Source organism: Streptomyces sp. NBC_01296 (assembly GCF_035984415.1).
GTDB lineage: Bacteria > Actinomycetota > Actinomycetes > Streptomycetales > Streptomycetaceae > Streptomyces.
The window spans coordinates 396,732-452,206 of the sequence record NZ_CP130720.1 but is presented as its reverse complement, the minus strand read 5'-3'; the positions used below and the strand labels follow the sequence as shown (position 1 = coordinate 452,206).

Sequence of the window (55,475 nt, the reverse complement as noted above, 5' to 3'; positions counted from 1 at the left end):
AGGTCGCAGCCGGCCAGTTCGCCCACTGCCCTCGGGTCGCGGCCGGAGGAAATCCACACGGTGACCGTGCTGCCGGTCAGCACGTCCTGGGACACCGGGTCCTGCTTGGCGACCTGGCCGGCCGGGATGTGCGGGTCCTGAACGGTGCCGGCCTCGCGCAGCTGGAGATGGGCGATCTCCGCGCAGACGCGCGCGTCGGCAGCGGTCCGCTCCTTCAGCCAGGGGACCGAGATCTTGTCGTGGTGCGCTTCGACCTCGCAGTTCTCCAGGTCGCCCTTGGCGCGCGGGTCGCCGCCGGTCGACACCCAGACCGTGACGGTGCTGCCCCGCTCGATCGACTTCGCGGTCACCGGTTCCTGGCGGGTGACCGTGTCCTTGTCGTACTTCGTCCCCATGGTCGACTTCTGGTCGAGCTTCAGCCCGGCGATCTCGGCGCAGGTCGTGGCCTCGGCCGCCGACATGCCGGTGAACGACGGGGGATTGAAGTCGCCGTTCGAGGATGCGCCCGGGTCGCACGAGACGTACGGGCCGGTGGCGCGCGGATCCGGTGTGTGGCCGCCTCCGAACGAGAACCAGCCGCCGAGCGAGCTCGCCGCGACCACCATCGCCACCGCGGGCAAGGCGCCCAAGGCGAGGATCCGGAGCCTGCGGACGGTCCGGACGTCGTGGGCGCTACGCGGGTGAACGGTCCAGCGGATGGAGTTCGCGGCGCCGTCCGCGCCATCCGCGCCGACCGCACCGTCGTTCGCCGTGACGGTGGGGCCGCCGATACGGTGGGAACCGCCCGGGTCCGCGGTGACGGTGGGTGCGGTGTGCGTGCTGGCCGTGGTGTCGGCGGGCGCGGTCGCATCGACCGTGGTGGCAGTGGCAGTGGCAGTGGCCGGGCTGCTGGGGGCGGCGGCGATCCGGCGGACGTCCTCGGCCATGGCCTCGGCGCCCTCGTACCGGTCGGCGGGGTCCTTGCTCAGCGCGCGGGCGACGACGGTGTCCACGGCAGCGGGCAGAGACGGATTGAACGAGGACGGCGCGGGTGCCGGCTGCTGCACGTGCTGGTAGAGGACGCTCATCGTCGACTCGCCGTCGAACGGCGTACGCCCGGTGACCAGTTCGAACAACATGCAGCCCACTGAGTACAGGTCGGACCGCGCGTCGGCGGGCCGGCCGAGCGCCTGCTCGGGGGAGAGGTACTGCGGTGTACCGAGGACGGTGCCGGTCCGGGTCATGGCGGTGCCGTCCGACTGGAGCGCCCGGGCTATCCCGAAATCCATCACCTTGATCGTGCCGTCGGTGGTGGTCATCACGTTGGCAGGCTTGATGTCGCGGTGGACGAGCCCCTGCCGGTGGCTGCAAGCCAGCGCGTCCAGGACGGCCGCGGTCACCGTCAGGGCCCGGTCCAACGGGATACCACCGGCGGGGGAGTGGGGCGCGTGATCTCGGATCAGCTCGCGTAGCGAGCGGCCCTGGACGTACTCCATCACCATGTACTGAATCGGCCCGTCCGGACCGCTGTCCTCGCCGCTGTCGTGCACGCCGACGATGTTCGGGTGGCTCAGCGCGGCCACCGCGCGGGCCTCGCGGCGGAAGCGCTCACGGAAGGAGGGATCGCGGGCCAGATCGGCGTGCAGTGTCTTGACCGCGACGGTGCGCCCCAGCACCGTGTCGTGCGCACGATGGACGGATGCCATCCCGCCCTCGCCCAAGGGAGCCCGCAGGACGTAACGGCCCTGCCCGACGGAATGGATGGGCCCGGCTTCGTGCACGTTCTCGGTCTCCTCGACGTCTCTCACCCACGCCCCCCGGCGCCGCCCCGTCCGGGCTCACCGCGCGGGCGCGGGCCGTGCCGCCTCGCTGCGGTAATGCTCCTCAGCAGCTGTCACTTCTGCTCAGGGGCTGTACATGACAATACGACCGTACCGGGGGAGCGGGCGCCACGTCGAATGCGTTCCGGGCGAGGTCTGCCCATCGAACGGTGTATCAGGGTGGTTGAAGCTACGGGCGGTCCATGGAGACCTCTCCGGGGGTCCTGCCTCTCGAGCCGCGCTGGTCTTACTGCCCGGATAATGGCCTAGCTCGCGGCCGTGCCGCTGTCTGCGGCCACGCGGAAGCCGATGTTGCCGGTGGAGCTGTCCGGGGTGTTGGAGCTGCGGGCCGCGACGCGGTAGCGGTTGCAGTACGAGTCGTGGCAGAGGTAGGAGCCGCCGCGCATCACGCGGCCGGTTCCGGGGGCGAACCAGTCGGCGCACCATTCCCATACGTTCCCGACGACGTTGTAGAGACCGTAGCCGTTGGGGCGGAAGGACTTCGCCGGCGCCGTGCTCTCGTAGCCGTCCTCCGCGGTGTTGCGGGTGGGGAAATCGCCCCGCCAGATGTTGCACATGTGCCGACCGCCGGGCGTGAGGTCGTCTCCCCACGGGTAGCGCCGCTGCTCCAGCCCGCCGCGGGCCGCGTACTCCCATTCGGCCTCGGTGGGCAGGCGAGTGCCGGACCAGGCGCAGTACGCCTGGGCGTCGTTCCAGGAGACGTGGATGACGGGGTGGTTCTGGCGCGCCGCGAAGGACGAACCGGCGCCCTCGGGGTGCCGCCAGCTGGCGCCGGAGACGGCCCGCCACCAGGGGACGGCCGCCACCGGCGGCGATGCGGCGGCGACGTCCTCGGCCAGGAAGCCGCCGAAGACGAAGGAGAAACCGAAGTGCTCGGCCTCGGTGACGTGGCCGGTGGCTTTGACGAAGGTGGCGAACTGGGCGTTGGTGACCGTCGTGGGCGCGATGCGGAACGGGTCGACGGCCACCTCGCGCACCGGCCCTTCGCCGTCGGCCGGGAAGGAGTCAGGGTCCTCGGTGCCCATGAGGAAGTGACCGCCCGGCAGATCGATCAGCCGGCGGGCGCCACGCGGGGCGGCGGCGACGGGTGGCCGTGGTGCGAGTGAGAGCGCGACGGCGGTGGCGTCACCGTGTCCGGGGGTGCAGCAGGAGAGCATGACGGCTCCGTCGGTGTGCGTTGAGGGAGGGGCGGGTGCCCCGCTGGTGATCCCGCGGGGCACCCGAACGGGTACCGCTAGGCGGTGCGGTCAGTGGCGAGTTGGGCCGCCAGGGCGGGGATGCCCAGGTTCTGCTCGTCCGCCGGGGTGGCCTGGTACAGCTTGTTGGCCAGCTGGTGGGGGTCGCCCGCCAGATCGTAGAACTCGCGGAACTTCACCTGCCCCGTGCCCGACACGGTGCCGTTGCCGTCGGTCGTGAGGTCGTAGTACTCCGTGTACTGCTTGTCCTGGGACACGTACGAGGCCCAGGTGGGCGGGCCGCCCGCGGCCGCGCCCTGCTTCCACCACTCCACGAGCAGGTGGTCGCGGCTGTACGAGGAGAGCAGGGACCGGCCGTCCACCGAGTGGGTGGGCGTGACGCCGGCCGCGTCGAGGACCGTGGGGGCGATGTCGATGTTCGCGGTGATGCGGCTGTCGGTGGTCCCCGCGCCCAGGCCGCCGGCCGGCCAGGAGAGGTAGAACGGCACCTCGTGCGCCGGGCGGTAGGGCACCGACTTCTTGGTCCATCCGTGGTCGGCCCAGGTGAAGCCGTTGTCGGCGATGTAGATGACCAAGGTGTTCTCGAGTTGGCCGAGCGCCTGGAGCTTGTTCTTGAGCGCCTGCACCGTGTCGTCGACGGAGAGCAGGGTGCGCAGCTGTTCCGCACGGATCAGCTTCCCGTCGGCCAGGGTTCCGGTCGCGTTCCGGATGTAGGCCGGTTTGTCGCTGCGGTCGCCCTCCGGGACGGAAGGCCTGCCGCTCCAGTCCGGGACGGCCGCTCCGGCGTACTGCGCCTCGGGCGTGCGCGGGCCGTGGGAGGCGTACGGCGTGACGTACGCGAACCAGGGACGGGTGTCGGCCGCCGCCTTGTCGAGGAAGTTCAACGTGCGGTTCTTGATGATGTTGGTGGTGTAGCCGTCGATCGTCTGGACCGTGCCGTTGACGTTCCACTGCGCGTCGACGTAGCCCGGCTGGAGCAGGGCGAACTCCTCGAAGTGCGGCGGATTGTCGGACAGGGTCCAGGAGTTGAGCCACTTGCCGAACAGGCCGGTGCGATAGCCGGCCTGCTTCAGGTACCGGGGGAGAGTGGTGCTCTGGTCGAGTTGGTACGAGGCGTTGTTGTTGCGGACGCCGTGGTGGTGCGCGTAGCGGCCGGTGAGGACCGACGAACGGGAGGGCGCGCACAGCGGGGTGGTGACGTGCCCGTTGGTGAACTTGACGCCCTGGTCGGCCAGCCAGGCCGTGGTCTTCGGCAGCGCCCATTCGGTGTGCTTGGGCTGGTCGTCCGTGACGATGAGCAGGATGTTGGGACGTGTCGCGGCAGCGGCGGGAGAGGCCGCCGCCACCTGGGCGATCGCCGGAACCGCCGCGGCGGCCGCGGCGGCGGCCGTGCCGGCGAGGAATCCGCGGCGGCTCACCCGCGGTCTGCTGTTGTCGCTCATGGGATGTCTTCTCCTGGTTCCGCAGCTCGTACGGGTACGGCGGGGCAACCGCCGTGAAAGGTGGAAGAGAGACGGGCATCGGGCATCGGGCATCGGCCGGCCGGCCCCGGGAGAGGGGGCGGCCGGTGCGTGACACCGGGTGGGGATCCCGTGCGAAGAGGCGACGCGTGACTACCGTCGCGCCCGGGCGATCGGACACAGAGCGCTCGCCAGCCTGCCCAGATCGAGGTGGCGGCGCACGGTGAGGAGGCTTCCAGCTGCCATGGCGAAGAGACTAGGGGCGGGGGTGGAGGTGGTCCATGTACGGCATGTGAAAAGTGCAACTCCGTTTGAACGGCGTTGTGTTGGCCGGCCGCAGCGGCCGATGAGCTGCTCGCCCGGTCAGCTCTTGACCAGTAGGCCGCGGCTGCGGAGTACCCACCGTTCGACGGGGCTGAAGATCAGCAGGTCGATGGCGATGCCGACGACGAGGATGAGGATGATTGCGAGGAACACGCCGGGGAGGTCGATGTTGTTGCGGCCGTTTTCGAGGAGTTGGCCGAGGCCGAGGCCGAGGTCGGGGGAGCTGGCGATGATCTCGGCGGCCATGAGGGAGCGCCAGGAGAAGGCCCAGCCCTGTTTGAGGCCGGCGAGGTAGCCGGGGAGGGCGGCGGGCATGACGACGTGGCGGGCGCCTTGGAGGCCGGTGGCGCCGAGGGTGCGGCCGGCGCGCAGGTAGAGCGGGGGGATCTGGTCGATGCCGGAGACGAGGCCGTTGGCGATGGAGGGGACGGCTCCGAGGAGGATGACCGTGTACATCATGGCGTCGTTGAGGCCGAACCAGAGGACGGCCGGGGGTACCCAGGCGACGGAGGGCAGGGACTGCAGGCCTTGGAGGATGGGGCCGATCGCGGCGCGGACGAATGTGACGCGGGCGACGATCAGGCCGAGGGGGGTGCCGATGGCCAGGGCGAGGAGGAAGCCGAGCAGGCCGCGGGAGACGCTGGTCCAGATGACCTCGAGCAGGGTGCCCTTGAGCCACATTTGGGACAGGCTGTCCCAGACCGCGGACAGCGCGGGCAGCTTCGTCTCGTCGGTGACCTTCAGGGAGACCAACACCTGCCAGACCAGCAGGACGAGGCCGACGGCCAGGACGGGCGGGAGGATCTTCTTGACGAGGACCTCGCGCGTCGGGGTGCGGTGGGTCTGGACCGCGTCGAGGGCGTCGAGCCCCGCCTCGAGGCCCGCCAGGTCGTCGGTCCTGCCCGTGGCCGCGGTTGTCGGCTTCGTTTCAGTGCTGGCCATGGCGGCGGATCTCCCCACGCAGGTGTTCAGTGATTTCGACGGACAGTTCCGCGACGTCCGCGTCCTCGATGCGGCGCGGCTGCGGGATGTCCACGGTCCATTCCTTGGCGATGCGGCCGGGCCGTGAGGAGAGCAGGACCACGCGCTGGGCGAGGCGGACGGCCTCGCGCACGTTGTGGGTGACGAAGAGGACGGAGACGTCGGTCTCGGCCCAGATGCGGGTGAGCTCGCCGTGCAGGACGTCGCGGGTGATGGCGTCCAGGGCCGCGAAGGGCTCGTCCATCAGCAGGAGCCGGCTGTCCTGGGCGAGGGCGCGGGCCAGGGCGACGCGCTGGCGCATGCCGCCGGACAGTTCGTGGACGCGCTTGCCGTAGGCGCCGCCGAGGCGGACCAGTTCCAGCAGCCGTTCGGCCTCGGGCTTGCGGTCGGTCTTGGCCACCCCGCGCAGGCGCAGGGCGAGTTCGATGTTCTTGCCCGCGGTGAGCCAGGGGAAGAGGGCGTGCTCCTGGAACATCAGGGCGGGCCGGCCGGCGGTCTCGATGGTGCCCGCGCTGGGCTTGTCGAGTCCGGCGGCCAGGTTGAGCAGGGTGGACTTCCCGCAGCCGGAGGCTCCCAGGATGGTGACGAACTCGCCGGGCGCGACATCGAGGCTGATGTCGTCCAGGACGAGCTGCGATCCGGCCGGACCGGGGAAGGACTTCGAGACGTGCTCGATCCGGGCGGCTTGAGACACCGCGGTGGTGTCTTCAGCAGCCTTGGCAAGTGTGGTGGCCATGGTCGTCACCTCCTGGGGTGTGCTGGATTGAGGGCTGGCTTCTGTGCTGCTCGGAACTACTTGGCGCCGAGACCGCCGTCGGAGACCTCGGGCTTGCCGGCGGCCTTGAGGACCTTGTTCAGGAGCGTCAGGTCGTAGATGCCGGCGAGGTCGGGCTGCTCGATGAGCTTGGCCTTGACCGCCCACTCGGACTCGGTCTTCAGCGTGGATGCCAGCGGGTCGTCGGTGACGAGGATGCTCTTCCACGCCGGGTCGATCACCTTCGCGTCGAGCGGCTTTCCACCCTCGGCTTCCAGCTTCGCGTTGGCGGAGGCCTTCGCCTTGTCGGGGTTGGCGTTGATCCAGTCGTTGGTCTTCACCGTGCCGCGCAGTACGGCCTCGACGACGTCCGGGTGCTCCTTGAGGAACTTCTGCGACACGATGACGTTCGTGATCACGAACTTCTTGTCGGGCCACAGGTCGGTCTCGTCGAGGAGGACGGAGCCGCCGTCGGCGACCAGCTTGGAGGCGGTCGGCTCCGGCACCCAGGCGCCGTCGATCGAACCCTGTTTGAAGGCGTCCGGGGTCACCTTGTTGTCCGTACGGACGACGGAGACGTCACCCTTGCCGGACTCCGGGTCGACCTTCCAGCCCTTCTCGCCGATCCAGTTGAGGAACGCGACGTCCTGCGTGTTCCCCTTCTGCGGGGTGGCGATCTTCTTGCCCTTGATGTCGTCCAGGGTCTTGATCTTGTCCGGGTTCACGACGAGCTTCACGCCGCCGGACGCGGAACCGGAGACGATCCGCAGGTTGGTGCTCTTGGACTTCACGTAGCCGTTGATCGCCGGCGAGGGGCCGATGAAGCCGATGTCGAGAGAGCCCCCGTTGAGGGCCTCGATCTCGGACGGGCCGGCGTTGAACGTCTGCGGCTTGATCGCGGTGGAGCCGAGCTCCTTGGCGATCAGGCCTTCCTGGATGCCGACCAGCGCGGTCGCGTGCGTCAGGTTCGGGAAGTACCCGATACGGACCTCGGTCGCGGAGAGCTTCTTCTCACCGGTGGCCGCGGCGTTCGCCTTGTTGTCGTCCTTCTTCGCCTCGGAACCGTAGCCGCAGGCGGTGAGGAGCACGGGGAGCGTCGCTGTGACGGCGATGGCGCGCAGGATGGTGAGCGGTCTTGCGGCAGACACGGAGGTGTCCTTTCACGGGAAGGTGTTCACGAAAGTCAGGAAGTACAGAAGTGCGGAAGTGCGTCGAGGTGCGAGCCGAAACCATCGGCGCACAGGGCACCCGCTTCCGGCCGTTGCCGGCGGGAACTCGGTCGCGGGCTGCGGAGTGGGCGGGGTCGGACGCCCCGGGGACGGGCGTCGAGGTCGTACGTCGAACGCCCGCGCTCGAAAGCACGAGGTCGGTGAGGCCGGCCGAGAGGCCTGCCCGGTCGACGGAGGTACGCGCGGAGTCCGCCCGGCGAAGGGTGTCAGCAGGGCTGACAGATGGCGCTGGACGTACGTACGAGGTCGATGTGCCGGCGGGAGGTCAGAGGCAGCATCCGGCCTGCGTGGTGCAGTTCTCGCACGGCCACCTCACTTGATTCCTAGTTTTCCCACCTGGTTGGTAGGCATATTGGCAGAGCCGGACAACGGCCCCAAGAGGCTGACCGCATCGTGGACGCCCCTATCTCGCAATGCGAGAAAGGCCAGGTGGGGCAGGGGTCAGGGATTGGTCCAGGCTCCGGGGGAGTCGGCCAGTGCCGATACGCCGGAGGGCAGATCGGAGGACGCGACGTCGGCGAGCGTCACGCCGTCGAGGATCTCGCGCACATTGGCCCGCAGCGCGATCCACAGGGGAAGCAGCGACTGGGCGGGGCCGGTGTAGGACAGGTCCGGTGGGCGGACCCCGCGCACCGAGACGAGCGGTCCGTCCACGACGCGGATGACGTCCGCGATGGTGATGGACTCGGCGGGCTTGGCCAGCCGGTAGCCGCCGTTGCCGCCACGCTGGCTGAGCACGAGACCGCCTCGGCGCATGTCGTTCAGGATGCCCTCGAGGAACTTGTGCGGGATGTCCTGGGCGTCGGCGATGGCTTCGGCCTTCACCGGCCCGTCGTCCTGCGACGCGGCAAGCTGCAGTGCGGCACGTACCGCGTAGTCCGCCCTGGCTGAGATCCGCATGGGGCCATTATCCGGCATGGATCCGGCCGGTGTCGGTCACGGGTGGCCGCAGGCTGCCGGGCGGGTGCGCATGCCCGGCAGCCTGCGGGCTCGGCTCGTGGATCCGCGCCCCGAACAGGAGCCCCGCGTCAGTGGAAGGCCGCCGTCGCCGCGCGGTGGGAGCCGTTGAGGTAGTGCTCGCCGATGGAGCGCAGGCGGTGCGCGACCGGGCGGTGGGCCGTCAGGACTCGGGCGTTGCGCCAGAACCGGTCCAGGCCGGGAGCGTCGGCGAGTTCCAGTACCCGGGCGGTGATGTGCAGGGCGGCCTTCGACATCACGGCCTCGGCCGTGGCGACCAGGGCGGCGACGCCCGCCGGTACCTCGGCGTCGAGGTGCGCACCCCTGGCGAGGGCCTGCGCCATGACCTCCGTCGCCCGGTCGACCACGGCGGTGGCCGTCTGGGCGGCGGAGGCGAGTTCCCCGTACGTCAGGAAGAGGTCCGGGTCCTCGCCGGGCCGTCGGTGTGCGCGGCCGCCCCTGCTGAGGTCGCGTGCTTCGGTGAGGGCGCCCTCGGCGATGCCGAGGCCGACGTGGCACAGGGCGAGCCGCAGCGCCGGTTCCGCGAGCGCGGTGACGGGTGGGGTCGACTCCTCGTCGTGCGGTCGGCGGCCCAGCACCTGCTCCGGCGTGATGGCAACCCGGTCCAGGACGACGCGACCCGCGCCGGCGACGCGCTGCCCGAGGCGATCGTGGGAGGGTTCGACGCTCACGCCCCGCGCGCCGGCCGGGATCCGTACGACCAGGACGTCGCCGGTCGCGGCGCAGACGGCGTCCACCACGATTTGGTCGGCCGCGGCCACCGCCGTGTCCACGGAGCGGCGTCCGTTCAGCACGTGGCCGGTGGGGCGGGGCCTCAGGGTGAGGTCCGGTCCCTCGGTGTCGTCGTCGGGCGCGAGGGTGCGGACCGCCCCGGTCCACAGCCAGCGCTCGCGCACCGACTGCTCCTCGAGGGCGGTGGCGAGTTCGTGGTCCGCGTAGAAGCGCCCGCTCCAGGCGTGTACGTAGTGACGGGCGAGCAGGTCGCCGACGGAGCTGTCCGCTGCGGCGATCTCCCGTATGACGGCGCAACCGGTACGCCAGTCCGCCCCCCGGTCGGGTCCGGGCGGGGTGAGGGCCGCCGGCAGGCCGGCCTCGCGCAGCCGGGCCGTCTCGTCGGTCGGCGGCTTGCCGGCCTGGTCCCGGGCGATGGCGTCCGCGGCGAGGTCGTCCGCCACGTCGCGGGCGGTGCGCAGGAGCGCCTGGTGTCGCTCGTCGGTGGATTGGGGGCCGGCGGGGCTGGGTGTCGTGCGCATGAGTGTCACCGGCAGGCCCCGGTGCCGCCGTGTGGCGCGGGGGCTGGGCGGACAGCGGTGCCATGGGGGCTGGCGGTGGTCATGTCGGCTACTCCGGAACGTTGTTGGGTGGCGACCGGGCAGGGCGGCGAATCCCCACCTTTCCCATCGGATTGATAGGGATACTCGCCCGAAGCGACCTTCCCGGCAAGGGTGTGACCGGATGATGGACAGTTCGATCTCGGGATGAAAGACGCCGCAGGTCAGTGTCCGGTGGGTGGGGCCGAGGCCGGATTCACTGTCAAGGAGTGCGTGGAGCAGGGGAGTTGCGCCCCTATGCCCTCCTGGCGGCGGAAAACCTTCATGTGATTCGTCCGGCCATTTCCTATGGGAACAGTAGGGAAGTATTGACGAGCGTCCGCCGCGCGCCCCAGGATGTGCCCATGTCCCCGTCGCAGCCGTTGCTCGTACGCCGCAGGCACGTTGACCTCCGTCGCGTCGCCAGCGCCGTCTGCCGCCCCGTCTAGGGCTTTTCGGCAGGGCATTTCCCCGATGCGCGCCGTTGTTCCGGTGCCGCTTCCTCTGTGCGTCGCGCCTTTTTCGTGACCCCGGCCGCCCTCTGGGCCGTGCGGGTCGGTCCGGCATGCACCATGCCGACCCTCCCGGTCGATTCCGTCACGGAGACGCCGCCCTGCCCTGTCGTGCCCGAACACCCGGCATCCGTACCTCACTCCGCGCAGCCGAAGGGGCTCAACATGACCACCGCAATTCCCGCACCCGCCGTTCGCCGTTCCCCGGCCCCCCGTCTCCAGCTGGTCGGCGACCGCCCGCTCGCCGTCCCCGCCGGCGGGACCGAGGGCGGCCGCGTCGGGTACCTCGTCTTCCTGCCGGCGAATGTCGACCCGGTCGCGCTGATGCAGGCGCACGGCATCCGCCCGGAAATCCATCCCCTCGGGCTCGGACTGCCCCAGGCTCCCGGGTCGGAGCCGACCCCGCAGCCCGACCCCGGCCGGCTCGATGACGCGATCCGGGTCGACCGGGCGCGTCGGCTGGTCGAGGTCGACGGGCACGAACTGGACCTCACCTACCTGGAGTTCGACCTCCTGGCCCATCTCGTGGCCCACCCGTACACGGTTCACACGCGTGATGCCCTCATCTCGGGCATCTGGGGCTACGGGCACATCGGCGACGGCCGTACGGTCGATGTCCACGTGGCCCGGCTGCGCCGCAAGCTCGGACCCGCCCACCGGGACTGCATCTCCACCGTGCGCCGCGTCGGCTACAAGTACGTTCCCGACCACCGGTAGCCCCGGGGCGGGCCATCGATTCCTCGAGGTCGTTCGGCAGCTCACCCGTCGCCCGCCCGGCCCGACGCTCGCTGCCCCGTCCGTTCTCACCGGCGGCCGGCGGCACGGTCGTGGGCCGGGTCCACGCAGCTCGCACCCCCGGCAGCCGCCCCGAAGGGCACCGTATGCCTGGGCTACGGGCTGGCCGACTGCACACCCGGCGACCGGGGACATGAGCGCACCCGATCGCGGCGTCGGAAACGGCGTCTGAGCGGTTCAGAGTTTGTCGGCCGCCCGGACCCGGTGCAGGTGTACAAGGGCGTCGTAGGCGCGGCCGAGGGCGAGGTGGAAGTCCTGGTACCCGACATGATCCAGGGGCCCCGCGTCTTCGACTGGGCCAGAGTGGAGGTCCGACCCTGGCACCGAGACGACCGTCGGCACTGGGCGATCGCCCGCCGCAGCGTCAGCCGGCCCCAGGAAATCTCCTACTACATCGCCTACTGCCCCGCGGACACCACCCTTGACCAGGTGATCCACGTCGCCGGTGCCCGCTGGGCCGTCGAAGAATGCTTCCAGACCGCGAAGCAGGAGTGCGGCCTGGACGACTACCAGGTCCGCCGCTACCCCGGCTGGCACCGACACCTAAACCCTGGCCATGGCCGCCCAGGCCTGCCTCACCATCCTGCGGGCCCGCGAACTGGACGCCGACAAAGCAGAAACGGATCCTCCGGCCTCGTTCTCCTCAGCCTTCCCGAGCTCAGACGCCTGATCGCCCGACTCGCACACCGCCAGACCACCCCCGTTGACCAGGTCCTGCACTGGTCCCACTGGCGACGCCGCCGACAGTTCCAGGCCCGACTCAGCCACTACAAACGACGCGGGCACACTCCACCCGAAACTGCCCAACCGTCAGGGCAAAGACCGTTGCACTACTAGGGTCCGTCTTGGGCCTGTGTGATGTCGTGATCAGTCGATGGGTTTTGCTCCCTTCGGGGGGCGAAATCCGGTACGACATTGACCGTGACTCGCAGGCAACTTACCGATGCCCAGTGGAAGTTCATCGAGCCCTACCTGCCGATCGGCAGGTTCGGCCCGTACCCCGAGCGGCTGCGGGAGCAGTTCGAAGGGGTGATCTGGAGGTTCCGTTCCAGTGCCCAGTGGCGGGAGATGCCCTCCGAGTTCGGTCCCTGGGCCACCGTCTACGGGCGCTTCCGGGTCTGGCGGGACGCCGGTGTCTTCGCCGCTCTGCTGGAGGGCCTGATCGCTGAGGCGGCCCGCGCGGGGAGAACGGACTTGTCGCTGGTCAGCGTGGACTCCACCACTGCCCGCGCCCACCACGACTCCGCCGGGATGCGCGTCGGCGAGGACCTCATGGAGGCCCTGGAAGGGGCTGCGCGCGAGCAGGAGGAGGCCCGGCAAAAGGGGGTGGACCGGAGGAACAGAACGGACAGGCCGAGCGCCGACGCGTCCGACGCAGACGCAAGCTCCGCCTGAAGGAAGCACTGCTCGGCAGGTCCCGTGGCGGACTGACCAGCAAGGTCCATCTCGCCGCGGATCGCAAATGCCGCCCGCTCGCATTCGTCCTGACCGCAGGGCAGGCCGCGGACAGTCCGCAATTCATCCCCGTGCTGGGGAAGGTGAGGGTCCGTCTGCCCGTCGGCCGTCCTCGCACCAGGCCCGGCGCGGTCGCCGCGGACAAAGCCTACTCGTCCCGCGGCAACCGCGCCTACCTGCGCAAACGCAACATCAAAGCGGTGATCCCGGAGAAGAAGGACCAGGCCGCCAGCCGGAAGAGGAAGGGCGCGAGAGGCGGCCGGCCCGTCAGCCACGACGCCGAGCTCTACAAGGAACGGAACACCGTCGAGCGCCTGATCAATAAGCTGAAGGCCTGGCGAGGGATCGCCACCCGCTACGACAAGACGCCCGGGAGCTACCTCGCCGGCCTCCGCCTCCGCGCCGCAATGATCTGGATCGACGACCTCCTGAAGATCACCGACTGATCACAACATCACACACGCCCTAGGCCCGTGGGGATGGGCGCCGCGCAAGAGGCGAGTGATCGTCACGGCGGGGGTTGAAAACACCCCGGCAGGCGTCGGGCGGAGACGGCGCGGCATGGTCTCACCAGGGAATCGGCCCGTCCTCGGCCAAAAAGGCGCCCGTCGGGCCGTCCTCGCCCGCCGTCGCCAGGTCAACCGCCACGGCCGCGCCCTCCTCCGCCGTGCGCATCCCGGTGTGGCGGTTGAGGTCGGTCGCGCAGTAGCCGGGACTCACCGCGTTGACCAGGATCCCTTCGGCGCGCAGTTCATTGGCGTAGAGCACGGTGATCGCGTTCAGCGCGCTCTTCGAGGTGCAGTAAGGGAGGAGGATCGAGTAGTAGGCGGACCACGGGCTGCCCGGGTCGGCCAGGTGGGTGAGTGAGCCGAGTTCGCTGGACATGTTGACGATGCGTGCGGCGGCGGAGCGGCGGAGCAGGGGGAGCATGGCGTGGGTCACCGCGATGACGCCGAACACGTTGGTCTCGTAGACCTGCCGGACGGTGGCGGCCGGGGCTTCACTCGGCTTTTGCGGTCCGGCGGCGATCGCGGCGTTGTTGACGAGGATGTCGAGGCGGCCGAACGTGGCGTCGATGTGCTGGGCGGCGGCCTGGACCGAGGTCTCGTCGGTGACGTCCAGCGGAACGAACCGTACGTCGGCGCCGCCCGCGCGAAGCTCCTCGGCCGCCGCCTCGCCACGCTCGGCGTTGCGGGCGCCGATCAGCACCGTGATGCCGAGGGCTGCGAGCCTGCGGGCCGTTTCCTTGCCGATGCCCTTGTTCGCACCGGTGATCAGAGCAGTCTTCTGTGAAGTCGTCATGGCACCCAGCTTCCCCTCACCCACGGGCGGCAGGGAAAGACCAGAAGACTCTGGATCTATAGTCCACAGATATGAGTGAGCTAGAGGTGCGGGAGCTGAGGTACTTCATCGCGGTCGCCGAGGAACTGAACTTCAGCCGGGCCGCGCAACGCCTGGGGATGGCGCAGCCCCCGCTGTCGAAGACGATCGCTCAGATGGAATCCCGGCTCGGGGTATGCCTGCTGGAGCGCACCACCCGGCAGGTGAGGCTGACCAACGCCGGTCAGGTGCTGCTCGACCAGGCCCGGATCGCGGTCGACGCGGTGCACGCGGCGGCCCGGCGAGCACGCCGGGCCGGTCAGCCGACACCCCAGCTCGTCGTGGCGGTCAAACCGGGAGGCGATGCCGGGCTGCTGCGGGAGATCCTCGCCGCCTACCGGGAAACGGGTTCGCATCTGCCGCCGCCTGAAGTTGTCGTCGGCGGCAGCGGAGAGCCGATCGCCATGCTGCGGGACGGCCGTGCCGACGTAGCACTGCTGCGCAGCCCGTTCGACGGTCAAGGGCTCGATTCCCAGACACTCGTGGTCGAGCCGCGACTGGCCGTCCTCCCCGCCGCGCACCGCCTGGCCGGACGCCGGCGACTGCGGCTGACCGACCTCCAGGGCGAACCGATCCCGCGCTGGAAGGGGGCCGCCCCCTCCACCACCGCCTACTACACCGGATACGACGGCGCAGAAGCAGGCGATGGCCACACATGCTTGGCGCCGGCCGACACTCCTGAGGGGCCGCTCGTTTCCAGCGTCGAACAACTCCTGGAGGTGGTCGCGCTGGGCCAGGCGGTGGCGTTCCTGTCACTCTCCACCACCGAGCGGCACCAGCGCCCGGACATCGCATACCGGCCGGTCACCGACCTCAGCCCCAGCGCGGTCATGGTCGCCTGGCCGGAGACCTCGCGATCCGCAGCCGTCGCCGCCTTCGTCCAAGCCGCCCACGACGTCGCCCACCCACCACCCTGACCACTGACCGACATCGGCAGCCCCCACTGGTTCAGCCACAGCATCGCCGGCTCCCACCCGTCCGGCCCCGCCACCAGAAGCCGCCGCCGCTCCGCCGCTCCGAGCCGGGCCACCGCCACCCACCGCCCGCCGACCCGGACGACCGGCCGCGCCGGATCCTCGACGAGCAGCGAGCGCGGACCCGGGACGTAGAAGCCGCGGGCCCGCCCGTAGTCGAGCGTCTCCCGCCGGTCCCACTCCATGTACCCCCACACGTCTCGCAGCACCGGCACCGGCACCAGCATGTACACCGCGCGCCCCGAGCAGCCCTTGAAGATCTCGTCAGGCAGCATCATGCGGGCATTCACGATCCCGGAGCCCGGCGGCGGGACTCCCGGAAGCTCGAACACCGTCAGGGCGGACTGCTCCGACAGCCGCAGCCCCGTACGGACCATGGCGTCGGCGAACGCCGCGTTCCGCGCCGCCCACCGCCCGCGAACCGCCCCCGTGGCATCCCGTCGGCGTCGAACCCGCACAGGCCCACGTTCTGCCACAGCCGGTAGGAGGCGGGCGGCAGCCACTTCATCTCCCGCCTCGGCCCGACCCTGGACGCCTCCGTCGGCACCAAGCGCGCCACCCCGCCACCCGCACCCGCCCCGTGCGGACCACAGGAAAATGAAGAAGGTACGCAGGTCGCGGGCGTGCGCGGCCTGCGTGTTCCATGGCGAATGCGCCATCCACACGGAGAAGTACCGGTTCAACGCGACAACGAACCGGCCCTCGGGATCGATCAGGAACGGCTGTCCCTCGGGCACCCCTTGCTCGTCGAGCCGCTCGTCCAGGCGGGCGAACAGCTCGGCGAACTCCTGCATCAGCGCCGTGGCCGTCCGAGGCCACGGCGCTTCACGATGGGTGAAGTGGACCCGCCAGCCCGTGATCGACCCAGTGTCGGCGACCGACGATCGCGAGACAGCCCCGGTCTGGTACGAGGTACTCCAGGACCAGGGTGTCGAGGGCATCTTGTGGACAGGGTTCGCGGCTGACCGCTTGACCGGGTTCAGCCGATTGCAGCAGGGGCCGGGCGGCCGGGCCCTGTCGTCAGCGGGCTGCGGCACCCTCCGGATCCGGGGTGGGCGGCGGGTTGTGGCAGGTCACGTCCTTCGCGGGCAGCCGTCCCGTCGACAGGTATGCGTTGACGGGTATGTTGGCGCAGGCCGTGGGGTTGGAGAGATACACACCATGCCCCTCACCCCCCAGCGCCAGCACCATCCGCGACCCCTTGAGCGCCTGGTGCAGCCCCTGGCCGGTGCCGAGCGGGGTCATCGGATCCCACTCGTTCTGCACGGTCAGGACATCGGCCCGGGTCTTCATGGGCGTGGCGGGCTCCAGCGGCCGCTGCCAGAAGGCGCACGGTTTGATGTTCGACGCGAAGTCCCCGTACAGCGGGTGCTTCACCTTGTCCCGCGCCGCGTCCCGCGCGTACTGCTCCGGATCGCGGGGCCAGTTGTCCGTGTCCCCGCACACCACGGCCCAGTACACGGCGGTGGCGTTGCTGGCGGGGACGGCGTCCGGACCTTCCGACGCCCCTCCCGCGTCGACGCCCGGGCCGGCGGCCCGGACGCCGCCGAGCGGTGACTGCGCGCCGGGCCCCTTCCTGTCGACGCCCTTCCCGCTCGCGCCCGGATCGGTGCCACCCGGAGCCATGCCACCCGGAGCGGTGCCACCCGGCGGCTGGGGCGCCTTGTCGGCCGATGCCTTGATGGACTTGACGACGGCCGAGGCACCGTGGGGATCGAAGAAGAGCGACGGGTCGGCCCTGATGTCGTCACCCGTCATCTTCTCCCCGTAGTGGATGATCGGGTCCCGGTCGGCCCGCGCCACCAGCGCCCAGAAGGTGGCCGAGACCGCCTCGGGCGTGGCGCCGAGCCCATAAGTGTCCGAGCGCTCCGCCGCCCACCGCGTCCACCGCTCGAAGGCGGGCTCGGCTTCGGTCCCCCACGCCTGGATCATGCCGCGCCAGACGCGCCCCGGGTCCACGCCGCTGTCCAGGACGAACCGGTCGGTGCGCTCCGGGAACATCTGGGAGTACACCGCGCCGAGGTACGTTCCGTACGAGTAGCCCAGGTACGAGACCGTCCGCTCCCCGAGTGCGGCGCGGATGACATCCATGTCGCGCGCCGTGTTGCGGGTGGTGATGTACGGAATCACATCGCCCGACTTCTCACGGCACTTGTCGGCGATTCCGCGCGCCCAGGACACGTCCGAGGCGAAGGTCTCGGGCCGGTACGCCCCGCCGACGCCCACCTCCGCTTCGCTCAGATCACCACACTCGATCGGGCTGCTCTCGCCGACGCCGCGCGGGTCGAAGCCGACGAGGTCGTAGCGGTCGCGGACGTCCTTGGGCATCTCGGCATTCGTCCGTATCGGCCGGTAGAGACCCGAGGTCCCGGGGCCGCCGGGGTTGAGGAGGAGGACGCCACGACGCTTGGCGGGGTTCTCGCTCTTCATCCGGGATATGGCGAGGTTCAGGGTGCGCCCTTCGGGACGCTGGTAGTCGAGCGGCACCTTGAGGGTGGCGCACTCGTACGCCGCCGGCCGATCGGGGCTGCAGCGGTGCCAGGCCGGCGTCTGTCGCAGGTACGCCGGGGCCGGGGCGGCGGAGGCCGATGGCGCCGCCAGCCCGGGAAGGGCGGCGGCGAGGAGCCCGGAGGTGGCGAGCAGCCGTGCGAGATGTTTCATGCGCGTGGTCCCGTTCGTCGGGTGAAATCGCTTGTGCATCGACTGTGTTGGACGAGCGGGTCAGACCGGGACCCTCCCAAGAACGATCTTCCGTCCCCCGCACGTACCACCTGAAATCCGGACGCGTGGCCGAGATTCATCCCCAAGATCCGCGTATCCGCCGGGGCTTCCGGGACGGAAGCGCCCGTCCACGCGTAGTCCCCTCCCCCTTAGGGAGGACAACCGACGACAACTAGTGCTCTGACCGGGTTGGTTCGCCGGGCTTGTGGTCGGTGCGGTTGGATGTGCGGTGACGTCCGATCCGACCGTCGGAGGCGCGGTGGCCGAGCCTGTCCGTGTGCGCAGACTGACCGGCCAGGAAGGCCAGCGGCTGCAGCAGATCGTGCGCCGGGGCAGCACCAGTTCGGGTCCAGGCCGACGAGGACATCGTCCGCGACGTGATCCACTGGTTCAACGAGATCGGCTTGGCCTGCTTGGACCCTCGGTGGGCGGGAGGCCGTCCCGCTTGCTCAGTCCTGACGACGAGGACTTCCGGCGCCCCACGACGTACCAGAGCCAGGTCGAGGAGATCGCTGAATCTCTGCAGCGCCCGGGAGCGTCAGCTGTCTGACCTGCGCTGCTTGTTGCTGTGGTCGGGTTGCTCTGAGTAGGGCGGCGTGGTGTTCGTGAGGCTTGAGTCTCCGGTAAGGGGAGATGTGAGGGTGGGGGCATGAACGGCGAGACGCTCTATTCGATCGGTGACCTGGCTCGACGGACGGGTCTGACGGTGAAGGCCATCCGGTTCTACGCGGACACCGGGATCGTGCCACCGACCGACCGCACCCCTGCCGGATACCGCCGGTATGGTGCCGATGCCATCGCGCGCATCGAACTCGTACGCACGCTGCGCGAGTTGGGAATCGACCTGGCCACGATCCGCAAGGTCATGGACCGGGAGGTCTCGCTGACGGACGTCGCGGCCACGCATGCCGAAGCACTGGAGGTGCAGATCCGGGTCCTGCGGCAGCGCCGCGCTGTGCTGACGGCGGTGGCCCGGCGCGGCTCGACTTCCCAGGAGATGGAGCTCATGCACAAGCTGGCATGTCTGTCGGAAGCCGAGCGGCAGTGTCTGATCGACGACTTCCTCGGTGCAGTGTTCGACGGCCTGCATGATCATCCCGCGTTCGCGGCGGTCACTCGCTCGTTGACACCCGAGCTGCCCGAGGACCCCGAACCCGAGCAGATCGAGGCATGGGTGGAGCTGGCCGAGCTGTTCCAAGACCACGATTTCCGCGCCACGTTGCACGGCATGGCCCAAGACCTGGCGGCCGACCGGGCCCCGGACGACGCCACGGGTCTGCCCCCCATCCTCGCCGAAGCCGTCCGGGCCCAGGTGACACAGGCTCTCGAGGCCGGTGTCGAGCCGGACTCGGCCGAAGCGGAGCCGATCGTGACCGCACTCGCGGCCCACTATGCACGTATCCTCGGCTGCCCGGCCTCACACGATCCCCTTGCTGTCTACCGGCGCCTTGCCGACCGGCTGGAGCAGATGAACGACCCGCGCCGGGACCGGTACCTGTCGTTGCTGGCCACTGTCAACGGCTGGCCGGCACCCGGGAGTCTGGCGCCCGCGCTCACCTGGTCCACCGCGGCACTCCGTACCCGGATACCGCAGCGGTGAGCCGAGCACGCACCACGCCCGCCGTCACAAGACCAGGCCACCCGGCCCCGTATCGGTTCTTTGCCAACTACCGGACATTGATGCAGGTGCCCGGCTTCTGGCGGATGGCCGTCATCGGCATGGCGTCGAAGCTGGCCGCGAGTATGACCAGCCTGAGCATGCTGCTCCTGGTCAGCAGCGCCTATTCGTATGGGACCGCGGGACTGGCGGTGAGCTGCTCCGCTCTCGGCCAGGGGTTGACCGCGCCGTTGCGCGGACGGCTCATCGACCGCCATCCGGTCCGCCCGGTCCTGCTCTGCTGCCTTGCTGCTCATCTGTCCGCCACCATCGCCGTGATCGCGACGGTGCGGAGCGGCGGCAGCGCCACAGCGGTCTGCTCACTGGCCGCAGCCGTCGGCGCGAGTGCTCCACCCGTCGCGGTCATGATGCGTTCTGTCTGGCACAGCGTCACCACCAGCACCACGCTGGACACGGCCATGGCGCTCGACGCTTCCATGATGGGTGCCGCGCTGATCGTCGGTCCGGTGCTCGCCGGCTGGCTCAGCCTGTCGTTCTCGCCTCTCCTGCCGTATGCGGCCATCACGGCGATGACGGTCATCACCGTCGCACTGGTGGTGGTCAACGCTTCTGTTGTCCTCGTGCCTTCGGCTGCGGCTGGGCACTGGCTGGGGCCATTGATGTCGTCGCCATTGCGTCGCCTGCTGGCCGCCGATGCGCTCTTCGTCATGGCGGTGACGGCCATGGACGTGGTGCTGCCGGTCTACGCGCGGCAGGTGCACGCGGCCGAACTGACCGGCTTGTATCTGGGCAGCCTTGCGGTTGGCAGCGTTGTGGGAAGTCTTATTCTGGGTATGGCCACGAAGCGGCTGCCGCGTGGGCTCGCGCTTCCGGTCCTGCTCGGCCTGTTCGCCCTCGGATGTGCTGCCCTGGCTGTGGCCGCCCGGCTTTCCCCGATGGCGGTCCTCATGGTGTGCCCGGTCGCCGGCCTTGTCATCGGGTCGCTCTTTGCCGTCGTGCGCACCTCGGGAGGCGATCTGGCCCCAGCTGGGCAGGTCACCGAAACCATGTCCTGGCTCAGTACCCTCGACATGGCCGGCGGTGCGGCAGGGGCAGCCGTGTTCGCTCATCTCGCCGATGCGAAAGGAAGCCCGACGGCGCTCATGCTCGTCCCTGTGCTGATCATGACGGCTGCTGTGGTCAGCTGGCGGGTTCAGACCCGGCAACAACGTTGATATCGCTGCAGCCGTCGACAGCGTGGCCGCAGCCCGGCACCCCCGCCGCATCCGATGAGCACCGCGGCAGGGAATGTCTTGACGTACGCGGGCGAGACGGGAAGCCGGACTGTCGGCAGTCTGGTGCGGTGCAAGTGGTGTCACCGGGGTGAGTTGAGCTGGACAGCGGGACATGGTGCCGCAGGTCAACGGCTGCAGACGCGGGTGTGAGCCGTTGGCCTTCCGGTTGGCCCGTTGCAACGTAGGTTGACCGATTTCATCGAAGTTTGACGGGCACCGCAGCTGCAGCTCTGCGGCTGGTTCAGTCGGTGGAGCTCTCGCTCTCCGGTGGGGGCCACGGCCCCTCGAAGGCCGGCCCGCAGTCTTGGGGCAGGTGGGCCACTACCAACGCGGCCGCCTCCCGCGGTGTCAGCACCTCGCCCAAGACGCCCGAGTACCGCGGCGCGTACACCGTGTACGACTGCGTGCCGCTCGCGATGAACGGCAGGTCGTTGCTCCACGGGAACTGGGTGTTCCTGTGGAAGGTGAGGGTCCCGTGGCTCGGAAACGGGAACAGGGCCCGCAACCGAGGTTCGGCGTAGGCGGCCTCTATGACCGCGGGCTCCCCCCGTCGCGCCGTGGGATGCCCCTCCACCATCTGCCGCCAGGTCTTCTCGACAAACGTCTCCTCCGCCATCCCGCGATCATGACGCCCGTACTCGGCCAGGACAACCCGCTCCACCCCGATGGTCAGATTTGGATGAACCAGACCCACGCCAGCTGTGGCTGCCCCGGTTGAGTCTCCTGTAGGGGGAGACGGGAGGCTGGGGGCATGGACAGCGACACGCTCTATTCCATCGGGGAGCTATCCCGTCGGACCGGACTGACGGTGAAGACGATCCGGTTCTACTCCGACCGGGGCATCGTTCCGCCGACCGACCGGAGCCCGGCGGGCTACCGGCTCTACGGTCCCGACGCGCTCGCCCGCCTCGACCTCGCCCGTACGCTGCGTGAACTGGGCCTCGACCTGGCCAGGGTGCGCAGGGTGTTGGACCGGGAGGCGTCTTTGCCAGAGGTCGCACAAGCGCACGCAGACGCGTCGGACGTGCAGATCCGCAGCCTGCGCCTGCGCCTGCGCCTGCGCCTGCGCCTGCGCCGCGCCCTCCTTCGGGTGGTCGCCGGACGCGGCCGCCCCACCCCTTTGGAGATGGACCTGATGCACCGACTTGCCACGCTTTCCCGGACCGAACGCCACCGACTCTTGGCCGACTTCATCGAGGATGCTTTCGCGGGCCTCCACACCAACCCTGAGTTCGTGAGCCTGATGCGCTCCGCACTGCCCGAACTACCTGAAGACCCCACGCCTGAGCAGGTCGACGCCTGGGTGGAGCTCGCCGGACTCTGCCAGAGCGCAGACTTCCGTGCCGCGATCCGGCGGACGGCCAGGGAGCAGGTAGAAGAACTCTCCGGGAAGGATGCCATCGCGCTGCAAGGGGCCCTCGACCAGGCGATACGCGAGCGGATCGACGAGGCCGTGTCGGCCGGTCTGCTTTCGGCCTCCGTCGCGGACGCGTCCCCGGCCAGTTTGTCGGCCGGCCTCTACGGCCACGCATTTGAGAGTGCCGGGGAGAGCGATTTGCGCCGCTGGCTCCTGGCACGCTTGCGAACGGGTGCGGATCCGCTCGTGGAGCGCTACTGGCGGCTTCTGGCGACCGTCAACGGATGGCCTCCGTCATCCACGCTCGCGCCCGTTCACTCCTGGTTCGTGGGGGCGGCGGCATGAGGACGCGCGCCCTGGCGTTCGGCCTGTACGCGGACGAGGAGGGGCTGGCCTGGGTCAGAGCCCTCGTCGAGGACGTCGTGGGCTCCCACAGCGCCCGGATCATCGACATGACCACGTCACCGGTCGCCGGCACGGACGACTTCCTGGCACGGCAGTGGGCCGCGGAGCATCCCGGCCGCGCCAGCGGTGCCCGGCAACCGGTCACGCTGCGGCTGCACGTGATGTGCTCCCTGCGGACGCGGAGGGCCCTGCGCAAGGCGGTCATCGCCGCCCTGTGCCCGGAGGGAGAAGCCCTCCACACCTGCCGGGTCCCGTGGTCGGCCTACTGAGGGGCTCCCGCCGCCGCCCAGAGCCGCTGCCCGACGGCTTGGTTCAGCACGCAGGCCTGCCATGAGGCGGCCAGGGCCACAGGGAAGTCCGCGACGTCGGCACGGTTGCTTCTCCCGCCGACGCGTCCTCGGGTTCCGTCTTGGTTTCGTGTCAGTGAGGCCTGCGTCAGTGGCCGGTTCGGCCTGGTCGGCGCGCTGTGCTGGTCCGACGTGGTGTGCTGCGCATCGTGCCACTGTCAGGGGACGTGAGAGATCAGTGCCGGTCTACGCGGCTGCCTGAGGCCTCTCCAGGAGTGACAGCCGTCCATCAGGGGCCAACCTGGCTGCCCCTCCGGGAGTGATCCCTGCCGGCTGCGCATGTTGCTGCGCCACACCCTCAGCCGTACTTCGACGTCCTTCCCGTCGTAGCGCACGACTTCAACATGCGAGCGCCGAGCCGGGGATACGACTACTTCTGGGATGAAATCAATGACGGGTAAGGCAGTCACGGAATCAGAGAACTACTGGGGTCGCCTGTCCAGGGAGACCCATGAGGAGGTTTCGCGGTTTGATCAAGCTCAGCTCGAAACCGAGAGGCTGGGCCTGGGGGAAGAAATCCGAAGCCGCATCGTCACCCCGACGCACTCGCTGAAGAATCGATTCCAAGCCTGGGAACGTCTCATCGGATTCCTGGAGGGCATGCGGCCTCCGGGCGACCAGTACTTCTTCAGCGACTATAAGAACGATCTTGACATCCGGGATGGCCTGCAGCGCGCGCTCGCCGGCATGCCCGAGGGGCCGCGGCGGGAACTGTCGTCCCTGCTGGATTCGTTGGACGCTCGTTTCGAGGCGTGCACGATCCAGGACGTCACCGGGGCACTGGACCCCTGGCTGCGGCGCAGGCGCAGGGATGCCGATTCCGCGCAGTGGTGGTGGCACCGCGAGCCGAAGACCGCTCCGTGGTGACGGGCAACGTTACCGTGGTGGTCGAGTTCTCGGTATAGGTCGGCGATGACCGGAGCTGGTTCATCCGGGGCCCTTGGTGTGGGCCGGGGAGCTGGGAGCGGTGACCGCGGCCAGCATCTGCCCCATCGCAACCGCAAGGTTCGCCCCACCGGCCAGGGTGTTCCGCAACGGCAGTTGTCGATCATTTGTCGGGCCAGATGAGGGTGCTGGCGAGGGTGATCGCTGCTTGGTAGCGGGCGGGGTGTTTGTCGTAGCGGGTGGCGACGCCTCGCCATTGCTTGAGACGGTGGAAGCATCGTTCGACGACGTTGCGGCGCCGGTAGGCGGCCTTGTCGAATACACAGGGCCGTTCCCGGCGCCTGGCCAGGCCTGCGAGTTGGTCGACACGTTCCGGGATGGTGGCGTTGATGCCGCTCCTGTGGAGGTAGGCGCGGAAGGTCCGGGAGGAGTAGCCCTTGTCCGCGATGACCCGCTCGGGCCGCAGGCGGGGTCGCCCGGGCCGTCGCACGCGACGCGGATGAGGCCGAATCCCCCTACCCGACTCCCGCTACAACCGCCCCGACGACACCGTGGGCGCCACAGACACCGACCCGCTGCACGCCGTCCCCCTCTACGGCCACTTCGCACAAGAGTCGGTGGCCCCGTAACCGCCGCGCGCCACCCCGGGAAAGGTACTTGCCTCGGGGTGGCGGCGTGGCCGGTCAGTGCTCGGCGCGCAGGACCCCGAGCAGTCCGTTCTCCTCATCGTTGATTCCCGCGGCGAACCAGACGGATTCCCGGCCGCCGGACTTGTCAGTGCCGCGCTGCAGCCCCCACAGGCCGGGGATCTCGATCGGGTTACCCTCGCGATCTTCCAGGTGCCCCTTGAGTTTGCCGGTGTGACGGTCGAAGACGTTGATGCGGCCGTCTCCGAAGTTGCCGACGAGCAGGTCACCGGCGAACTTCCCGAATCCCTTGGGAGCTACTTCAAGACCCCAAGGTGCGTTGAGCACGCCCTGGCTCGCGAAGCGCTTCAGCAGCTTGCCCTCCCTGCTGAACACGTCGATGAAGCCGTTGCCCGGGCCGGCGACGTCGTCCTCCTTGTCGGCGTCCTGCAGGGCGTAGGTGACGAACACCTTGGAGTCGATTTCCTTGATGTTGAACGGCGCGTAGCCGGCGGGAAGCCCGGAGTCCCGGAATGCTCCGTTGGGCGGCACGAGGTTGAAGTCCTCGTCGAAGACGTCGACGCGCGCGTCACGGAAGTTCGCGACGAGCACACTCGGCTCGCCACGTTCGTGACGCCGATCCTCGTGCTTCGCGTCCTTCCCGTCGCGGTCGTCGTCTTTGATCAGCTCCAGCCCCTTGAAGATGGCGGTCTCGCTGCCGCTGTCCTCGTGGGCGACCGGGATCGCGTCCGTCCCGGACACGTCCGGGTTGTACGCGAACAGGTCGCCGTGCTCCCCCGCGAACAGGAAGCGGGCGGGGCCGGTCCTCCCGAAGGCGCTGAACTCGAAGTCGTCGCCGTCGTTGCGCACGACGCCGGTCGGAGCTCCGTCCGTCGGGAACGACACGACCCGGTCGAGAATCCTGACCGGCTTCCCCTTCTGGCCACCCGAGTACGTCGTGGCCTTGTCGGTGTGGTTGTCCGCGACCAACAGCTCACCGGCGCGGTCGGTCACCAGGCCCCAAGGGTTGCCCAGGTTCGGATCGGTCGCCTCGGCCCTGCCCGGGATGTCGGATACCAAGTCGATCTCGCGGAAGCCGTGATGTTCCCGAGTCTGTTGCTCCCCTGGCTGAGGCGGCGCCGCGGCCGCGAGGGCACCGACGGCGCCCAGGGTCAACGCGGCTGCCATCAGCCGCTGCACGCGAGGGCGGGGTCGGCGGGCCGCTGCCTGCTCTGTCATGGAGATACTCCCTGTTCCAGTAGGGGTGAACTGGTCGAAGCCATGACATTGGAGTGCACAGGCGCACGCCACTCGACACGCGTCACCTGCCCCACCGCAAAGCCGAACGGGCGGCGCCCAACCGGCCGCCGATACCGTCGGCGCCGCGCTCGGCCGGCGACTCGGCGCGCTGCGCGACGCCCGCCACGCCAGCCGGCTCGTGCTCTGCGACCCGGCCGAGGCCTTGGGGTTCGCGCGGCGGCTTGTGCCGGAGCTCCAGGCGGCGGCGCCGGCGGCGACCGGCACAGCGCGCGGGTCCGGGGTCAGCTTCGAGGAACGCCCGGCAGTAGGCCCTACTTCGGTGCCCGGAAGCCGCCGATCTTCTGCTCGAGCAGTTCCGCCAGCCGCAGCGGGGTGCGGTCCTCGAACATCGGGCCGATGAGCTGTGCTCCCACCGGCAGGCCATCGGAGGCCCGGCCCGCCGGTATGGCGGTGGCGGGCAGGCCGGGCATGGTGGCCAGGCCGGCCCAGACGAGCTGGTCGAGGTACGGGTACTCGACGCCGTCGATGCCGATCCGGCGTTCCAGCGGATTGGGGCTGTGGTCGTGCAGGAACGCGGGAGTGGGCGTAATCGGGCACACCACGACATCGAACTCGGCGAACAGTTGCCGCCAGCCGTGGCGGTGCAGTTCGCGGCGATGGTTCGCCTCGAGCCAGTCGCGGTGGCTGAACACCATGGCGCGCAGCCGCGCCGCGTCGAGACTCCGGTCGTCCGCGCTCAGTCCGGCAGCGCGGGTCCGCAGCTGATCGTACGCATCGACGGGAAAACGTGCGACGGAGCCCGAAAACAGCAACTGGTTGTAGAGCGTCGCGGCCTCAGCCAGATCGGGTAGCAGCGGACTGTGCCGTTCGACGTGGGCGCCGCCGTCGACAAGCGCGTCGGCGACTCGGTTCACGCCCGCCCGCACCGCCGACCCGGTCGGAATGAGCGGATGCTCGTCGAGGATCAGGACCCGGTAGTCGCGGAGCCGTTCGTGGCGCGCGGGCGGCAACCTCAAGTGGTGCGCCACGCCGAGCGTCAACGGATCCGGTCCGGCCATGACGTCGAGCAGGAGCGTGAGGTCGCGGGCGGTACGCGCCATCGGACCGACGACGGCGAGGTCGAGGTCGACCGGCAAGGCCGGTGCGGACGGCAGGTCCATACCGCGGTTGGCCGCCAACCCGAGTGTCGGCTTGTGCGCGTAGACACCGCAGAAATGCGCGGGGGTGCGCAACGAACCGCCGATGTCGGAGCCGATGGACAGCGCGCCGAATCCGCACGCCAGGGCCGCCGCCGATCCGCCGGAGGATCCGCCCGACGTGCGGCCGTGGTCCCACGGGTTGTTGGTCGTGCCGTAGATCTCGTTGAAACTCTGGATGTCTTGCAGCCCCAAGGGCACATTGGTCTTGCCGAGCACCACCGCGCCGGCGGCCTTGATCCGCGACACCTGCACCGCGTCCTCGGCCGGCACGAAGTCCCGGTGTTGGGGCATGCCCCAGGTCGTGGGCAGCCCGGCGACGTTGTAGGACTCCTTGACCGTCACCGGAATGCCGAGCAGCGGTCGGTCCTCGCCGCGGGCACGCGCCTGGTCGGCGCCGCGCGCGGCGGCCCGCGCGCGGTCGAAGTCCGGCACACAGATCGCGTTGATCACCTTGTCGTCCCGCTCGATACGGGCGATCGCCTCGTCGGTCAGTTCCACCGAGGTCACTTCACCGGCACGCAACGCGGCCGCCAACTCTTCAGCCGTCTGAAAACTCCACTCCATGAATCCGACCCTAATGGCCTCTGGAACAAGTCATGAAATGCCGCTTCGGCGCAACGGGATCGATGTCTCAACTCAGCATGTTGCTCTCCGGCCACAGAAGACTCGCCCGACCGCTGGCCATGGCGACGAGCGGCGGCCTGCACACCTACGGCCTCGTCAGTTCGTGTTGCGGCGGTTCGGTCCCGCGCGAGGGCCGAGGGGCAGTGACAGGAGGCTCGTCGTAGATGGTCCGGTCGTCCATGTTCGCCGCGTTCAACCAGGAGCCGGCGATGGTCTCGACCGGCACGGCGATGCCGAGGTGCCGGTTCGCCGCTTCCTTCACCGCGGGCACCGAGATCTGCTGGTCCGCCCGGCCCACCAGGACGACGACGGACCCCTTCGGGGCCGGGGTCTGCCGGACGAACAGGCCCTGGTTAGGCGTGTCCCAGCGGTACAGCTCCTTGACGCGGACATCCGCCCTGCGCAGCTCAACGGCTGTCGCCTCCCGCGCGCAGGGGAGAGCGAGCCGTTCAGCGCCTCGCACGGACCGTTGAGCTCGGCGGTCGCCTTGACCTGGTCGACGTTCAAGCGCAAGGCCTCCACACCCGAAGGCAGGGCCTCGAGGAACGCACGCGGGACCGGCTTGTCGTCCCGTACCTCCACCAGAACGGCGCTCGTCCCGACACGCTGTTGCGGGTGGTCGACCCGTTGGACGACACCTACCGCCGGCAGATGGACCGGCAGCTCACCATGCAGGAGTCCCGCCACAAGCCGGCCCGGGATGTGTGCCACGGCAAGCGCGGCACCATCCACCAGGCGTACCGGGACAGCATGGAGGACCAGCTCGGCTCGGTCGGCTTGGTCCTCAACGCCATCGTGCTCTGGACGACCCGTTACATCGACGCCGCCGTCGCCCAGCTCCAGGCCGAGGGCCACGAGATCCGCGAGGAGGACATCATCCGGCTCGTGATGTCAGGCTGCCTGGTATGTCTAACTAAGCCTTGATTGGTGCGGTCGACCTGGCGGCCTGCTCGATCTTCGCGCAGTAGGCTGCACGGGCCTCATCGTCGATCTGCTGCTCGTGTTCGGCGCGCAACCCGGTCCGGCCGTCGAGGCCCTCGCGCAGGATATCGGCGTGCCCGGCATGCCGGATGGACTCGCCGAGGACATGGACCATGATGGCGAACAGGTTCGTGTCGGCATAAGGCTCCGGCCACCACGGCACGTGGCCGGGGGCGTCGAGGGGAAGCTCGTTGATCGTCGCGTCCGAGTGTTCCCACGTGCGCCGGTAGAACCCGATGATCTGATCGCGGGTCTCCTCCTCGGTCGCCCACAGATCGCTGCCGTTGGAGTCCTGCCACCGGGGCAGCGGTTCCGGGGAAGGGCGGTCGAAGACCTCGCCGAAGTACCTGGCCTCGACGCTGGCCACGTGTTTGACCAGGCCGAGGAGGTTGGTCCCGGTCGCTGTCAAAGGTCGTCGGGCGTCGTATTCGGACAAGCCGTCGAGTTTCCAGAGCAGCGCCTTGCGGTCCCGCCGCAGTCTCCCGTGCAGGTTGTCTTTCGCGAATTCATCGATCATGCGGCACGAGCCTGCCATGGGCTGCCCGTGGCCTCAAGATCCCGTACATGGGCCGCAAGGACTGGCACGGCCGAGGCCTGGCCATGGCCGCCGTTGTTCACGCTCACGGACAGCACTGCCTCGGGGCGAAGAGCGGTCCGCAGCGGGATGATGTCCGGACTGCGGACCGGTGCGCGCCCCTCTTGGGCGGCCCGGGGGTGGAACGCCGACCGGCTGCAGTCGCCCAGCCGCTGAAATAGTAGCCATGGATATAATATCCATGTACTCTATTTGATATGAGCAAGGTGTCACCGGGCCCCACGCCCGGCTTCCTGGTATGGCGGCTCGCCAACAAGTGGCGCGTCGCGGTCGATCGCGCGATGGCCCCGCTGGGTCTCACTCACGCGCAGTACTCAGTGGTCGCGTCGCTGTACGGCATGCAGAGCGCCGGTGAGCGGCCCAATCAGCGCCAACTCGCCGACCACACCGGTCTGGAGGCGCTGTACATCTCGAAGCTGGCGCGCGCTCTGGAGTCGGCCGGTCTGGTCGAGCGCACCCGCGATCTCCGCGATCCGCGCGCCATACGGCTCGCCCTCACCGACCAGGGCCAGGCCGTCACGCGGCAGGCCATCGCGGTGGTCCAGGAACTGCTTGAGCAGTTGCTGGAGCCGCTCGGCGGCCTGGACGCCCCGCGGACGCACGCGTTCACCGACGAGCTGACGACCCTGCTCGACGCACCTCTCCATCCATCCGTGCCGAACGACGAGAGCACTCAGGGGACAACACCATGACCACCACTGCATCCACCACCGAACCCGTCGCCGACCCCCGCGCCCTCGCCCTGGCCCACTACGCGGCCCGCGGCGTCCTGGAGCACGTCCTGGCCCGGCACGGCATCTCGTTCCAGCAGCAGGTCGCCCTGCGCGCCGCCCTCATCGCCGACGCCCCGCAGACGCCGGACGATCTGGTCACCCAGGTCCAGGGCTCCCTCAAGGCCGATCCGGCCGACATCCGCGCCACTCTCGACGAGCTGCTGGCCAAGCAGCTGCTCGTAGCGGACGGCGCGCACCTTCGCCCCACGGACGGGGGGCGCGAGCTGATCGCCGCCATCGGCGCGGAGACCGCCCCCGTCAGCGCCCGCGTCTGGGGCGGGATACCCGCCGCGGACCTGGCCGCCGCCGGCCGAGTCCTGGCCCTGGTCACCGAGCGCGCCAACGCGGAGCTTGCGGCGCTGACCACCTGACCGCCCGACCGAGCCGATTGGCGAAACGTTCAACCGTCAGTCCCCGAACGCAAAACCCGGATGCTCGCCGCTCGAGCGCTGGGGCCGCGGCGGCTGGCTCCCCGGCCAACACGAAACCTTGGTTTTTTGCAGATCCGCTGGGGTCTAACCTCCTGAACATGGCTCAACCCACTCGACCCCTCCAGGTCATCACGCGGCTCGTCGACGGAAGCATCTGCGCCTATGACCTGGCTGCCGACGTCCGGGGTGTGCTGTCGCCCGCAATGGTGTGCCGGCCGTCCGCCGAGGACGTCGTCGTCGACCACGCCGTTCGAGCTGATCTTCAACGCGTCTACTACACGACCCTGAACGCGGCCGTGTGCGTGACAGCGGACGGGGCCGAGGTCTGGCGGTCGGAGTTCAAGCCGCAGTCAGACCAGCAGTTCGGACACCGGCCCTGCTGCGTGCTGTCGCTGGACGGACTCGTGGTCTGGGTCTACCGGCCCGATGCCATGGCCGGCCGCGACCGCTCCGACCAGTGGGTCGTCCTGGACGCCGGCACCGGAGCGGACGTCGCGCGGGCGGATCTGGAAACCGTCGGGCACGGCGGCCAGCACCTCTTGCACCAGGCGAGCGACCAGGTCCTCCTCGACGTGGGCGAGGGACAGGACGGCTCGGTCATCTACCGCGCGTCGCTGGCCGATGGCCGGATGGATCTCTACTGCTATCCCTGGAGCGACAGGTGCCTCATCGACATGTCGCCCGATGGACGTCACTTCATGACTGTCGATCACGACCAAGCGGACATGGCCATCCACTCCTACCCGGACGGCGAGGTGGCGTTGACCCTCTCCGTCGACACCTTCGGGCATGACCCGGACCAGATCTACGTGGAATGGAGCGGCGGCTACCTGACCCCGGACATCGCCATCGTCACCCTCACCGGCGAAACCGAGGACGAGCAGGAGTGGTTCCGCCACTACCGTGTCGACGTGCGCTCCGGCCAGGTCCAGGCTGCGTTCGACGCGCACGGGGAGAATCCCTACGACATCGGGCCCCTTGGAGACGGTTCCTGGCTCACCACGGATCCATCCGGTCACCCGATCCGGTGGAGCGACTCGTAGAGAAGCCTCAGGGCGGACCTCGCTGAACCGTGATGCGGGTGCCTCATCGCACCTTTCCACCTGAGCGCAGGATCCGCGGGCCATGGGTCGAGTGCCGGATGCGGCGAAGGTGCTCGAAAGCACTGCGCCTGTCGGCGAAGGCGGCCGGTACGAGGTCGAACCGGCCGCGGCCGACAATCCGACCCGCGCGCTGCCCCGCGCCTGGTGCGCTGGCTGTGGGGGCCGAGTGCATGTACCCCTTCCGGTGCGTGACGATGCGTCACGGTGCAGAACCGTGCTGTAGGACGTGCGGGGTTCGCCGACTGTGTGAGATGTCTCTCTCCCGTCGTCGTGGCGCTGGTCGCCTGGGGAGGTGGACCCTGTAGTGGTGACCTCCTCGCCCCGCCCGCCGCACGTCCGTGGCCGACCGGATCCGAAAGACGGGACCACCGCGCTCGGCGGAGAGTCCGCTCCCGCCCGCGGGTACCTGCTGGACAACGCGCGCGCCGAGGCGGGCGAGCGATTCGTGTGGCTGGCCGAGCTGTTCGACGGTGTGACGCGCGGGCACTTCGATCGACTGGGGGTCAGGGCCGGCTCGCGCTGCTGGGCAGTGGGGGCCGGTGGCCCCAGTATCCCGGAGGCGCTCGCGGCGGCCGTCGGTCCGACCGGGCACGTGCTGGCCACGGACATCGACCCGTCGTGGCTGAAGACAGACGACGGGTACGAGGTGCGCCGGCACGACGTCGCCGCTGATCCGCCCCCGGAGCCGGGGACGTTCGATCTGGTGCACGCCCGGCTCGTGCTGGTCCATGTACCCGACCGGGCTCGGGCGTTGGCCACGATGGCGGCAGCGCTACGGCCCGGCGGCTGGCTGCTGGTCGAGGACGCCGATACCGCTCTGCAGCCGCTCGCATGCCTGGACGACAGCGGCCCTGCGCAGCGGCGGGCCAACCGGCTGCGCGATGCGGTCCGGGAGCTGCTGACGCGCCGCGGCGCGGACCTGCGCTACGGCCGGACACTGCCGCGGGCCTTGCGTGAGGCCGGCTTGGTGGATGTCGCCGCGGGGGGAGCTTTTCCATTCGGCGGGCTGGCCTGCGACCGGCTGGAGGCGGCGACCATCCGGCATGTGCGCGGCGAACTGCTCGCGGCCGGCCTGGCCGACGACGCCGAGATCGACGCGCACCTGGACGCCATCCACGCCGGCAAACTCGACCTGACACTCGCGCCGCTGATCTCGGCCTGGGGCCGCCGTCCAGCCGAGCACCCGCCGGCACTCGGTTAGGCCCTGTCCGGCGGATCTTTACCGGGTGTGAGTAGATGAGGTCGAGCACCAAGCCGTCCATGTCAGTCCAGGCCTGGTCCCAGATGGCTGTTGCCTGATCGGCGTGCACGCTGGCGGGGCAGCTGACCTCTCCTGTTCCGGGGTCCCACCGAATGCCGTGAGCCCGGGCCCTGCGCGTGCTTGATGGCTTCGCTCGGCCTCGATCAGGGGCCAGTCAAACGTCTCGTGCGGGCTGAGGGCGCCGGGGTCGCCGTCGCTGCTCTGGTTGAAGACCAAGTCGGTGACGGTGTCGTGGTCCGTCCTGGGGTCCAGGTCGGTGCCCTTATGGAGAAGGACGCTCCATGTTCGGCTCTCGTCGCGGGGAAGGGGGTAGACGTCGAGGGTCACGTACGGGTCGTCCACCCCTCCGCGCTTGTGGTACTTCGCCTTGCCGACCCCAGCCGAGGTGTACGAGTGTCGCGTGCCGGGGCGGATGGATGCGGTCGGGTTCCCGGTTCAGCACGCCGAGCGGCCAGTGGTCCGGCTCGCCGACCGTCCACCAACCGACGGTGTCGACGCTCCATCGTCACGGCGAACGGCAGGAAGCCACCAGGCTCGGGCCAGAGCGCGGGCAGCGTCGTGTGGGGAGCGTCCTGGCGCAGAATCCCGCAGAGTTCGGTCAGCCTGTCGATTTCCCAGAACAAGCCGCCGGCGCCGGTGCGGAACGGGTCGACGAAGTCGAGCGTGTCGCGCCAGATGCCGCGTCCGGAGGTCTTCCCCAGGGTCACGCACTCGGCAGGCAGGCGTGTGACTTTCAGCGGTAGATGGCGTGGTTACTCAGCAGTGTTTGGCGTGATGGTCGGGCCTTCCATCGCGGTGGCCGACGTGCTCGCCGAGGATGGCGAGCACGTCGGCCACCGGGCGACTGCACTGCAGCCGCACCGACTGTCGTGAGGCTGCTGCTCAGGCCTGTTGAGGGGTCAGCCTCCGACGTGGATGCCGGGGCGGCGGGCCGGGTCGGGTTCGTTCTTGCGGATGATCTCGCGGGTCACGGGAGCGGTGTCGCCCCGGCCGAGGAGGAAGTAGCGGAACATGTGGGTCAAGGGGCTGCCTTCGGCCCAGGCGAAGTAGCAGTGCGGCTGCACGCCCGTCGTGTCGCGCAGGGCGAGGAGGATCGCGGCGATGGCGTTCGGCGCTGCCGGGGCTTCGGCGCGCAGGATCCGGTACCCGTCGACCTCGACTCCGTGGACCCTGAGGGTTTCGCTGAAGTCCGAGGGGTCGACGACGTCGATCTCCACGAACATCACATCGGCCGGACCGGGTACCGGGTTGTTGCCGCGCTGTTCGCGTTCCTTGTCGGCGTACTCGCTGCCGTCGCCCGTCTGCCGACGGTTGGCGATGATGTTGATCGCGTTGTCGTGGGCGAGGGTGTCGGTGATGAACTGCCTGGCGGCCGGATCGAAGACGATGCGGTCGGCGCGCAGTTCGGTGGTGCGTGAAACCCTGGAGATCAGCGAGACGGCGATGATTCCGGCGATGAAGAGACCGGAGATGGTGATGCCGTCGGGCTTGTCGATGATGTTGGCCACCAGCGCGTAGAGCAGCACCGCGGTGAGCACGGCGAAGCCCGCGGTGGTCGCGCGTTGGCGGCGCCGCAGGGCCGAGACCGTGACGGCGAACGAGCCGGAGACCATCATGGCCAGGATGCCGGTCGCGTACGCGCCGGCCTGGGCGTTCACATCGGCGTCGAAGGCGAAGGTGATGCCGACGCAGAGGGCCGTGTAGACCAGCACGACAGGACGTACGGCACGGCCCCACTCCGGGGCCATGCCGTAGTCCGGCAGGTAGCGCGGAACGATGTTGACCAGTCCCGCCATCGCGGAGGCACCAGCGAACCACAGGATCAGGATGGTGCTGATGTCGTAGACGGTGCCGAAGGCCTCTCCCACGTGTTCGTGGGCCAGATAGGCCAGGGCGCGGCCGTTGGCCGCGCCGCCCGGCTCGAACGCCTCGTGCGGAATGAGGAGCGTGGTGACGAAACTCGCTGCGAGCAGATAGACGCTCATGACGGCGGCCGCGGTGGTCAAGAGCTTGCGGGAGTTGCGGATCCGGGACTGCAGCCGCTGCTCGGGGTCCTCGCCGTCGGCGGCGATGAGCGGCATCATGCTCACTCCGGTCTCGAAGCCTGACAGACCCAGGACCAGCAGCGGGAACGCCAGAAGTGCCGGTCCGGCCAGGTCGCCGAGCCCGCCTCCCCCGTCCATGAGGGCGTCGGTCCATGAAGACCAGGCGCCGGGTGTGGTGAAGACGTCGACGGCGCCGACGGCGATGGTCACCGCGTTGAGCAGCAGGAAAACGGCGACCAGGGGGATCGCGACGCTGACCGCCTCGCTGAACCCGAGCAGGAACACTCCGCCGAGCAGCAGCAGGAGACCCACCGTGATGGCGACCTCATGGCCGTGCAGGGCCTGCGGGAAGAACGGGTTCTCCACCACGTGGACGGAAGCGTCCGCCGCGGACAGGGTGATCGTGATGATCCACGAGGTGGCCACGAAGCCGAGCAGCACCAGGACGAACAGCTTGCCCCGCCAGAACGGCAGGAGATCCTCGAGCATCGCGACCGACCCGGCCCCGTGCGGGCTTTCGCGGGCGACCCTGCGGTACATCGGCAGCATGCCCAGCAGGGTCAGAGCCACGATCAGCAGTGTGGCCAGCGGCGAGACCGCTCCCGCCGCGAGCGCGGCGATCGCCGGGACGTAAGCGAGGCTGGAGAAGTAGTCCACCCCGGTCAGGCACATCACCTTCCACCAGGCATGGGGCTCGCCGTGCCCCGCGCCCGCGGCAGGACCGACCGGCTGTACGCGGTGGCGCAGCAGCCATTGCGCCAGACTGCCGGTGGGCGGCGCCGGCAGGGCGGGACTCTCCACCATCTCCGGCACGGCCAGATCGTTCACGTCTGTCATATCCCCCGGCAACCTTTCGAACACGCCCGGCCCATCCGCTCGATGGCCCGGTACCGATCACCGAGTATGGGGTCTCCCGGTGCGGCCGTCCCCCTTGGGGTGCTGAGGGCTCTGCGTACCCCCCTGACCAGGTGTTGTCACACGCGGGCCCGCTTCCTGCTTTATCTGCCGGACGCGGGCACTTCAGCACCGCCATCGTGGAGGAGTACAGCAGATGGATCCTGCCCTGATCGTGTCGGCAGTGACCCTGGTGCTCGGGTACTCGGTGAGACTGCTCTACCCCTGGATCAAGGCACGGTCGGACATCCGGAAGGCCGAGCTGGCCCAGAACGGGCTCTCGGAGCGGGTGCGTTCGCTGCCGCCGGGGAGCCGCCTGGTGGAAAAGGACGGCGACCGGGAGGTCGAGATCGTGGTGGGCGGACAAGGTCGGCCGGAGCGGAGCGAACTGACGTGACCGAGCTGCCGGTGACCGCCACGACGGCCGGACGCCAGAAGGGCAAGGGCCTCGATGCGATACCACGGGACGACTTCGATGCCCTGTACGTCGAGGAGATGCGTGCCGTGACCGTTCACTTGATCTATCGGGGGGCCACGCCCTACGAGGCCGCCGATGCGGCGCACGAGGCGTTCATTGCGCTTCTTCCGGACCGATGGCGGACGATCGAGTATCCGGCGGCCTACCTCAGGAAGGTGGCATGGACGAACTACCTCCGCCAGGCCCATCACCGGGAGTCGCCCACGGATCCGCTGCCCGACCGGCCCGGGGGAACGTGCCCCATCGGCGAGGTGATGCTGACCGAGGCCCAGCGTCGCATCGTGCGCGCCGTCCAGCTGCTCTCGCCGGCGCAGCGGGAGGTCCTGGCATGGCTGCTGGACGAGTTCGAGTACTCGGAGATCGCCGAGTTCACGGGGAAGACCGAAGAGGCCCTGCGCACGAATGTCAAACGCGGAAGGGCGAGGCTGAAGGCCCTGCTGTTCGCCGCGGAAGCGGGCCGTAACGAGGGAGGTGCCTCGGATGAGTGATCAGTGGGATGACCACGATGCGGCGGACGACCTCCTCGATGCGCTTCTCTTCGCGCACGCGGGCACGTTGCGCAACGTGATCGGCGACGCCCTCGACGTCGACGCCGGACTGACGAACCTCCGGTCGCTGAGGGGGCCCGTCCGGCAGACGGAGGCGACCCCGGTTGGCGGCGAGCCCGTGGAAGTCCGGGCGGAACCCGCGAGCCGTTCGGACACAGCCGGTGGAGGCAACGCGGTGGAGCGGCTGGTCGCGACCCTGCGTTACGAGAAGAGTCAGGTCATCATGGTGCGAGAGAGGTTTCACGCCGTCGGACCGGCCGAGTTCGGCGCCGTCCGCAGCCGGCGCGTCGCCAACAGCCTGCACTACTACAGCTCCTATCTCGGAGGCCTGGCAGGGGATTTCGCGAGCCAGACCGCGATGCACCGGGATACCGTCCTGCAGAGCCTCAGTACGCACCAGGAGCGCCTCAAGGGCATCCGGCTCCAGTGCGAAGGCGCAGCCGCCGGCACGGATCGGCGGACGCAGCGGGAGTGGAGGATCTTGGCGCTCCTCGTGGAGGAGCGTGCGGACGTCCTGCTGGATCTGTACGGAACCATCGAATGGCTCTTCGAGAACTCCGACGACCGGCAGGAGGTGAACACCTGAGCACGAGCCGCTGAGGGAAGCGGCACCCGGAACCGGCCGGCGGTGGCAGCGGGGAAGTGCCGGAGAACCCGGCGGCTTGAGCAGCGGGCCGGCCGACGTCGTGAACCCGGCTGCCGTCGAGGCGATGGCCGGGTTCGGGCGCCGGGCGCCGGGCGTCTGCGCTCGGTCACGAGGTGACCGGATCGCGGTGAGTGCGTCCGAGTGCACCTCGTTGCGGCGCGTGCACCGTGAGGGTCCCCTTCGGGCCGAGGGCGATGCAAGTGCCGAAGGTGCGGCTGGTGCGGGCGAGAACCTCGTGGAGCCACTCGGCGTCCTTGGCCGAGGCGTGCCGCAGGCGCATCCGGTGGATCTGCAGGGGGACGAGGCGGGCGTGGTCGAGCCGGCCGGTGTCCGGCTCCAGCGAGACGAAGTACAGCAGTCGCAGGTCGTCCCTGCATGGCTCGTGACCGCCGATGCCGTGGTCGTCGATCAGGTCGCCGCAGCCGGACAGGACCGGATGCCCCGGTACACCTCGATCGGGCGCGGATGGTGCGAGGAGTGCCGGTGGACGGCGTCCGCCCCGCCGTCGACGAGTGCGTGTGCGAAACGGGGCGGAGGATGGCCACGGCCGCCACGGCCGCCACGGCCGACGCGATCGCAGCAAAGCCGGCACTCTTATGATCTTCTTAGGAGCGCTCCCTATCGTCGCCGCTCATGACGACCTCACGACTGTCCGCCGCGCTCGGCGTTCTTCTTGCCTCGGCACTCGTACACACCGGCCTCGCGCCGGCGGCCGCGGCGGCTCCCACCGGCTCCGGGCATGCGTACCGGCCCGCAGCCGCACCGGCCCAGTACCTCTACTCCTCGATCGGGGACTTCGACACGGAGGTCAAGCCCTTGATCGACCGGCCCGACATCGCGGGTGTGCAGGTGGTCGTTCCCTGGAGGGCCCTGGAACCGCGGAAGGACCAGTACGACTTCTCCGAGATCGAGGAGGCTCTCGCCTACCTCCAGGCACGCCACAAGAAGCTGTTCGTCCAGGTGCAGGACCGCTTCTTCAGCGCTCCCACACGTCTCCCGAGCTACCTCCTCACGGATCCGGCGTACGCCGGCGGCGCCGCGCCCACCACGAACGAGAACGGGCTGGGGCCCGGCGAACCCGGAGCCGTCGCAGCCCAGTGGAACCCGGAGGTGCGCCACCGCTTCCAGAGCCTGCTCGAAGCGCTCGCCGACCGCTTCGACGGGCGTCTGGCAGGGGTGAACCTCCCTGAGACCGCCACCGAGGTGGATGTGGCCAAGGACCGCAGCGGCTACACCGACGAGTCGTACTTCCGGGCCGAACTCGACAACATGGCCTTCGGCGCCAAGGTGTTCAAGCGGACGAAATTCATCCAGTACGTGAACTTCTGGCCCGGCGAATGGAACAACGACCACGGCCGCATGGCGAAGACCTTCGAGTTCGCCAAGGCCCACGGCGTGGGTCTGGGCGGACCGGACGTCCTGCCGAACCGCCAGGCGCAGATGGAGAACTCCTACCCCTTCTTCGAACGGAACCGCGGGTCGCTCCCGTTGGTGGCGATGGCAGTGCAGGAACCGGACTTCGAGTACACCAACCCCACCACCGGCAAGCCGTACACCAAGCAGGAGTTCGTCGACTTCGGCGGCCGGCATCTGGGCGCGGACGTGATGTTCTGGGCAACCAGCGCACCTTGGCTCCACCAGCCCGCCTCCTGAGTCCTGGCGGCTCCCGTCCGCGGCGGGAGCCGCCGAGCCGGCCTGCCGCCCCGGGAGCCGACCGGCTGAGGCGAGGAAGCGCAGGCGTAGGGATGGGTCGGACCTCCTCGGGTCAGAAGCCGTTCGCGGAAGAGGCCTTCGAACCCGGCCGGACCGATGATCTCGATCATTCGCGCCGAAACGGGGCCCGCGTTCCACATCGTGTGGAGCTCCCCGCGCCTGCACCGTCCTGGTGGACGGCCGGCGCGCCAACAGCTGCCTGCTCCTCGCCGTGACCCTCGAGGGCCGAGCGATCACCACCGTCGAGGGCTTCGCCGGGCCCGAAGGCACCCTCCACCCGCTTCAGCGCGCCTTCATGGAGCACGACGCCGACCAGTGCGGCGACTGCACCCCCGGCCGGCTCTGCTCCGCACTCGGGTGCCCCGGTCCGGAGTCCGTTGCGCGGGCCGCCTCGATGGGCGGGCCGCGCTTTGGGACGTCTGTTATTCCTGGGGGGCGTCGAAGCGGACGGAGCGGACCTCGAGGGTGTCCTTGGCCTGGTTGCCGTGGGCCTTGAGCCGCCACTCGGGGCCCTGGCAGTTCGCGCCGAGGTAGACGGTCACGGCGGTGTCGGTGTCGTTGTGGGGGCCGTAGCCCGGCTGCTCGTCGTCGTGGCCGACGGGGTAGAGGTTGATGCACTTGCCGCTGTGCGGGTCGTGCAGGGTTGCGAACTGCTCCTGCCCGTGGTCGTCCACGTACTTGTAGTGGAAGTTGCCCTGGGCGGCCTGTGCCGGGCCGGCGATCGACAGGACCAGGGTGAGGGCGCCGAGGCAGGCGCCGACGGTGGAGCGGAGCTTCATGAGGGGAAGGGTCCCTTCTGCAGGTGATCGAGGGTGATCTCGGGGTGGTGCGTGCCTGACTGACCCTAGGAGGGGTGTCCGGCGGCGAATCGATCCGCCTGATCATCCGCTCTGGTGCGTCACCCCGGCGCCACCTGATCGGACCAGAGCGCCTGACGTACTTCCATGGCAGCCGGGCGATCGGCCCCTGCCAGTGAGCCCACCGCCCTCCCCGCTCCGGTGAGCCTGCTGCCGTACGCGGTCCGGATCTCGACACCAGCCGCGAGGGTCCTCGCCGAACTCCCGGAGCACGCCGAAGAGACGTTGTGCGACCTGCTCGACGCCGCCGCGGCCGACCCTTGGGGATTTGGCCAGTGGGACCCCGAAGGCGAAGACGTCTGCATCGCGTCCGCCGGCCGGCTGTCCGTCATCTACTTCGCGAGACAGATGAACGCGGGCCGTGCTGTCCACGCCCGCTGATAGGCCGGAGAGGCCCGGGGGATCGTCCAGTCCGTCGAGAAGGTGACCTTGCTGCACGGCGGCGTCGCGTACGCCAGTGGCTGCATGGTCAAGAACATCGCGTTCGGTCAGCGCCCTGGCCGACTTCGCCAGGCCCGAGCTGCTGCCATGCGGCGGGCGGTCGCTCGGATGTTCTTCAGCGGCTGTTGCACGGGTCGTTGTCCGAGGACACCGGCTTGGTGTCTGCTGCCAGGCAGGAGGAGTACACCCGCGGCGGTGTGGGCCGCGGCTTCGGTTCCGACGTGGCGCCCATGGCAATGACTGCTCCGGCACAGGCACAGACGAAGGCTAGCCCTGCCATCGCGGCGAGCCAGGTAGCGCGGCTCACTGATCGCCCCGGACGTGGATATGGAGATCGTCACGGCAGCCGTCCTCGGTACCGACCCGGACTCGCGAGAAGACCAGCGTTCCGTCTGTCTTGCCTTCCTGCTTGGCCTTGGCCAGCTGCGTCTCGATGTCCGCGATGCGCTCGGCGCACTCGGCACTGACGGACTTCTCAGACTGCGGGGCCGGTGCCGGGGAGGCGTTCAGTTTGGCAGTGGCGGCGAGGCCGGCCGCGCATGGCACCGCCCACGCGGCAACCCACGAGCGGCGGTTCATCCGTATCGGCTTAGGCATCCAGGCATCCTACGAGCGCCGCGGCGTGCTGTCGCCGAATCGGGACTTCCTCGTCCACGAGACCAACAGCGGAGCCGGCTGGTGTCGCCGACGAGGGCGGCGTGTCTGACCGATCGCGAGTCAACCTTGACCGGCTGTTGTTCAGCCTCGACTGCTCGCCGAAGTCGGCGCGGGCAGCCGCCCTTGCCCCTCTCGTCCTGGGCCAGGACCGGGTGTTGCTGGCCGAGGTGGGGCGGATCGCCCCAGTGTCTCCGTGACCGCGGCCTGCTCCACCACCACCCCTATCGGTGCCGCGCCCGGCCGGGCCGCGTCCGCGGAGCGGACTGTGTCCGCGCGCCGACTGGTCGTGCAGGCTCAAGAGGTACCCGCGAGTAGGTTCCCAACAAGGGCTGGTTACAGTGTTCTTGACAGGCTGCCAGCACGTTTGCAGCCGGTGGGAGAACGTCCGTGCGGCGCTCTGCCGTCGCGCGCAGGAACGAAGGAAATCATGGGTTCGATACACAAGCGCATCGGCGCGGTCCTCGGCTCGGCCACGCTGCTCGTCGGCGTGGCGCTCACGGCCGGGGCCGGAACCGCGAGCGCCGCCGACGAAACGGGCGACCTCACGCCCGACGCCGACGTCGCCGTTCTCACGTCCGGGATCTCGGGGCTTGCCGCGATGTCGGCGGACGGGTCGTACACGATCAACATCATGAGCCCCACGGACGGCCACAACATGGGCTTCGCCCGCTGGAACGCCGACCCGCAGCCCGCGCCCGACATCCCGGGCGACTCCCTCATCGCCAAGGACATCAGCCCCGATGGCTGGGCGGTCGAGGCCGAGCTGAGCACCGGCCGCATCGCCTCCACGCGCGGTCACAAGGCGATCTACATGACGGTCGCTTCCGGCAACCTGCCGGAGGGTCACCCGTACAAGCTGCGAGGGTGCGTCGTGAAGGGCAGCGAGCGCAAGTGCACCCCCTGGCACGCGGTCCACGCCTGATCCGCTAACGGGCCGGGCCGCTCAGCGGCCCGGCCGACGCCAGGGCCTCGGGCACGGTGCCGGCTCCGTCGGCCGGACCACCCACGCTAGCCCGATCCGGCTGGGCGGGGCGGCGTTCGGGCTGGTCGAGGACCCGGTTGACATCCACGGCGACCCGCACCGCCGGGCACTGCTCGTTGAGCAGCCCACCGTCGCGACACCGTCACCGGCCCGCAACACGGCACCGTCGTCACAGACACGCACTTGCTGATGAAATGCTGCGCGCGAGCCGGCCACCGGTGACGGGCCGCCGCTACGCCGTCGGGCAGGCGGTGTGCGACCGCGACCGCCAGGCGCACGGCCACGTCGTGGGCCTCTACCCCTCCCCGCTCGTGACGCGCCTGGCGGATTCGGCCGGTTTCCAGTGGGTCGCCCGCACCGTCCCCTGCGAGCCGGCCGGACCGCAGCCGGCCGCCGGCGACGCGGACCGGGTGGCTTTGCTGACGAGTTGCGGCTCTGGTCCACTTTCTGTGGAGGCTCACGGAACGTGATGTCAGTGGGCTGTGGTGGTATGGCCGGACTCTGCTGTTGACCTGCTGGGAGGCCACTGTGATGCCCGTATATCCGTCTCTGACCCATGCCCTGGCCGAGGCCTTGGTCGGCACCCTGTGGTTCGTCGAGGGCAGCGAAGACGAGCAGATGGATTCGGACGATGCAGTGAAGGTGCTGGAGGGCGTCGCCCGTTTGTTCAGCCAGCTGTCGGGTGATCAGCGGCAGGAGCTGATGGATTTGCTCAGCGAGATGGCTGAAGCGGAGTCTGACCCGGCCCGACGGGAGTTCCTGGCAGGGTTCCCGGAAGGATTCAGTCTCGTCGAGGACGCGTCCTGAGTGAGCCTTCAGAAGTAGAGCAGGACGCGCGGCTGCTGGGCATCGCGGCCGGCTGCGGTGGCACGGAGGTGGAGTTCACCCCGCTCCGCGGGTGTGTATCGGAGGGCTCGGTCAAGGGCCGCCGCCAGCCCTTTCGGGGTGGCGGCCTCTTTTGCGTGTGCTCGGCGACTTCCAGCGTGTTGTGAGCACTTCCGGGAGGGGTCGCCGCCCCCCGCAGGGGTGAATTCCGCCTCGCGTACGTGTGCGTGGCTTGTGCGGTGTCGGCGCTGACACGCCACCCGGCAGCAGCTCTCGTGAGGCGTCGACGCGCGGCGCTGCGTGGCCCCCCCACAGCGCAGTCGCCCGGTCGGGGCCGCAGCCGGTGCCGTGCCGGACACTTTGCACCGATACTTGGGAAATACCGAGCATAACGCCTCAAGCGCCTTATTCTGCTTTCTCTTTGTCCGTTGCCCGGGGGCTGGCCTTGTCGCACTCTGCCATGGGAGATGTTTTGTACCAGACCGGTCCTGTCATCGAGGAGTTGGTGGCCTCCGCGCGCAGTGCGCCCGAGGGACTGGTCACCCGGCTCGTGTGCAGCAGTGATGCCGATGCCGCCCGACTCGGCCGGGCGATCAGACACCTGCGGGACATGCCGTCCGAGCCGGGGACGAGGGCCTGTGACGGGAGTTGCGTGATCGACCCGGTGACTCACGATCCCGCATGGTGAGTGGCGACGAGGGAACCGCGGGTGCGGCCAGGGTGCTGGTCGCGGATCTGGACGGCACCCTGCTGGGCGGGAGCCCGTACGAGCGGCGCAAGCTCTTCGATGCCCTGCACCAACATCCGGACATCACTGTCGTCTTCGCGACCGGCCGTAGCCTGCCCTCCGTAGAGGCCCTTCTACGTGAGGACCCCCTCGTGCCGCGGCCGCACTGGATCATCGGCGACGTCGGGTCCACCGTCGTCGACGCTGCCCGTATGGCGCACGCCAGAGGGCTGGAGGCACGGCTGAGGTCCGGGTGGCCGGGAGCCGAACGGGTCCGCGCGGCGCTGGAGGCGTTCCCGCAGCTCGTGTACCAGGAGCGGGTACCCCAGGAAGGCCGCTGCTCCTTCTACCTGGACCGCGAGGACCTGTGCGACGAGGTGACCGTGGCGGTCCGCGCGCTGGGATGCTCCTGGTCGTATGCCTCGGGCCGCTACTTCGACGTTCTGCCGCCCAACGGGGGCAAAGGGCGTGCGGTGCAGCTCCTCGCCCGGCACCTGCGGTGGTCTCGCCAGAAGATGCTCGTGGCCGGGGACTCCCTCAACGACCTGTCACTGTTCCGGCTGGGCACGCACGCCGTCGTGGTCGCCAACGCGGAACCCGCCCTGACCGCGCAGGTCCCCTCGAGCACCCGCGTCCACCACTCGAACCTGGAAGGCGCGGCCGCGGTGCTCGAGGCGGTGGAACGCCTCGGCTGGCCGGTCAGGCACCCGGTGGTGATCGGCTACCACCGCCCGCCCGTGCGCTGGCTCGACGGCACCTGGCAGCCTCCCTCCAGCCCCAACGGCGTCCTGCCGACCCTGCAGTCCGCGCTGGGAGACAAGCGCCTGGACGCCGTGTGGGCAGCCGCCCACATCGGCGCGGAACCTCCCGGGCCGCCGACGCCGCCCCCGCCGACAGCCGGCGGACCGAAGCTGTCCCTCCTGACGCTTGCCCCCGACCGTTGGGCCGGCTACTTCCACCACACCTGCAAAGAGACCCTGTGGCCGGCCCTGATGTCCCGGCCCGACCTCATCCGGGACCAGCCTGCCCACTGGCCCGACTACGAAGCCGTCAACGCCACCTTCGCACGGCACATCGCCTCCCTCGCCGAACGGGGCGCGACCGTCTGGCTCCACGACTACAACCTCTGGCTCGTGCCCGGCATTCTCAAGACGCACCGCCCTGACCTGAACATCGGGCTGTTCCACCACACGCCGTTTCCCCACCCCGACGTCTTTTGCCGCATCCCGGCAGCCGACCAGCTCTGTGACTCACTCGCCCGCCTGGACTGGGCCGGCTTCCACACCGCGGATTGCGCCGACAACTTCCGCCGTCTCCTCGCCGGCACGCAGGCGCCCGCACCGTGCATCGGCGTGCACCCCCTCGGCATCGACCGCCGCGCCGTCAGCGACCTCGCCCGCCTCCGGGCCGCAACTCTGCCGCGCCCTGCGAATGACGGCGTCCAGCTCGTCCTTTCCGTGGAGCGACTCGACTACGCCAAAGCCCCGGTCCACAAGATCCGCGCGCTGGACACCCTCCTCACCGAGGAGCCCGCACTGCGCCGGAAGGTCCGCTACCGCCTGATCTGCCCACCTCCCGAGGCGGGCATCCACGCATACGACTCGACCCTCGCCGCGCTCGAGGAGGCCATCACCCAGATCAACCACCGATGGCGCACGCCCGGATGGGAACCCGTCGAGTACATCCCCCACAACCTCGACTTCACCGAGATCATCGACCACTACCTGGCAGCCGACGTGTTCTGGGTTGCCTCGCTCGCCGACGGCATGAACCTCACCGCCCAGGAATACGTCACCGCCCACCACGCCACACGCCGTCCTGGCGTCCTGGTCCTCTCTCGCCACACGGGAGTGGCCCAGCACCTGGGCAGCGCAGCCGTACTCACCGACCCGCTACTGCCGCACGACCTGGTGGCCACCCTCCGCTCCGCGCTCGCCATGACGACGGCCGAACGCGCCGCGCACATGACCCGCCTGGCAGACCTGCTCCACACCCCGGACCCCACCGAATGGGCACACACGATCATCACCGCCATCCGCGCCAGCGCCACCCCCCGTTCAATGACGCGCTGAACGGCACGTTAAGGCGCAAGCCGCGCTGCAGGTGCGAGGTGCGGTCTCGACCGGAGGCAGACGGGCACATGTGCCGTCAATTCCAGGACCTTCAGCGTCCGGGGAGTTCGCCCTGGGCGACTTCGATGCCGTCGTGGAGGTCGTCGGCTGCCTGGAGGGATGCGCCGGCGGAGAGTGCCAGGCAGGCCACCAGTGCCAAGACTGCGGCGCGCTGGGCGAGGGGCCGGGTCGTCCTGGACTCTGTGGCGTGGCCGAGGAGGGCGGCGACGCGGCGGGGAACGGGGCCGGTGGTCGCCGAGAGGGCCACGCCGGGACGCGTACGGCCGGCCGCAGAGGAGGCGCGGGTCGCGAGAGCGGCCCGGCCGATGGCCCGGGCGGTCAGAGGCCGGCTGCCCACGGCGCGGGCGGCGGCTTCGTCGGCACTGCGTTCCAGCGCGTAGGCGAGCGGCTCACGCAGGGTCCGCAGTGCGGGGTGGCACAGGCCGGCCAGGTCGACCACGGCGGTGAAGAGGTGGTGGCGCTCCCGGAGGTGGGCACGTTCGTGGGCGATCAGGACCTCGCGCTCGGGCGCCGGGAGCGCGCGGAGCATGCCGGTCGTGACGACGATGCGGCCCGGGCTTCCGGGGAGGGCATAGGCGTCGGGGTGCTCGTCCGGCAGGACGACGAGTTCGCCGTCCGCCTGGGCGGCGAGCTTCCCGGCGTGGCGGAGCTGGGTCCAGCGCCCGCGTACACCGCGTACCAGCCGGGCGGTGCACCACGCGAGCAGGGCCCCTGCGGTGACGGCGATCGCGATGACGGCGTCGGGTGATCCGCTGTTCAGCGGGGTGAGCAGGTGGCCCAGCGCGGCGACGACGTGCAGGTGGGTGGCACCGGGGACGATCAGCAGGGCCAGGGCGCAGGTGCTCGCGGCGGCGAGACCGGCTGCGGATGCCGTCAGCAGCCACATGGCCTGCCGGGGCGGCAGGTTCGAGGCCAAGCGCCTGCCCGCCGGCGCGACCAGGAACGGCACGACGAGGGGGAGCCAGGCGATGTGGATCACGTCGTGTCTCCTTCCCCGTCGAGCAGGGCGCGAAGCAGGCGCTCGTCTTCGCTGCTCAGCTGGGAGACGAAGCGGCTCAGCACGGCCTCGCGGTCCTCGTCCTTCGCGAGTTCGGCGTGCATGCGCCGGGCGGTGAGGCCGGAGGCGTTCTCGGTGGGGACGTAGGCGAACCCGCGGCCGGACCGCTTCCGGGTCACGGTGCCCTTCTCGTACAGGCGGGACAGGATCGTCGTCACGGTCGTGCGGGCGAGCGACCCGCCCATTATCTCCTGGACCTGGCCCGGGGACAGCGGGCCGTCGGCGGCCCAGAGCGCCGCCAGCACGCTGGCCTCGAGCTCGCCGGCAGGGCGTCGCTCCGGGTTCCTGTCGCCCATGGGTGCATTCCTCCACGCATCGATCGTCTACAGTGCTGTAGACCGTCTACGGAACTGTAGTCGTCAGTCGGCAGGGCGTCCCCTCGGACCCTGCACCTCTCACCCTATGGGAGCTGTTCGACATGGCCTTGCCCGATCTCGCCGCGGCGTCGCAGGCGCTCAGCCTGCAGGCCGTCAACCTGCTGGACGCCGGTTCCCTCCTGTCGGCGTTCGGCGCCCTCGGTATCGCGGTCGTCCTCTTCGCCGAGACCGGCCTCCTCGTCGGATTCTTCCTCCCCGGCGACTCCCTCCTCTTCACCGCCGGTCTGCTCTGCGTGCCGGGCAACCACGGACCGGTCCACCTCTCGCTCCCGCAGGTGCTGTGCGCGGCCGTGGCCGGAGCCCTGCTCGGGGCCCAGGTCGGCTACCTCCTCGGGCGGCGCGGCGGACGCGCCGTGCTGGCCCGCAGCCACAGCCGCAAACTCCACGAGGGCGCCGCGAAGGCCGAGGAACTCCTTGACCGGTACGGACAAGCCAAGGCGATCGTCCTGGCCCGCTTCGTGCCGATCGTGCGCACCGTCTTGAACCCGATGGCCGGGGCCCTGAACGTCCCGGCCCGCGTCTTCACGCTCTGGCAGGTGATCGGCGGGCTCGTGTGGACGGTGGGCCTGGTGCTGGCCGGGTACGCGCTCGGCTCCTCCGTTCCCAATGTCGATCGCTACCTCCTGCCGATCGTCGCCCTCGTCGTACTCGTCTCCCTCGCCCCGCTCGCCGTGGAAGTGATCCGCCGGCGGGGCAGCCGCACTTCGAACGGAAGCTCGCTTTGAGCCTGCTCGCCCTGGACGGCCCCGCCGTCGACGGAAATCTGTACACCCGGCTCACCGGTCTCGCCGAGCGAGCGCCCGCGTGGCTCGACGGCCTGGTCACCGTCTGGTCGACGTATGGCCTCGCCCTCTTCGCCGTGCTGATGGTGGCAGCCTGGTGGCGCGCCAGGGCTGCCGCCGACGCAGCGAGGACCGCTACGGCGCTGGCAGCGCCCCTCGTCGTGGTCTTCGCCTTCCTCGCCGACACTGGCATCAAATCGGTCTTCCGGGAGCAGAGGCCCTGCCAGACCCTGCACACGGTCACACTGGAGGCCTGCCCGCCGCTGGGCGACTGGTCGTTCCCCAGCAATCACGCCGCCATCGCCGCCGCGGCGGCCGCGGCCCTCTGGGTCACCGACCGTCGGCTCGCGGCGATCGCCGTGCCGGCCGCACTGCTGATGGCCTTCTCCCGGGTCTGGGTCGGTGCCCACTACCCGCATGACGTCGTACTCGGCCTGGTCGTCGGGGCAGTCATCGCCTGGTTGCTGACGCGTGCGGCCCGCCGCGCGACCCCCCTCGTACTGCGGCTGGGCAGTACGCCGCTGCGACCCTTGGTCGCCCCCCGGTGAGGGCGCCCGCCGCACCGCGAGTCACCCGCTGGGCCCTGGCTGCAGCGCTGTGTGCAGTCCTGTTCGCCGTACTGACTGCGCTCGTCGCAGCCCGCCACGGCAGCCCGTACCCACTCGACGAGAGTTTGCACCGCTGGTCGGTACAGCACCGCCCCGCCGTCGCGGTGGCCTTCGCGCGGGCCGTCACCGCGACCGGGACCGGCCCCGTCCCGTACCTGTGTGCCGTGGCCGCCGGGCTCATTGTCGGATGGGGCCGGGGCAGCCGCGGCCGGCTGCTGACGGCTGCGGGGGCGCTCGGATTCCTGCTGCTGGCCCAGGGCATGCGCTACGCAGTCCTGTACGGCGTGGCCCGGCCGCGTCCGCCCGTGGCCGACCGGGTGACGCACGCGTCCGGGTTCTCCTTCCCCTCGGGCCATACCGCCACCTCGGCGCTCGTGGCCGGGTTGCTGGCCTGGGCGGTGTGGCGCGCGGCTTCGCCCGCCACCGCCCGGCTCGGTTGGGTCCTGTTCGCCTGCTGGGCCGTCACGGTCGGCCTGACCCGCGTCTACCTCGGCGTGCACTGGCCCACCGACGTCCTCGGCGGCTGGCTCTACGCCCTCACCTGGCTCACTGCCGCCATGGCTGTGGACGCCTGGGTCGGACCGGCTCGGGCGCTCCGAGAGGTCGTCGGTTGAGGGGCGGTCCGTGGCGATGTGAGGCAGAGGTCGCGCCTGCGCCCCGGTGGAAGACGTATCGCCTCGCATCGTCTACAGCACTGTAGACGAAAGGGCGGCCTTACCTAACCCGAGGACGACCGGATCGTCGCCGAGCGGGAGAACATCGGCCCGGGCACCAAGGCGACCATCACCGCCGAGATCAAGGCGGGCGACTACGAGTTCGCATGCAAGCCCGGTATGAAGGGCGACGGCATCCGCGCCAAGGTCAAGGCGACCGGCAGCGGCGGCGGGAAGCGCAGCCCCGAGCTGGACGCCGCCGTCGCCGCGTACCGCAGCTACGTGCTCGCGCAGGCGGAGGAGTCCCTGCCCGCGGTCAAGACGTTCACCGATGCCGTCCGCGCCGGTGACGTGGAAGCCGCGAAGCAGGCCTTCGCCTCTTCGAGGCGTGGCTGGGAGCGGACCGAGCCGGTCGCGGAGTCCTTCGGAGACATCGACCCGAAGACCGACGTCCGCGAGGACGGCTTGGAGCCCGGTCAGAACTGGACCGGCTGGCACCGGCTCGAGAAGTCCCTGTGGGCCGACAACAAGATCGGCGACGAGGAGAAGGCCCTCGCCTCGCAGCTGGACACCGACATCGCGGAGTGGCACAAGCGCGTCGGCACGGCGGAGATCACCCCCACTTCCATGGCGAACGGTGCCAAGGAGCTGCTGGACGAGGTCTCCCGCAACAAGGTGACGGGTGAAGAAGACCGCTACAGCCGCACCGACCTGGCCGACTTCAAGGCCAACGTCGAGGGTGCTGAGAAGGTGTACGAGCTCCTGAAGCCGGTCACCGCGAAAAACGACCCGGAGCTGGCCAAGAATCTGGACGCCCAGTTCGCCGCGATCAACACGCTGCTGGACAAGTACCGGGCGGACAAGAGCGGCTACGACTTCACCGCGTACGACAAGGTCACCGAGGAGCAGCGCAAGGAGCTCTCGGACGGCGTCAACGCGCTCGCCGAACCGCTCTCCAAGCTCGCGGCGGCAGTCGCCAAGTAGCCCGGGACAGCAAGCAGACCGGAAGCAGGCAGGGGAGCAGTGATGTCCGAAGCGGACCCGGAGTCCAGTCAGAGCGGCAGCGGCGCGACCGCGGACGCGTCCGCAGCGGCACCTCGAGGCGGGCGCTGCTCGCCTGGGGCGGGGCCGGGCTTGCAGTCGGCGCCGCCGCAGTGGGCGGCACCGTGGCGGCGCTGCGCCAGAACCCCGCGCCGGCAGCCCCCGGCACCCCTGGGGGTGGCGGTGCCGTTCCACGGCCGTCGATGCTCACGCCTACGTGAACGTCGTGCTCCAGCAGGAAATCACACCACGCGTCGTCCAGAAGTGCGGCGTTCGTCTGCACGCTGTGCTTGACGCCCTTGAAGGGGGTCATGAGGGCCGCCAGGTGTTCGCGACCGGTGGCCAGCGGCTCCCCGCCGTGCCACACGGCCTCGAACGCAGGATCGTCGGCCGCCCACCCACGGGTTGACGGCCGCGGCTACGGCCTCGGCGATGGTCGCCGGCATCCGGATCCGGTCCCGCGGGTGGGTCGGCCTCTGTCTCGGCACCCCGCCGGGTGCGAGAACGCCCCCATCCTGGGCAGGGGGCGCGTGGTCAGCGTCATACGCCGCTGAACCGGGCCGCCCGCCTCGGAGGGGGTTGCTCGTAGGGACAGCACCGCGGCCGCATTCCGGCTACCCGGGGTCGAGTTCATGCGGGTCGCCGGGGTCTAGGACGGGGCCGGGGATTTCGCTGTCCCAGCGAACGCGGCGCCGGTCTATTGCGCGATTACATGACAAGTAATCAGTAGGGGTTGAATAGGTCTGATCCCCCTATTACTTAGGCATGCCGCGCTGTCATATTCGTGCCGGGTTGCCTCGCTCATCTCGTTGCACCCATTCAGAGGGGAAGGCAGGAATATGGGCAAATTCAGGTACGGAACCGCGGCGTCGGCGGTCGTGCTGGCGGCTTTGGGGTCGCTCGCGGCCGCGGGAGGCACGGCTCACGCGGAAGCGGGTCAGGACAGCATCGCCATGCTGAAGCAGGAGAAGACCCAGTGGTGCTGGGTCGCATCCGGGCTGACCATCGCCAAGTTCCAGGGCTTAGGCTCCACGCAGGCGGACTTCTGCAACCGGGCACAGCCCTACTACGGCTGCAACAACCAGCCCGCCACGCTCGACGACATGGCCAGGGGCTGGAGCAGCCTCGGCTTGACCCACACCGGCTCGGGCCTGAACAGCGCGGCCACGTTCAGCCAGGTGTACACCGACGTCAAGGCGGCCCGGCCGATCGGTGCCCGCATCGGGTGGGCGTCCGGTGGCGGCCACATGAACGTGGTCTACGGCTTCGACACGTCGAACAACACGATCGCCGTGGCCGACCCGTGGCCGGACACCACCACGTATACGTGGTGGAACTACAACGACTATGTGAGTAACAGCTCATCGAAGTGGACCCATTCCCGCATCGGTATCTCCCGCTAAGGCAGGCGACATGCGCCACACCGAAATGTTCGGCAAGCGGGCGGGCTCTCGCTTCTCCCGCCTGTCCATCGTCATCGCATTGAGTGCATCCGCACTGCTGTCCGTCGTCGGTCCGGCTCATGCCGTCCCGGCCAAGGACCCTCTCCCGGCCGACATCCCCGACTACCAGGCCGCCCTCAACGCGGTGAAGTCCACCGACGTCAAAAACGCCGTCTGCCGCTTCCTGCGCACTCCGGTGCCCACCGGCGGCGGAGGCGGGCCGGTGCAGGCGATCCCCGAGACGGCCGAGCCGTGCCAGGGCCTGCCCCTCTTCACGATCAAGGATCCGCTGGCACGGAACGAGATCACCCCCGGGTTCGTCGCGGGCACCGCCAAGCCGCTGCCCACCGAGGCGATCGAGCTGACGCAGCTGGTCTCCTCGCTGAGCACCACCGTCAACGGCCGCACCGCAACCGTCATGCTCGCCCCCACCCAGGGCGGCGGCTGGCACCTGGCGGCCATCCGCGACGGCGACAGCGACGCCACCTACGCCGGCAAGGCCACCCTGGGCACGCTGGTCTTCACCGAACCGCAGATCCGCGGCTGGTACCAGCTCAAGCTCACCACCGTGGAGCCACTCAACGACGAGGCCCGCCAAGGCCTGGGCGGCCAGGCATCGGTGTCGCTCAGCGACTACCAGAAACTGGTCAAGGCCCGCTACGCCGACAAGCTGCCCGGCTCGCAGTACGACACCAACGGCTACTCCAGCGGCTACAGCTCCCCGCCCAAGACGGACAGCACCTCCTCCTCTCTGCTCCTTGCCGGTGGTTCCAGCGCGGCACTCGCCCTCGCGGGCGGCGCCGCCATCCTCCGCCGACGCCGGCGCGCAAGCACCGGCTGAGGACGACCGCGTACGCCGCTCCTCCGTCCCGGCCTGGGCAGCCGGCCGGGACGGAGCTGCGACCGCAAGGAGTAGGGCCACAACCTGTCTGATGACGCGGCATGCAGCTGGATGGCATTTATCTGCCCTTGGGCCCAGCGTTCATCCAGGTGGGGCTTGTAGGGGTCGAGCTGGCTGGGCCGGGGCTGACGCCTCCCGGTCAGCAGCTGTTCGGGGACTGCTGCGCGCTCGTTGTCCAGGGCCCGAACTGCGGCGATGGGCGTGGAGGGACTGGCGGCGGTCAGGAAGTGCCTCGGCGCCGCCGGACGTATGCGACCGTGACGACAGTGAGCAGCGGCCCCCACAATAGGAGCGGCAGGTAGCAGGCGTTCATGATCCACGCAGCCGCGCCCTGGGGGGCCTCGGACCCGCCTCCGGAGGCGGGCAGGGCATCCCAGAACATCAGCAGCATCACCGCCGTCACCGCGAGCGCCCCCAACGCTGCCGGGCCGGCCGCCGCCCACACCGGGATGCGCCTGTCGCCCAGCCCCGGGATCCAGCGCGGTGTCCGCTCGCCCCACGGTCTGACCAGGCCGATCGTCAAGAAGGCGAGCGCCTCGGTGATGAGGGTCAGCAGCGTGATGTAGGAGGAGGTTTCGAGGCCGGGCCGCCAGTCCTGCGCCAGCTGTCCGCTGAAGCCGACTGGTATCCCCACGGCCATGGCCATTCGCCACAGTCCCGACGGGAGGACGGCCAGCGGCACGGCATGCGCCGCCCGGTTCACCCAGCGTGGCACGGAAGGGGAAACGGCATCAGCACGGGTGCTCGGATGGCTGTCGTTGCCGGCGTTCGTGTTTGCGTCGGCGGTCGGCGTTTTCGCAGGGGGCATGGTCATCTCCGGGGACGGCGGGTGTCAACGCAAGGCTTGCAGGGTGCCCCTGTGGCCCACATCGCCTCGCAGAACCATCGCGATCACCTGTCCGGATGAGCTGCCGTCCCCCTCGGGGCGCAGAGCCATGGCGGACTTCGCCGACTACATGGCGATGCCGAAGTACGTAGTCTCCACCACCCTCACCGAGGACCACTTGGTCTCGAACTGGGGCGAGACCACCATTCTGCGGACGCTCGACGAGGTCGCCGAGCCGCTGGCAGCCGCGGTCTCCGCGACCGCACACCCCGCCCTCCACCGGGCGCTCGCCCACCTCGGTGCGGACTCCTTTGACGAGCGCTTCGCGTACGGTCTGTCGAGGATCCTTGCCCGGCCGTGAGCGCACGGGGTCGCCGCGGACCCAGGGCGGCCTGCAACTGAGCCGGCCGGGGGAAGACCACCCGGAGCCTTTCGACGCGTCCGTTGCGGCGGAACATGAGCCAGGCGAGGTTCGGCGGGCAGATGTGGCGGGCACCGTCGTGGGTGACGTCCATCTCCCAGATGACGATGTCCCGGCCCGCCACCACATGGCGTACGTGCTGACGTACGCCGCCCTCCAAGTAGTGGCGCATGACCGGGACGGGGTGCACCCGCTCGCCCGCCCGGCCCAGCCGGCCCACCATCTCCGACTCGGCCGGCCACAGCTCGGAGATCTCCCTGGGCAGGCCTCCCGCATCCCAGGCCCGCAGCGTCGCCACCGCCTCGTCCCGGCTCGCCTCCGTCACCGCGGCCGCATCACCCTGCGCCTGCGAGGTGGTCGCCGTCAGGTTCCGCGCCATGTGCGCCCGGGCATGGCTGAGCCTGCTGCGCACCGTGCCGACCGGTACCTCGCAGGCCTCGGCGATCTCCTGGTAGGTGGTGAGGGCACTGAAGTGGCGCAGCATCAACACCAGTCGCAGGTGCTGCGGCAGGTTCTCCACCGCCTCCCAGATCCAGTCGCGCATCGCGTGTTGCTCGATGTGCCGTTCGGGCTGTGATCGGTCGTCGTCGCGCGACTGCAGCTGCTCCAGGCCGTCAAGGCCGGGTACCTCGTGGTTGGCGCGCCTGCGCATACGGCAGGCGTTGCGGACGATCGCCCGCAGCCAGGCACCGACTGCCGCGCCGTCGCGGACGTCGCCGATGCGCCGCAGCGCGGTCAGCGAGGCGTCCTGCACCGCGTCGTCCACGTCGGGCCCGTGACCGAGCAAGCTCAGAGCCACCGCGCGCATCGACGCCTGATGCCGCGGTCAGCAGCCCGAGAGCCCCGGTCTCACCGCCCTGCGCCCTGCGCGTGAGCTCCTCGTCCGTGCGCTCCGAGGACGGCCCGAGAGACGCCACGATCAACACCTCCCCGTGGTGAGCCTGCCATGAATGTAGTGCCGAAGGGGAGTTGAGCTGCCCCCGCTTCTCAATGCCGACGATACGGCTGGTAGCGACCGCCCGTCGCGCCGTATGCGAGCTTCGAGTGTTGCCTCGATATGCGGACGTCGAGGTTCGGCAAGGGCAGTGTGTGAACCGATCGTTCTCCCCTCTGCCACGGACCAGTGACGTCAGAATCCGGTTCTGGCACAGATCTTGGGGAGCCGTCGCAGAGCGGATACTTACCGACCGCCCCGGCTCCACACCTCCCACCTGGATCGACGCGTCGACGCCAGCCGGCCGCCTGCTCTCACAGGCTTCGCACTCCACGTGCTCCGGGACCTCGCCGCCGTGACCGCCGGCCTCCCTCTCGACTGGAGCTTCGGCAGCATCGAGGTGCCGTCAATCGCATCAAGAAGATCAAGCGGCAGCTGTATGGTCGCGCCGGATTCGAACTCCTCCGCAAGACGATCCTGCTTCAGTGACTTTCCGCGATCGCGAGCTCAGATGTTGCGTCAGAACGCCTTCTGTCCCCACTCGTCAGAAGCGCGGCCCGACAGTGGGATGCGAGTCCAAGGCGCAGGCCGCAATCCGCAGTTGCGCTTCCCAAGCCGCCTCGTCGAGTCCCAGCGTGTACTCCATGCAGCACGCGCATGGCGGGAGTAGCGCCACGAATGCTTGCTCCTCAGCGGTCTCGACCTCCACCTCCGACCACTCGTCCGATGCCAACTCGGCGAGATCCACCTCACCGGCGGTGATTCGCGAGGCCAGCCTGCGCAGCGCGTATCGTCGGGCCAGGTGGTGATCGGGCAGAACGATCCCCGATTCCAAACCGCCCTGCGTGCTGACCCAACTC

At 69.6% G+C, this 55,475-nt stretch carries 49 protein-coding genes and 10 pseudogenes (2 of these 59 cut by a window edge); 33 read left to right on the top strand and 26 right to left on the bottom strand.

All coding sequences use genetic code 11. The features are described 5' to 3' along the window. The 9 genes from pknB to OG299_RS02185 form a co-directional block, all read right to left on the bottom strand. Positions 1–1,787, bottom strand: partial view of a Stk1 family PASTA domain-containing Ser/Thr kinase gene (gene pknB, locus OG299_RS02220; protein ID WP_327360221.1) — the 5' portion only. 220 nt of this gene lie to the left of the window's left edge; only the first 1,787 of its 2,007 coding nucleotides appear in the window; the start codon lies at positions 1,785–1,787; its stop codon lies beyond the left edge, outside the window. 278 nt (positions 1,788–2,065) lie between these two features. Next, positions 2,066–2,977, bottom strand: a complete 912-nt coding sequence (locus OG299_RS02215) for a formylglycine-generating enzyme family protein (protein WP_327360220.1) — start codon at positions 2,975–2,977, stop codon at positions 2,066–2,068. A 77-nt stretch (positions 2,978–3,054) separates the two neighbouring features. After that, positions 3,055–4,458 carry a sulfatase family protein gene (locus OG299_RS02210; protein ID WP_327360219.1) on the bottom strand — a complete coding sequence of 468 codons (1,404 nt, stop codon included), beginning with the start codon at positions 4,456–4,458 and terminating at the stop codon, positions 3,055–3,057. Positions 4,459–4,839: 381 nt separating this feature from the next. Then, positions 4,840–5,742 (bottom strand): ABC transporter permease, encoded by a 903-nt coding sequence (locus OG299_RS02205; protein WP_327360218.1) that lies wholly within the window; start codon positions 5,740–5,742, stop codon positions 4,840–4,842. Then, on the bottom strand, positions 5,729–6,517 hold the full coding sequence (locus OG299_RS02200; RefSeq protein WP_327360217.1) for an ABC transporter ATP-binding protein: 789 nt from the start codon (positions 6,515–6,517) through the stop codon (positions 5,729–5,731). The genes OG299_RS02205 and OG299_RS02200 overlap by 14 nt, the downstream gene beginning before the upstream one ends. A gap of 56 nt (positions 6,518–6,573) precedes the next feature. Further along, complete coding sequence (locus OG299_RS02195) at positions 6,574–7,683, bottom strand: aliphatic sulfonate ABC transporter substrate-binding protein (protein WP_327360216.1); 1,110 nt, start codon at positions 7,681–7,683, stop codon at positions 6,574–6,576. 287 nt (positions 7,684–7,970) lie between these two features. Continuing rightward, positions 7,971–8,042: a putative leader peptide gene (locus OG299_RS42630; RefSeq protein ID WP_353962829.1), complete on the bottom strand. Its 72-nt coding sequence runs from the start codon at positions 8,040–8,042 to the stop codon at positions 7,971–7,973. A gap of 163 nt (positions 8,043–8,205) precedes the next feature. Continuing rightward, a complete protein-coding gene (locus tag OG299_RS02190; protein WP_266637818.1) occupies positions 8,206–8,664 on the bottom strand; it encodes an RrF2 family transcriptional regulator in 459 nt (152 codons plus the stop codon). Between the two features lie 128 nt (positions 8,665–8,792). Then, positions 8,793–9,995, bottom strand: coding sequence for an acyl-CoA dehydrogenase family protein (locus OG299_RS02185; protein ID WP_266637820.1), 1,203 nt, complete (start codon positions 9,993–9,995; stop codon positions 8,793–8,795). Between the two features lie 422 nt (positions 9,996–10,417). Between OG299_RS02185 and OG299_RS42625 the strand changes: the two genes are divergently transcribed. From OG299_RS42625 to OG299_RS02170, 4 genes and pseudogenes are all read left to right on the top strand, one after another. Then, the gene (locus OG299_RS42625) at positions 10,418–10,501 is read left to right on the top strand and encodes a putative leader peptide (RefSeq protein WP_324617234.1); all 84 of its coding nucleotides are present in this window, start codon (positions 10,418–10,420) and stop codon (positions 10,499–10,501) included. Between the two features lie 228 nt (positions 10,502–10,729). Continuing rightward, positions 10,730–11,281, top strand: coding sequence for a winged helix-turn-helix domain-containing protein (locus tag OG299_RS02180; protein ID WP_327360215.1), 552 nt, complete (start codon positions 10,730–10,732; stop codon positions 11,279–11,281). A 354-nt stretch (positions 11,282–11,635) separates the two neighbouring features. Next, positions 11,636–12,029 (top strand): annotated as a pseudogene (locus OG299_RS02175) (IS701 family transposase); the annotation flags it as partial. 251 nt (positions 12,030–12,280) lie between these two features. Beyond that, positions 12,281–13,260 (top strand): annotated as a pseudogene (locus OG299_RS02170) (IS5 family transposase). Positions 13,261–13,381: 121 nt separating this feature from the next. Here OG299_RS02170 and OG299_RS02165 read toward each other — a convergent pair. Beyond that, positions 13,382–14,116, bottom strand: coding sequence for an SDR family oxidoreductase (locus OG299_RS02165; protein ID WP_266637824.1), 735 nt, complete (start codon positions 14,114–14,116; stop codon positions 13,382–13,384). Between the two features lie 71 nt (positions 14,117–14,187). Here OG299_RS02165 and OG299_RS02160 point away from each other — a divergent pair, with 71 nt between their 5' ends. Then, positions 14,188–15,111, top strand: coding sequence for a LysR family transcriptional regulator (locus OG299_RS02160; protein ID WP_327360214.1), 924 nt, complete (start codon positions 14,188–14,190; stop codon positions 15,109–15,111). A 1,077-nt stretch (positions 15,112–16,188) separates the two neighbouring features. Here the strand turns inward: OG299_RS02160 and OG299_RS02155 are convergent. Next, positions 16,189–17,829, bottom strand: a complete 1,641-nt coding sequence (locus OG299_RS02155) for an alpha/beta hydrolase (protein WP_327360213.1) — start codon at positions 17,827–17,829, stop codon at positions 16,189–16,191. A 319-nt stretch (positions 17,830–18,148) separates the two neighbouring features. Here OG299_RS02155 and OG299_RS02150 point away from each other — a divergent pair. The 3 genes and pseudogenes from OG299_RS02150 to OG299_RS02140 all read left to right on the top strand — a co-directional run. Then, positions 18,149–18,361 (top strand): annotated as a pseudogene (locus OG299_RS02150) (IS630 family transposase); the annotation flags it as partial. Positions 18,362–18,538: 177 nt separating this feature from the next. Then, the gene (locus tag OG299_RS02145) at positions 18,539–19,489 is read left to right on the top strand and encodes a MerR family transcriptional regulator (protein WP_266637839.1); all 951 of its coding nucleotides are present in this window, start codon (positions 18,539–18,541) and stop codon (positions 19,487–19,489) included. Beyond that, positions 19,486–20,721 (top strand): MFS transporter, encoded by a 1,236-nt coding sequence (locus tag OG299_RS02140; protein ID WP_327360212.1) that lies wholly within the window; start codon positions 19,486–19,488, stop codon positions 20,719–20,721. Before OG299_RS02145 ends, OG299_RS02140 begins: the two co-directional genes overlap by 4 nt. A 301-nt stretch (positions 20,722–21,022) precedes the next feature. Here the strand turns inward: OG299_RS02140 and OG299_RS02135 are convergent, their stop codons facing one another. After that, positions 21,023–21,397 carry a DUF6193 family natural product biosynthesis protein gene (locus tag OG299_RS02135; protein ID WP_266637843.1) on the bottom strand — a complete coding sequence of 125 codons (375 nt, stop codon included), beginning with the start codon at positions 21,395–21,397 and terminating at the stop codon, positions 21,023–21,025. A gap of 135 nt (positions 21,398–21,532) precedes the next feature. Between OG299_RS02135 and OG299_RS02130 the strand changes: the two genes are divergently transcribed. From OG299_RS02130 to OG299_RS02120, 3 genes are all read left to right on the top strand, one after another. Beyond that, entirely contained in the window at positions 21,533–22,483 is a 951-nt protein-coding gene (locus OG299_RS02130) for a MerR family transcriptional regulator (protein WP_327360211.1), read from the top strand. After that, positions 22,480–22,812, top strand: a complete 333-nt coding sequence (locus OG299_RS02125; RefSeq protein WP_327360210.1) for a hypothetical protein — start codon at positions 22,480–22,482, stop codon at positions 22,810–22,812. The genes OG299_RS02130 and OG299_RS02125 overlap by 4 nt, the downstream gene beginning before the upstream one ends. Before the next feature lie 468 nt (positions 22,813–23,280). Then, positions 23,281–23,757, top strand: a complete 477-nt coding sequence (locus tag OG299_RS02120) for a hypothetical protein (RefSeq protein WP_327360209.1) — start codon at positions 23,281–23,283, stop codon at positions 23,755–23,757. Between the two features lie 181 nt (positions 23,758–23,938). Here the strand turns inward: OG299_RS02120 and OG299_RS02115 are convergent. From OG299_RS02115 to OG299_RS02100, 4 genes and pseudogenes are all read right to left on the bottom strand, one after another. Then, positions 23,939–24,268 (bottom strand): annotated as a pseudogene (locus OG299_RS02115) (transposase); the annotation flags it as partial. Between the two features lie 190 nt (positions 24,269–24,458). Beyond that, positions 24,459–25,925 carry a TIGR03118 family protein gene (locus tag OG299_RS02110; RefSeq protein ID WP_327360208.1) on the bottom strand — a complete coding sequence of 489 codons (1,467 nt, stop codon included), beginning with the start codon at positions 25,923–25,925 and terminating at the stop codon, positions 24,459–24,461. A 47-nt stretch (positions 25,926–25,972) separates the two neighbouring features. Beyond that, the gene (locus OG299_RS02105; protein ID WP_327360207.1) at positions 25,973–27,424 is read right to left on the bottom strand and encodes an amidase; all 1,452 of its coding nucleotides are present in this window, start codon (positions 27,422–27,424) and stop codon (positions 25,973–25,975) included. 145 nt (positions 27,425–27,569) lie between these two features. After that, complete coding sequence (locus tag OG299_RS02100; protein ID WP_327360206.1) at positions 27,570–27,947, bottom strand: hypothetical protein; 378 nt, start codon at positions 27,945–27,947, stop codon at positions 27,570–27,572. A 128-nt stretch (positions 27,948–28,075) separates the two neighbouring features. Between OG299_RS02100 and OG299_RS02095 the strand changes: the two are divergent. Then, positions 28,076–28,369, top strand: a pseudogene (locus tag OG299_RS02095) (Tn3 family transposase); the annotation flags it as partial. Positions 28,370–28,397: 28 nt separating this feature from the next. Here the strand turns inward: OG299_RS02095 and OG299_RS02090 are convergent. Further along, complete coding sequence (locus OG299_RS02090) at positions 28,398–28,982, bottom strand: DinB family protein (protein ID WP_327360204.1); 585 nt, start codon at positions 28,980–28,982, stop codon at positions 28,398–28,400. A gap of 275 nt (positions 28,983–29,257) precedes the next feature. Between OG299_RS02090 and OG299_RS02085 the strand changes: the two genes are divergently transcribed. The 4 genes from OG299_RS02085 to OG299_RS02070 all read left to right on the top strand — a co-directional run bounded on the left by OG299_RS02085 (position 29,258) and on the right by OG299_RS02070 (position 32,568). Then, positions 29,258–29,752, top strand: a complete 495-nt coding sequence (locus OG299_RS02085) for a MarR family winged helix-turn-helix transcriptional regulator (RefSeq protein WP_327360203.1) — start codon at positions 29,258–29,260, stop codon at positions 29,750–29,752. Continuing rightward, complete coding sequence (locus tag OG299_RS02080) at positions 29,749–30,204, top strand: winged helix DNA-binding protein (protein ID WP_327360202.1); 456 nt, start codon at positions 29,749–29,751, stop codon at positions 30,202–30,204. Before OG299_RS02085 ends, OG299_RS02080 begins: the two co-directional genes overlap by 4 nt. 158 nt (positions 30,205–30,362) lie before the next feature. Then, positions 30,363–31,307 (top strand): hypothetical protein, encoded by a 945-nt coding sequence (locus OG299_RS02075; protein ID WP_327360201.1) that lies wholly within the window; start codon positions 30,363–30,365, stop codon positions 31,305–31,307. 466 nt (positions 31,308–31,773) lie between these two features. Continuing rightward, positions 31,774–32,568: a methyltransferase domain-containing protein gene (locus OG299_RS02070; protein WP_327364436.1), complete on the top strand. Its 795-nt coding sequence runs from the start codon at positions 31,774–31,776 to the stop codon at positions 32,566–32,568. A 959-nt stretch (positions 32,569–33,527) separates the two neighbouring features. Here OG299_RS02070 and OG299_RS02065 read toward each other — a convergent pair. Next, a complete protein-coding gene (locus tag OG299_RS02065) occupies positions 33,528–35,510 on the bottom strand; it encodes an APC family permease (RefSeq protein WP_327360200.1) in 1,983 nt (660 codons plus the stop codon). Between the two features lie 214 nt (positions 35,511–35,724). Between OG299_RS02065 and OG299_RS02060 the strand changes: the two genes are divergently transcribed. The 3 genes from OG299_RS02060 to OG299_RS02050 are packed head-to-tail and all read left to right on the top strand — an operon-like array spanning position 35,725 to position 37,179. Further along, positions 35,725–35,964 (top strand): hypothetical protein, encoded by a 240-nt coding sequence (locus OG299_RS02060; protein ID WP_327360199.1) that lies wholly within the window; start codon positions 35,725–35,727, stop codon positions 35,962–35,964. Next, positions 35,961–36,533 (top strand): RNA polymerase sigma factor, encoded by a 573-nt coding sequence (locus OG299_RS02055; protein ID WP_327360198.1) that lies wholly within the window; start codon positions 35,961–35,963, stop codon positions 36,531–36,533. The genes OG299_RS02060 and OG299_RS02055 overlap by 4 nt, the downstream gene beginning before the upstream one ends. Next, positions 36,526–37,179 carry a hypothetical protein gene (locus tag OG299_RS02050; protein WP_327360197.1) on the top strand — a complete coding sequence of 218 codons (654 nt, stop codon included), beginning with the start codon at positions 36,526–36,528 and terminating at the stop codon, positions 37,177–37,179. Before OG299_RS02055 ends, OG299_RS02050 begins: the two co-directional genes overlap by 8 nt. 468 nt (positions 37,180–37,647) lie before the next feature. Here OG299_RS02050 and OG299_RS42620 read toward each other — a convergent pair. Then, a pseudogene (locus tag OG299_RS42620) lies at positions 37,648–37,725 on the bottom strand (hypothetical protein); the annotation flags it as partial. A 147-nt stretch (positions 37,726–37,872) separates the two neighbouring features. Here OG299_RS42620 and OG299_RS02040 point away from each other — a divergent pair. After that, the gene (locus OG299_RS02040; RefSeq protein WP_327360196.1) at positions 37,873–38,892 is read left to right on the top strand and encodes a hypothetical protein; all 1,020 of its coding nucleotides are present in this window, start codon (positions 37,873–37,875) and stop codon (positions 38,890–38,892) included. A 217-nt stretch (positions 38,893–39,109) separates the two neighbouring features. After that, a pseudogene (locus OG299_RS02035) lies at positions 39,110–39,310 on the top strand ((2Fe-2S)-binding protein); the annotation flags it as partial. A 64-nt stretch (positions 39,311–39,374) separates the two neighbouring features. On the opposite strand, the gene OG299_RS02030 reads toward OG299_RS02035, so the two are convergent. Then, positions 39,375–39,731 (bottom strand): hypothetical protein, encoded by a 357-nt coding sequence (locus OG299_RS02030; protein ID WP_327360195.1) that lies wholly within the window; start codon positions 39,729–39,731, stop codon positions 39,375–39,377. A 165-nt stretch (positions 39,732–39,896) separates the two neighbouring features. Between OG299_RS02030 and OG299_RS02025 the strand changes: the two genes are divergently transcribed. Next, positions 39,897–40,190 (top strand): hypothetical protein, encoded by a 294-nt coding sequence (locus OG299_RS02025; protein WP_327360194.1) that lies wholly within the window; start codon positions 39,897–39,899, stop codon positions 40,188–40,190. Positions 40,191–40,553: 363 nt separating this feature from the next. On the opposite strand, the gene OG299_RS02020 is transcribed toward OG299_RS02025, so the two are convergent. Beyond that, a complete protein-coding gene (locus tag OG299_RS02020; protein WP_327360193.1) occupies positions 40,554–40,829 on the bottom strand; it encodes a hypothetical protein in 276 nt (91 codons plus the stop codon). A 505-nt stretch (positions 40,830–41,334) separates the two neighbouring features. Here OG299_RS02020 and OG299_RS02015 point away from each other — a divergent pair. The 3 genes from OG299_RS02015 to OG299_RS02005 all read left to right on the top strand — a co-directional run bounded on the left by OG299_RS02015 (position 41,335) and on the right by OG299_RS02005 (position 45,513). Next, positions 41,335–41,829, top strand: coding sequence for a hypothetical protein (locus OG299_RS02015; protein ID WP_327360192.1), 495 nt, complete (start codon positions 41,335–41,337; stop codon positions 41,827–41,829). A 591-nt stretch (positions 41,830–42,420) separates the two neighbouring features. Further along, positions 42,421–42,696 (top strand): hypothetical protein, encoded by a 276-nt coding sequence (locus tag OG299_RS02010; protein ID WP_327360191.1) that lies wholly within the window; start codon positions 42,421–42,423, stop codon positions 42,694–42,696. Between the two features lie 699 nt (positions 42,697–43,395). Further along, positions 43,396–45,513 carry a trehalose-6-phosphate synthase gene (locus OG299_RS02005; RefSeq protein ID WP_327360190.1) on the top strand — a complete coding sequence of 706 codons (2,118 nt, stop codon included), beginning with the start codon at positions 43,396–43,398 and terminating at the stop codon, positions 45,511–45,513. A gap of 91 nt (positions 45,514–45,604) precedes the next feature. On the opposite strand, the gene OG299_RS02000 is transcribed toward OG299_RS02005, so the two are convergent. Together OG299_RS02000 and OG299_RS01995 are read right to left on the bottom strand one after the other, a co-directional pair. After that, positions 45,605–46,552 carry a M56 family metallopeptidase gene (locus OG299_RS02000; protein ID WP_327360189.1) on the bottom strand — a complete coding sequence of 316 codons (948 nt, stop codon included), beginning with the start codon at positions 46,550–46,552 and terminating at the stop codon, positions 45,605–45,607. Continuing rightward, positions 46,549–46,926 carry a BlaI/MecI/CopY family transcriptional regulator gene (locus tag OG299_RS01995; RefSeq protein WP_327360188.1) on the bottom strand — a complete coding sequence of 126 codons (378 nt, stop codon included), beginning with the start codon at positions 46,924–46,926 and terminating at the stop codon, positions 46,549–46,551. The genes OG299_RS02000 and OG299_RS01995 overlap by 4 nt, the downstream gene beginning before the upstream one ends. A gap of 122 nt (positions 46,927–47,048) precedes the next feature. Here OG299_RS01995 and OG299_RS01990 point away from each other — a divergent pair, with 122 nt between their 5' ends. The 6 genes and pseudogenes from OG299_RS01990 (at position 47,049) to OG299_RS01965 (ending at position 52,374) form a co-directional block, all read left to right on the top strand. After that, positions 47,049–47,732, top strand: coding sequence for a DedA family protein (locus OG299_RS01990; RefSeq protein WP_327360187.1), 684 nt, complete (start codon positions 47,049–47,051; stop codon positions 47,730–47,732). Beyond that, positions 47,729–48,337 carry a phosphatase PAP2 family protein gene (locus OG299_RS01985; RefSeq protein ID WP_266638112.1) on the top strand — a complete coding sequence of 203 codons (609 nt, stop codon included), beginning with the start codon at positions 47,729–47,731 and terminating at the stop codon, positions 48,335–48,337. Before OG299_RS01990 ends, OG299_RS01985 begins: the two co-directional genes overlap by 4 nt. Beyond that, complete coding sequence (locus OG299_RS01980) at positions 48,334–49,011, top strand: phosphatase PAP2 family protein (RefSeq protein ID WP_327360186.1); 678 nt, start codon at positions 48,334–48,336, stop codon at positions 49,009–49,011. Before OG299_RS01985 ends, OG299_RS01980 begins: the two co-directional genes overlap by 4 nt. A gap of 114 nt (positions 49,012–49,125) precedes the next feature. Continuing rightward, a pseudogene (gene efeO, locus OG299_RS01975) lies at positions 49,126–50,034 on the top strand (iron uptake system protein EfeO); the annotation flags it as partial. An 896-nt stretch (positions 50,035–50,930) separates the two neighbouring features. Beyond that, positions 50,931–51,494, top strand: a complete 564-nt coding sequence (locus OG299_RS01970) for a papain-like cysteine protease family protein (RefSeq protein ID WP_327360185.1) — start codon at positions 50,931–50,933, stop codon at positions 51,492–51,494. 10 nt (positions 51,495–51,504) lie between these two features. Further along, entirely contained in the window at positions 51,505–52,374 is an 870-nt protein-coding gene (locus OG299_RS01965) for an LPXTG cell wall anchor domain-containing protein (RefSeq protein ID WP_327360184.1), read from the top strand. 280 nt (positions 52,375–52,654) lie between these two features. Here the strand turns inward: OG299_RS01965 and OG299_RS01960 are convergent, their stop codons facing one another. Then, positions 52,655–53,242 (bottom strand): hypothetical protein, encoded by a 588-nt coding sequence (locus OG299_RS01960; RefSeq protein WP_442817575.1) that lies wholly within the window; start codon positions 53,240–53,242, stop codon positions 52,655–52,657. A 127-nt stretch (positions 53,243–53,369) separates the two neighbouring features. Here OG299_RS01960 and OG299_RS01955 point away from each other — a divergent pair. Together OG299_RS01955 and OG299_RS01950 are read left to right on the top strand one after the other, a co-directional pair. Continuing rightward, positions 53,370–53,492, top strand: a pseudogene (locus OG299_RS01955) (dihydrofolate reductase family protein); the annotation flags it as partial. Positions 53,493–53,851: 359 nt separating this feature from the next. Then, positions 53,852–54,136 carry a hypothetical protein gene (locus tag OG299_RS01950; protein ID WP_327364694.1) on the top strand — a complete coding sequence of 95 codons (285 nt, stop codon included), beginning with the start codon at positions 53,852–53,854 and terminating at the stop codon, positions 54,134–54,136. Here OG299_RS01950 and OG299_RS01945 read toward each other — a convergent pair. Further along, positions 54,109–54,489: pseudogene (locus OG299_RS01945) on the bottom strand (RNA polymerase sigma factor); the annotation flags it as partial. The gene OG299_RS01950 and the pseudogene OG299_RS01945 sit on opposite strands and share 28 nt — an antisense overlap. A gap of 670 nt (positions 54,490–55,159) precedes the next feature. After that, on the bottom strand, positions 55,160–55,475 hold the 3' portion of the coding sequence (locus OG299_RS01940; RefSeq protein WP_327360182.1) for a hypothetical protein. 2 nt of this gene lie beyond the right edge of the window; the window shows 316 of its 318 coding nt (coding positions 3–318); only part of the start codon is in view: it crosses the right edge, with 1 base visible at position 55,475; the stop codon is at positions 55,160–55,162.

What these genes read in the sequence shown, in the direction of transcription:
- OG299_RS02215 (WP_327360220.1), bottom strand. Translation starts at nt 2,977, where the DNA reads ATGCTCTCCTGCTGCACCCCCGGACACGGTGACGCCACCGCCGTCGCG.
- OG299_RS02210 (WP_327360219.1), bottom strand. Translation starts at nt 4,458, where the DNA reads ATGAGCGACAACAGCAGACCGCGGGTGAGCCGCCGCGGATTCCTCGCC.
- OG299_RS02205 (WP_327360218.1), bottom strand. Translation starts at nt 5,742, where the DNA reads ATGGCCAGCACTGAAACGAAGCCGACAACCGCGGCCACGGGCAGGACC.
- OG299_RS02200 (WP_327360217.1), bottom strand. Translation starts at nt 6,517, where the DNA reads ATGGCCACCACACTTGCCAAGGCTGCTGAAGACACCACCGCGGTGTCT.
- OG299_RS02190 (WP_266637818.1), bottom strand. Translation starts at nt 8,664, where the DNA reads ATGCGGATCTCAGCCAGGGCGGACTACGCGGTACGTGCCGCACTGCAG.
- OG299_RS02185 (WP_266637820.1), bottom strand. Translation starts at nt 9,995, where the DNA reads ATGCGCACGACACCCAGCCCCGCCGGCCCCCAATCCACCGACGAGCGA.
- OG299_RS42625 (WP_324617234.1), top strand. Translation starts at nt 10,418, where the DNA reads ATGTCCCCGTCGCAGCCGTTGCTCGTACGCCGCAGGCACGTTGACCTC.
- OG299_RS02180 (WP_327360215.1), top strand. Translation starts at nt 10,730, where the DNA reads ATGACCACCGCAATTCCCGCACCCGCCGTTCGCCGTTCCCCGGCCCCC.
- OG299_RS02165 (WP_266637824.1), bottom strand. Translation starts at nt 14,116, where the DNA reads ATGACGACTTCACAGAAGACTGCTCTGATCACCGGTGCGAACAAGGGC.
- OG299_RS02160 (WP_327360214.1), top strand. Translation starts at nt 14,188, where the DNA reads ATGAGTGAGCTAGAGGTGCGGGAGCTGAGGTACTTCATCGCGGTCGCC.
- OG299_RS02155 (WP_327360213.1), bottom strand. Translation starts at nt 17,829, where the DNA reads ATGAAACATCTCGCACGGCTGCTCGCCACCTCCGGGCTCCTCGCCGCC.
- OG299_RS02145 (WP_266637839.1), top strand. Translation starts at nt 18,539, where the DNA reads ATGAACGGCGAGACGCTCTATTCGATCGGTGACCTGGCTCGACGGACG.
- OG299_RS02135 (WP_266637843.1), bottom strand. Translation starts at nt 21,397, where the DNA reads ATGGCGGAGGAGACGTTTGTCGAGAAGACCTGGCGGCAGATGGTGGAG.
- OG299_RS02130 (WP_327360211.1), top strand. Translation starts at nt 21,533, where the DNA reads ATGGACAGCGACACGCTCTATTCCATCGGGGAGCTATCCCGTCGGACC.
- OG299_RS02125 (WP_327360210.1), top strand. Translation starts at nt 22,480, where the DNA reads ATGAGGACGCGCGCCCTGGCGTTCGGCCTGTACGCGGACGAGGAGGGG.
- OG299_RS02120 (WP_327360209.1), top strand. Translation starts at nt 23,281, where the DNA reads ATGACGGGTAAGGCAGTCACGGAATCAGAGAACTACTGGGGTCGCCTG.
- OG299_RS02105 (WP_327360207.1), bottom strand. Translation starts at nt 27,424, where the DNA reads ATGGAGTGGAGTTTTCAGACGGCTGAAGAGTTGGCGGCCGCGTTGCGT.
- OG299_RS02090 (WP_327360204.1), bottom strand. Translation starts at nt 28,982, where the DNA reads ATGATCGATGAATTCGCGAAAGACAACCTGCACGGGAGACTGCGGCGG.
- OG299_RS02085 (WP_327360203.1), top strand. Translation starts at nt 29,258, where the DNA reads ATGAGCAAGGTGTCACCGGGCCCCACGCCCGGCTTCCTGGTATGGCGG.
- OG299_RS02080 (WP_327360202.1), top strand. Translation starts at nt 29,749, where the DNA reads ATGACCACCACTGCATCCACCACCGAACCCGTCGCCGACCCCCGCGCC.
- OG299_RS02075 (WP_327360201.1), top strand. Translation starts at nt 30,363, where the DNA reads ATGGCTCAACCCACTCGACCCCTCCAGGTCATCACGCGGCTCGTCGAC.
- OG299_RS02065 (WP_327360200.1), bottom strand. Translation starts at nt 35,510, where the DNA reads ATGACAGACGTGAACGATCTGGCCGTGCCGGAGATGGTGGAGAGTCCC.
- OG299_RS02060 (WP_327360199.1), top strand. Translation starts at nt 35,725, where the DNA reads ATGGATCCTGCCCTGATCGTGTCGGCAGTGACCCTGGTGCTCGGGTAC.
- OG299_RS02050 (WP_327360197.1), top strand. Translation starts at nt 36,526, where the DNA reads ATGAGTGATCAGTGGGATGACCACGATGCGGCGGACGACCTCCTCGAT.
- OG299_RS02040 (WP_327360196.1), top strand. Translation starts at nt 37,873, where the DNA reads ATGACGACCTCACGACTGTCCGCCGCGCTCGGCGTTCTTCTTGCCTCG.
- OG299_RS02030 (WP_327360195.1), bottom strand. Translation starts at nt 39,731, where the DNA reads ATGAAGCTCCGCTCCACCGTCGGCGCCTGCCTCGGCGCCCTCACCCTG.
- OG299_RS02025 (WP_327360194.1), top strand. Translation starts at nt 39,897, where the DNA reads ATGGCAGCCGGGCGATCGGCCCCTGCCAGTGAGCCCACCGCCCTCCCC.
- OG299_RS02020 (WP_327360193.1), bottom strand. Translation starts at nt 40,829, where the DNA reads ATGAACCGCCGCTCGTGGGTTGCCGCGTGGGCGGTGCCATGCGCGGCC.
- OG299_RS02015 (WP_327360192.1), top strand. Translation starts at nt 41,335, where the DNA reads ATGGGTTCGATACACAAGCGCATCGGCGCGGTCCTCGGCTCGGCCACG.
- OG299_RS02010 (WP_327360191.1), top strand. Translation starts at nt 42,421, where the DNA reads ATGCCCGTATATCCGTCTCTGACCCATGCCCTGGCCGAGGCCTTGGTC.
- OG299_RS02005 (WP_327360190.1), top strand. Translation starts at nt 43,396, where the DNA reads ATGGTGAGTGGCGACGAGGGAACCGCGGGTGCGGCCAGGGTGCTGGTC.
- OG299_RS01995 (WP_327360188.1), bottom strand. Translation starts at nt 46,926, where the DNA reads ATGGGCGACAGGAACCCGGAGCGACGCCCTGCCGGCGAGCTCGAGGCC.
- OG299_RS01990 (WP_327360187.1), top strand. Translation starts at nt 47,049, where the DNA reads ATGGCCTTGCCCGATCTCGCCGCGGCGTCGCAGGCGCTCAGCCTGCAG.
- OG299_RS01970 (WP_327360185.1), top strand. Translation starts at nt 50,931, where the DNA reads ATGGGCAAATTCAGGTACGGAACCGCGGCGTCGGCGGTCGTGCTGGCG.
- OG299_RS01965 (WP_327360184.1), top strand. Translation starts at nt 51,505, where the DNA reads ATGCGCCACACCGAAATGTTCGGCAAGCGGGCGGGCTCTCGCTTCTCC.
- OG299_RS01960 (WP_442817575.1), bottom strand. Translation starts at nt 53,242, where the DNA reads ATGCCCCCTGCGAAAACGCCGACCGCCGACGCAAACACGAACGCCGGC.
- OG299_RS01950 (WP_327364694.1), top strand. Translation starts at nt 53,852, where the DNA reads ATGACCGGGACGGGGTGCACCCGCTCGCCCGCCCGGCCCAGCCGGCCC.